At 57.9% G+C, this 54,781-nt stretch carries 62 protein-coding genes and 1 pseudogene (2 of these 63 cut by a window edge); 41 read left to right on the top strand and 22 right to left on the bottom strand.

Features of this window, described 5'->3' with window-relative positions:
* Positions 1 to 271, bottom strand: partial view of an ABC transporter permease gene (locus PSH66_RS08630; protein WP_078823711.1) — the start only. 677 nt of this gene lie to the left of the window's left edge; 271 of the gene's 948 nt are visible here — the first part of the coding sequence; its start codon is at positions 269 to 271; its stop codon lies beyond the left edge, outside the window.
* Between the two features lie 3 nt (positions 272 to 274).
* Positions 275 to 1,162 (bottom strand): proline iminopeptidase-family hydrolase, encoded by an 888-nt coding sequence (locus PSH66_RS08625; protein WP_305428798.1) that lies wholly within the window; start codon positions 1,160 to 1,162, stop codon positions 275 to 277.
* A 183-nt stretch (positions 1,163 to 1,345) separates the two neighbouring features.
* Here PSH66_RS08625 and PSH66_RS08620 point away from each other — a divergent pair, with 183 nt between their 5' ends.
* Positions 1,346 to 2,110 carry an autoinducer binding domain-containing protein gene (locus PSH66_RS08620; RefSeq protein WP_003172636.1) on the top strand — a complete coding sequence of 255 codons (765 nt, stop codon included), beginning with the start codon at positions 1,346 to 1,348 and terminating at the stop codon, positions 2,108 to 2,110.
* A 93-nt stretch (positions 2,111 to 2,203) separates the two neighbouring features.
* The gene (locus PSH66_RS08615; protein WP_003172634.1) at positions 2,204 to 3,136 is read left to right on the top strand and encodes a proline iminopeptidase-family hydrolase; all 933 of its coding nucleotides are present in this window, start codon (positions 2,204 to 2,206) and stop codon (positions 3,134 to 3,136) included.
* A 35-nt stretch (positions 3,137 to 3,171) separates the two neighbouring features.
* Here PSH66_RS08615 and PSH66_RS08610 read toward each other — a convergent pair whose 3' ends face one another.
* The gene (locus PSH66_RS08610) at positions 3,172 to 4,671 is read right to left on the bottom strand and encodes a nucleobase:cation symporter-2 family protein (protein ID WP_003172633.1); all 1,500 of its coding nucleotides are present in this window, start codon (positions 4,669 to 4,671) and stop codon (positions 3,172 to 3,174) included.
* A gap of 182 nt (positions 4,672 to 4,853) precedes the next feature.
* Positions 4,854 to 6,032, bottom strand: coding sequence for a purine nucleoside transporter PunC (punC, locus tag PSH66_RS08605; protein WP_305428795.1), 1,179 nt, complete (start codon positions 6,030 to 6,032; stop codon positions 4,854 to 4,856).
* Positions 6,033 to 6,155: 123 nt separating this feature from the next.
* On the opposite strand from punC, the gene punR reads away from it, so the two are divergent.
* Positions 6,156 to 7,094, top strand: coding sequence for a DNA-binding transcriptional activator PunR (punR, locus tag PSH66_RS08600; RefSeq protein WP_305428793.1), 939 nt, complete (start codon positions 6,156 to 6,158; stop codon positions 7,092 to 7,094).
* Here the strand turns inward: punR and PSH66_RS08595 are convergent.
* On the bottom strand, positions 7,075 to 8,244 hold the full coding sequence (locus PSH66_RS08595; RefSeq protein ID WP_003172629.1) for an aspartate aminotransferase family protein: 1,170 nt from the start codon (positions 8,242 to 8,244) through the stop codon (positions 7,075 to 7,077). The genes punR and PSH66_RS08595 overlap by 20 nt on opposite strands.
* 105 nt (positions 8,245 to 8,349) lie before the next feature.
* On the opposite strand from PSH66_RS08595, the gene PSH66_RS08590 reads away from it, so the two are divergent.
* Positions 8,350 to 9,255, top strand: a complete 906-nt coding sequence (locus PSH66_RS08590; protein WP_003172628.1) for a LysR family transcriptional regulator — start codon at positions 8,350 to 8,352, stop codon at positions 9,253 to 9,255.
* Between the two features lie 79 nt (positions 9,256 to 9,334).
* On the opposite strand, the gene fabV is transcribed toward PSH66_RS08590, so the two are convergent.
* Positions 9,335 to 10,528 (bottom strand): enoyl-ACP reductase FabV, encoded by a 1,194-nt coding sequence (gene fabV / locus PSH66_RS08585; protein WP_141064956.1) that lies wholly within the window; start codon positions 10,526 to 10,528, stop codon positions 9,335 to 9,337.
* A gap of 311 nt (positions 10,529 to 10,839) precedes the next feature.
* Between fabV and PSH66_RS08580 the strand changes: the two genes are divergently transcribed.
* From PSH66_RS08580 to PSH66_RS08565, 4 genes are all read left to right on the top strand, one after another.
* A complete protein-coding gene (locus PSH66_RS08580) occupies positions 10,840 to 11,664 on the top strand; it encodes an aspartyl/asparaginyl beta-hydroxylase domain-containing protein (RefSeq protein WP_305428789.1) in 825 nt (274 codons plus the stop codon).
* Between the two features lie 146 nt (positions 11,665 to 11,810).
* Positions 11,811 to 13,184 (top strand): nucleotide 5'-monophosphate nucleosidase PpnN, encoded by a 1,374-nt coding sequence (gene ppnN / locus PSH66_RS08575; protein WP_003172625.1) that lies wholly within the window; start codon positions 11,811 to 11,813, stop codon positions 13,182 to 13,184.
* A 145-nt stretch (positions 13,185 to 13,329) separates the two neighbouring features.
* Positions 13,330 to 13,644 carry an AbrB/MazE/SpoVT family DNA-binding domain-containing protein gene (locus PSH66_RS08570; protein WP_305428786.1) on the top strand — a complete coding sequence of 105 codons (315 nt, stop codon included), beginning with the start codon at positions 13,330 to 13,332 and terminating at the stop codon, positions 13,642 to 13,644.
* Complete coding sequence (locus tag PSH66_RS08565) at positions 13,641 to 14,036, top strand: PIN domain-containing protein (RefSeq protein ID WP_305428784.1); 396 nt, start codon at positions 13,641 to 13,643, stop codon at positions 14,034 to 14,036. The genes PSH66_RS08570 and PSH66_RS08565 overlap by 4 nt, the downstream gene beginning before the upstream one ends.
* A 43-nt stretch (positions 14,037 to 14,079) precedes the next feature.
* On the opposite strand, the gene PSH66_RS08560 is transcribed toward PSH66_RS08565, so the two are convergent.
* The 4 genes from PSH66_RS08560 to PSH66_RS08545 all read right to left on the bottom strand — a co-directional run bounded on the left by PSH66_RS08560 (position 14,080) and on the right by PSH66_RS08545 (position 17,435).
* On the bottom strand, positions 14,080 to 14,409 hold the full coding sequence (locus PSH66_RS08560; protein ID WP_305428782.1) for a hypothetical protein: 330 nt from the start codon (positions 14,407 to 14,409) through the stop codon (positions 14,080 to 14,082).
* A 131-nt stretch (positions 14,410 to 14,540) separates the two neighbouring features.
* Positions 14,541 to 15,455 carry a DMT family transporter gene (locus PSH66_RS08555; protein WP_305428780.1) on the bottom strand — a complete coding sequence of 305 codons (915 nt, stop codon included), beginning with the start codon at positions 15,453 to 15,455 and terminating at the stop codon, positions 14,541 to 14,543.
* Positions 15,455 to 16,432, bottom strand: coding sequence for a 2OG-Fe(II) oxygenase family protein (locus PSH66_RS08550; RefSeq protein ID WP_305428778.1), 978 nt, complete (start codon positions 16,430 to 16,432; stop codon positions 15,455 to 15,457). Before PSH66_RS08550 ends, PSH66_RS08555 begins: the two co-directional genes overlap by 1 nt.
* Before the next feature lie 10 nt (positions 16,433 to 16,442).
* A complete protein-coding gene (locus tag PSH66_RS08545) occupies positions 16,443 to 17,435 on the bottom strand; it encodes a hypothetical protein (protein WP_042944356.1) in 993 nt (330 codons plus the stop codon).
* A 128-nt stretch (positions 17,436 to 17,563) separates the two neighbouring features.
* On the opposite strand from PSH66_RS08545, the gene PSH66_RS08540 reads away from it, so the two are divergent.
* Positions 17,564 to 18,412: a LysR family transcriptional regulator gene (locus PSH66_RS08540; RefSeq protein WP_305428776.1), complete on the top strand. Its 849-nt coding sequence runs from the start codon at positions 17,564 to 17,566 to the stop codon at positions 18,410 to 18,412.
* Between the two features lie 36 nt (positions 18,413 to 18,448).
* Here PSH66_RS08540 and PSH66_RS08535 read toward each other — a convergent pair whose 3' ends face one another.
* Entirely contained in the window at positions 18,449 to 19,345 is an 897-nt protein-coding gene (locus tag PSH66_RS08535) for a LysR family transcriptional regulator (protein ID WP_003172615.1), read from the bottom strand.
* Positions 19,346 to 19,443: 98 nt separating this feature from the next.
* Here PSH66_RS08535 and PSH66_RS08530 point away from each other — a divergent pair, with 98 nt between their 5' ends.
* Positions 19,444 to 20,115, top strand: coding sequence for an NADPH-dependent F420 reductase (locus PSH66_RS08530; RefSeq protein ID WP_003172614.1), 672 nt, complete (start codon positions 19,444 to 19,446; stop codon positions 20,113 to 20,115).
* A 62-nt stretch (positions 20,116 to 20,177) separates the two neighbouring features.
* Here PSH66_RS08530 and mqo read toward each other — a convergent pair whose 3' ends face one another.
* Positions 20,178 to 21,824, bottom strand: coding sequence for a malate dehydrogenase (quinone) (gene mqo, locus PSH66_RS08525; protein ID WP_078823697.1), 1,647 nt, complete (start codon positions 21,822 to 21,824; stop codon positions 20,178 to 20,180).
* A 422-nt stretch (positions 21,825 to 22,246) separates the two neighbouring features.
* On the opposite strand from mqo, the gene PSH66_RS08520 reads away from it, so the two are divergent.
* On the top strand, positions 22,247 to 23,434 hold the full coding sequence (locus PSH66_RS08520) for an MFS transporter (protein WP_305428774.1): 1,188 nt from the start codon (positions 22,247 to 22,249) through the stop codon (positions 23,432 to 23,434).
* Positions 23,435 to 23,577: 143 nt separating this feature from the next.
* Positions 23,578 to 24,417, top strand: a complete 840-nt coding sequence (locus tag PSH66_RS08515; protein WP_305428772.1) for a lipopolysaccharide kinase InaA family protein — start codon at positions 23,578 to 23,580, stop codon at positions 24,415 to 24,417.
* 6 nt (positions 24,418 to 24,423) lie between these two features.
* Here PSH66_RS08515 and PSH66_RS08510 read toward each other — a convergent pair whose 3' ends face one another.
* From PSH66_RS08510 to PSH66_RS08485, 6 genes are all read right to left on the bottom strand, one after another.
* Positions 24,424 to 24,642, bottom strand: a complete 219-nt coding sequence (locus tag PSH66_RS08510) for a hypothetical protein (protein WP_003172610.1) — start codon at positions 24,640 to 24,642, stop codon at positions 24,424 to 24,426.
* 145 nt (positions 24,643 to 24,787) lie between these two features.
* The gene (locus PSH66_RS08505; RefSeq protein ID WP_305428770.1) at positions 24,788 to 25,147 is read right to left on the bottom strand and encodes a DUF6124 family protein; all 360 of its coding nucleotides are present in this window, start codon (positions 25,145 to 25,147) and stop codon (positions 24,788 to 24,790) included.
* A gap of 386 nt (positions 25,148 to 25,533) precedes the next feature.
* Positions 25,534 to 26,781 (bottom strand): IS256 family transposase, encoded by a 1,248-nt coding sequence (locus tag PSH66_RS08500; protein ID WP_305428768.1) that lies wholly within the window; start codon positions 26,779 to 26,781, stop codon positions 25,534 to 25,536.
* Between the two features lie 233 nt (positions 26,782 to 27,014).
* On the bottom strand, positions 27,015 to 27,203 hold the full coding sequence (locus PSH66_RS08495; RefSeq protein ID WP_305428766.1) for a cold shock domain-containing protein: 189 nt from the start codon (positions 27,201 to 27,203) through the stop codon (positions 27,015 to 27,017).
* 6 nt (positions 27,204 to 27,209) lie between these two features.
* Positions 27,210 to 28,391 carry a reverse transcriptase family protein gene (locus PSH66_RS08490; protein WP_305428764.1) on the bottom strand — a complete coding sequence of 394 codons (1,182 nt, stop codon included), beginning with the start codon at positions 28,389 to 28,391 and terminating at the stop codon, positions 27,210 to 27,212.
* 32 nt (positions 28,392 to 28,423) lie between these two features.
* Positions 28,424 to 28,609: a hypothetical protein gene (locus tag PSH66_RS08485; RefSeq protein WP_305428762.1), complete on the bottom strand. Its 186-nt coding sequence runs from the start codon at positions 28,607 to 28,609 to the stop codon at positions 28,424 to 28,426.
* 690 nt (positions 28,610 to 29,299) lie between these two features.
* On the opposite strand from PSH66_RS08485, the gene PSH66_RS08480 reads away from it, so the two are divergent.
* From PSH66_RS08480 to PSH66_RS08465, 4 genes are all read left to right on the top strand, one after another.
* Positions 29,300 to 29,515, top strand: coding sequence for a hypothetical protein (locus PSH66_RS08480; RefSeq protein WP_020301695.1), 216 nt, complete (start codon positions 29,300 to 29,302; stop codon positions 29,513 to 29,515).
* Between the two features lie 972 nt (positions 29,516 to 30,487).
* On the top strand, positions 30,488 to 30,778 hold the full coding sequence (locus PSH66_RS08475; RefSeq protein ID WP_020302946.1) for a hypothetical protein: 291 nt from the start codon (positions 30,488 to 30,490) through the stop codon (positions 30,776 to 30,778).
* A 1,037-nt stretch (positions 30,779 to 31,815) separates the two neighbouring features.
* Complete coding sequence (locus PSH66_RS08470; protein ID WP_305428759.1) at positions 31,816 to 32,154, top strand: hypothetical protein; 339 nt, start codon at positions 31,816 to 31,818, stop codon at positions 32,152 to 32,154.
* A gap of 24 nt (positions 32,155 to 32,178) precedes the next feature.
* Positions 32,179 to 32,859, top strand: a complete 681-nt coding sequence (locus PSH66_RS08465; protein WP_305428757.1) for an SOS response-associated peptidase family protein — start codon at positions 32,179 to 32,181, stop codon at positions 32,857 to 32,859.
* Between the two features lie 36 nt (positions 32,860 to 32,895).
* On the opposite strand, the gene PSH66_RS08460 is transcribed toward PSH66_RS08465, so the two are convergent.
* The 3 genes from PSH66_RS08460 to PSH66_RS08450 all read right to left on the bottom strand — a co-directional run bounded on the left by PSH66_RS08460 (position 32,896) and on the right by PSH66_RS08450 (position 36,672).
* On the bottom strand, positions 32,896 to 33,660 hold the full coding sequence (locus PSH66_RS08460) for a hypothetical protein (RefSeq protein ID WP_305428755.1): 765 nt from the start codon (positions 33,658 to 33,660) through the stop codon (positions 32,896 to 32,898).
* Positions 33,661 to 33,889: 229 nt separating this feature from the next.
* Complete coding sequence (locus PSH66_RS08455; protein WP_305428753.1) at positions 33,890 to 34,912, bottom strand: phage portal protein; 1,023 nt, start codon at positions 34,910 to 34,912, stop codon at positions 33,890 to 33,892.
* Positions 34,912 to 36,672 carry a terminase ATPase subunit family protein gene (locus tag PSH66_RS08450; protein ID WP_305428752.1) on the bottom strand — a complete coding sequence of 587 codons (1,761 nt, stop codon included), beginning with the start codon at positions 36,670 to 36,672 and terminating at the stop codon, positions 34,912 to 34,914. The genes PSH66_RS08455 and PSH66_RS08450 overlap by 1 nt, the downstream gene beginning before the upstream one ends.
* Before the next feature lie 153 nt (positions 36,673 to 36,825).
* On the opposite strand from PSH66_RS08450, the gene PSH66_RS08445 reads away from it, so the two are divergent.
* The 14 genes and pseudogenes from PSH66_RS08445 to PSH66_RS08380 all read left to right on the top strand — a co-directional run bounded on the left by PSH66_RS08445 (position 36,826) and on the right by PSH66_RS08380 (position 43,723).
* Positions 36,826 to 37,671: a GPO family capsid scaffolding protein gene (locus PSH66_RS08445; protein WP_305428751.1), complete on the top strand. Its 846-nt coding sequence runs from the start codon at positions 36,826 to 36,828 to the stop codon at positions 37,669 to 37,671.
* 46 nt (positions 37,672 to 37,717) lie between these two features.
* The gene (locus PSH66_RS08440) at positions 37,718 to 38,770 is read left to right on the top strand and encodes a phage major capsid protein, P2 family (protein ID WP_305428750.1); all 1,053 of its coding nucleotides are present in this window, start codon (positions 37,718 to 37,720) and stop codon (positions 38,768 to 38,770) included.
* Positions 38,771 to 38,780: 10 nt separating this feature from the next.
* Positions 38,781 to 39,488: a phage terminase small subunit gene (gene gpM / locus PSH66_RS08435; protein ID WP_305428748.1), complete on the top strand. Its 708-nt coding sequence runs from the start codon at positions 38,781 to 38,783 to the stop codon at positions 39,486 to 39,488.
* A 98-nt stretch (positions 39,489 to 39,586) separates the two neighbouring features.
* Complete coding sequence (locus PSH66_RS08430; RefSeq protein WP_305428746.1) at positions 39,587 to 39,883, top strand: hypothetical protein; 297 nt, start codon at positions 39,587 to 39,589, stop codon at positions 39,881 to 39,883.
* Positions 39,880 to 40,341 (top strand): head completion/stabilization protein, encoded by a 462-nt coding sequence (locus tag PSH66_RS08425; RefSeq protein WP_305428744.1) that lies wholly within the window; start codon positions 39,880 to 39,882, stop codon positions 40,339 to 40,341. Before PSH66_RS08430 ends, PSH66_RS08425 begins: the two co-directional genes overlap by 4 nt.
* Positions 40,341 to 40,553 carry a tail protein X gene (locus PSH66_RS08420; protein WP_200657612.1) on the top strand — a complete coding sequence of 71 codons (213 nt, stop codon included), beginning with the start codon at positions 40,341 to 40,343 and terminating at the stop codon, positions 40,551 to 40,553. The genes PSH66_RS08425 and PSH66_RS08420 overlap by 1 nt, the downstream gene beginning before the upstream one ends.
* Before the next feature lie 27 nt (positions 40,554 to 40,580).
* Positions 40,581 to 40,934 carry a putative holin gene (locus tag PSH66_RS08415; RefSeq protein ID WP_305428743.1) on the top strand — a complete coding sequence of 118 codons (354 nt, stop codon included), beginning with the start codon at positions 40,581 to 40,583 and terminating at the stop codon, positions 40,932 to 40,934.
* Between the two features lies 1 nt (position 40,935).
* Positions 40,936 to 41,214: a phage holin family protein gene (locus tag PSH66_RS08410; RefSeq protein WP_305428741.1), complete on the top strand. Its 279-nt coding sequence runs from the start codon at positions 40,936 to 40,938 to the stop codon at positions 41,212 to 41,214.
* Complete coding sequence (locus tag PSH66_RS08405) at positions 41,211 to 42,056, top strand: N-acetylmuramidase family protein (RefSeq protein ID WP_305428739.1); 846 nt, start codon at positions 41,211 to 41,213, stop codon at positions 42,054 to 42,056. Before PSH66_RS08410 ends, PSH66_RS08405 begins: the two co-directional genes overlap by 4 nt.
* On the top strand, positions 42,053 to 42,256 hold the full coding sequence (locus PSH66_RS08400) for a hypothetical protein (RefSeq protein ID WP_078049788.1): 204 nt from the start codon (positions 42,053 to 42,055) through the stop codon (positions 42,254 to 42,256). The genes PSH66_RS08405 and PSH66_RS08400 overlap by 4 nt, the downstream gene beginning before the upstream one ends.
* Positions 42,253 to 42,618 (top strand): annotated as a pseudogene (gene lysB, locus PSH66_RS08395) (Rz-like lysis system protein LysB); the annotation flags it as partial. The gene PSH66_RS08400 and the pseudogene lysB, both read left to right, overlap by 4 nt.
* Entirely contained in the window at positions 42,539 to 42,796 is a 258-nt protein-coding gene (gene lysC / locus PSH66_RS08390) for an Rz1-like lysis system protein LysC (protein WP_305428736.1), read from the top strand. The pseudogene lysB and the gene lysC, both read left to right, overlap by 80 nt.
* The gene (locus PSH66_RS08385) at positions 42,793 to 43,275 is read left to right on the top strand and encodes a phage tail protein (protein ID WP_305428734.1); all 483 of its coding nucleotides are present in this window, start codon (positions 42,793 to 42,795) and stop codon (positions 43,273 to 43,275) included. The genes lysC and PSH66_RS08385 overlap by 4 nt, the downstream gene beginning before the upstream one ends.
* On the top strand, positions 43,265 to 43,723 hold the full coding sequence (locus tag PSH66_RS08380) for a phage virion morphogenesis protein (protein ID WP_305428732.1): 459 nt from the start codon (positions 43,265 to 43,267) through the stop codon (positions 43,721 to 43,723). The genes PSH66_RS08385 and PSH66_RS08380 overlap by 11 nt, the downstream gene beginning before the upstream one ends.
* 4 nt (positions 43,724 to 43,727) lie before the next feature.
* On the opposite strand, the gene PSH66_RS08375 is transcribed toward PSH66_RS08380, so the two are convergent.
* Complete coding sequence (locus PSH66_RS08375) at positions 43,728 to 44,438, bottom strand: hypothetical protein (RefSeq protein ID WP_305428730.1); 711 nt, start codon at positions 44,436 to 44,438, stop codon at positions 43,728 to 43,730.
* Positions 44,439 to 44,583: 145 nt separating this feature from the next.
* Here PSH66_RS08375 and PSH66_RS08370 point away from each other — a divergent pair, with 145 nt between their 5' ends.
* The 11 genes from PSH66_RS08370 to PSH66_RS08320 form a co-directional block, all read left to right on the top strand.
* The gene (locus PSH66_RS08370; RefSeq protein ID WP_305428728.1) at positions 44,584 to 45,162 is read left to right on the top strand and encodes a phage baseplate assembly protein V; all 579 of its coding nucleotides are present in this window, start codon (positions 44,584 to 44,586) and stop codon (positions 45,160 to 45,162) included.
* Positions 45,159 to 45,503, top strand: a complete 345-nt coding sequence (locus PSH66_RS08365; protein ID WP_305428726.1) for a GPW/gp25 family protein — start codon at positions 45,159 to 45,161, stop codon at positions 45,501 to 45,503. The genes PSH66_RS08370 and PSH66_RS08365 overlap by 4 nt, the downstream gene beginning before the upstream one ends.
* Complete coding sequence (locus PSH66_RS08360) at positions 45,500 to 46,411, top strand: baseplate assembly protein (RefSeq protein WP_305428724.1); 912 nt, start codon at positions 45,500 to 45,502, stop codon at positions 46,409 to 46,411. The genes PSH66_RS08365 and PSH66_RS08360 overlap by 4 nt, the downstream gene beginning before the upstream one ends.
* Entirely contained in the window at positions 46,411 to 47,031 is a 621-nt protein-coding gene (locus tag PSH66_RS08355; RefSeq protein WP_305428723.1) for a phage tail protein I, read from the top strand. Before PSH66_RS08360 ends, PSH66_RS08355 begins: the two co-directional genes overlap by 1 nt.
* Entirely contained in the window at positions 47,024 to 48,565 is a 1,542-nt protein-coding gene (locus PSH66_RS08350; RefSeq protein WP_305428721.1) for a phage tail protein, read from the top strand. Before PSH66_RS08355 ends, PSH66_RS08350 begins: the two co-directional genes overlap by 8 nt.
* A gap of 10 nt (positions 48,566 to 48,575) precedes the next feature.
* A complete protein-coding gene (locus PSH66_RS08345) occupies positions 48,576 to 49,001 on the top strand; it encodes a phage tail assembly chaperone (RefSeq protein WP_305428719.1) in 426 nt (141 codons plus the stop codon).
* Between the two features lie 125 nt (positions 49,002 to 49,126).
* Complete coding sequence (locus PSH66_RS08340; RefSeq protein ID WP_305428717.1) at positions 49,127 to 50,296, top strand: phage tail sheath protein; 1,170 nt, start codon at positions 49,127 to 49,129, stop codon at positions 50,294 to 50,296.
* 57 nt (positions 50,297 to 50,353) lie between these two features.
* Positions 50,354 to 50,869 carry a phage major tail tube protein gene (locus PSH66_RS08335; protein ID WP_305428715.1) on the top strand — a complete coding sequence of 172 codons (516 nt, stop codon included), beginning with the start codon at positions 50,354 to 50,356 and terminating at the stop codon, positions 50,867 to 50,869.
* 49 nt (positions 50,870 to 50,918) lie between these two features.
* The gene (locus tag PSH66_RS08330; RefSeq protein WP_305428713.1) at positions 50,919 to 51,254 is read left to right on the top strand and encodes a phage tail assembly protein; all 336 of its coding nucleotides are present in this window, start codon (positions 50,919 to 50,921) and stop codon (positions 51,252 to 51,254) included.
* Between the two features lie 8 nt (positions 51,255 to 51,262).
* Complete coding sequence (locus tag PSH66_RS08325) at positions 51,263 to 51,382, top strand: GpE family phage tail protein (protein ID WP_080520579.1); 120 nt, start codon at positions 51,263 to 51,265, stop codon at positions 51,380 to 51,382.
* Positions 51,372 to 54,781, top strand: partial view of a phage tail tape measure protein gene (locus PSH66_RS08320; RefSeq protein ID WP_305428710.1) — the 5' portion only. It continues 28 nt past the right edge of the window; the window shows 3,410 of its 3,438 coding nt (coding positions 1-3,410); its start codon is at positions 51,372 to 51,374; its stop codon lies beyond the right edge, outside the window. The genes PSH66_RS08325 and PSH66_RS08320 overlap by 11 nt, the downstream gene beginning before the upstream one ends.

The raw sequence follows: 54,781 nt of genomic DNA, 5'->3' as shown, positions 1-54,781 counted from the left end.
CATCGACCTTGTACAGCAGGGAATTGCCGAGATCACCCTGGAGCAGGTTCTTCAGGAAGTAGAAGTATTGCAGCCACAAAGGCTGATCGAGACCATATTGGGCGCGGATTTTCAGCAAGGCGTCCGGCGTGCTGCGCGAGCCGAGCAACGCCCGTGCCGGGTCGCCCGGGATCGAACGCACCAGCACAAAGGTGATCAGGCTGATGCCGAACAGCACCGGCAGCAATTGCAGCGGCCGGGACAGTACAAAACGATAACGCGCCAGGTTCATCCGTCAGCCTCGATGACGAGCGAGAAAGTCCAGCAGCACCGGAAAATACGCCTGGGGTTCTTCATAGAACGGCATATGGCTGCTGTTGGGAAATACGTGCAGTTCGGCGTGGCGGGCGGCCATCTTCATGCGCATCGCGCAGGCAGGGGTGAGTTCGTCATGCTGGCCGGTGGTGATCAGGATCGGCATGCTGAAATCCGCCATTTCCTTGAGGCGGTTCCAGTCCTTGAGGTTGCCGACGTAAAGAAATTCGTTGGGCCCCTGCATGGTTTCATAGGGGCCCATGTTCCAGTCGCCGAGGGAACGCTTGACCGGCTCGGGCCACTCGTCGAGGCGACACACATGGCGATAGTTGAGCAAGGTGATCGCCGCCTGGTACTGCGGATGGTCAAGGGTACCCATGGCCTCATGGCGTTGCATCATCGCCACGGTTTCGCTGCCCAATGCGCCACGCAGGCGTTCAAGCTCCTGGGACAGGTGCGGAATGTCGCCGACGGTATTTTCCAGGATCAGGCTTTTCAGGACGTCGGGGTAATGGACGGCGTACTCGATACCCAGCCAGCCGCCCCAGGAATGCCCGAGCAGATGCACACGGCCCAGACCCAGTGCCTGGCGCACGGTTTCGACTTCTTCGACATAACGGCGGATTTCCCACAGCGAAACATCGGTCGGTCTGGCTGATGCCCCTGTACCAAGCTGGTCGAATGCAACCACTCGCAGGTTATGTTCTTTGAGCCAGCCATGGGCGTCGCGCAGGTAGTCACACGGCAGGCCCGGGCCGCCGTTGAGGCACAGCAACACCTCATCGCCTTCGCCAAAGCTGTAGACCACGAGGTTGTGGCCGTCGACCTGTACGTTGTACCGCTGGTCGGGGGCAATTTCACACCACATGCATACATTCCTTGTGTTGTATCGGCCTGGCGGGGTAGCGGCCGTTTACAGGTCAACACTACCGATGATGCCGCGCGTCCATAACCTAGCAGTTCTTATAGGTTTGGCCTGGCAGTCCTTCGCCGGGGCGTGGCATTCTACTTGCAGCACGTGGAGATTCAAATGACTTCGGGAGCAGAACGGATGCTGGCCAAGCTAACTGCCTTCAATACTCGTCTGATGCCGGGCAGGAGCCTGGACGAGCAGATGGACAACACTTTCCTGCTCGCCCAACAGCTGGGCTTCGATGCCTTGGTGTACGACTACACCCCGGTGCCGACTGACCAGGACGGTGCATTGATCACCCCGTCGGTGCTGGAACTGCGCAATACCCCGCCCGACTGGCATGCATTATGGTGCGGCAAAGGGTTCTACCAGATCGATCCGGTGCAGCATCTGGCCTTGAGCACGGTGTCGCCGTTCGTGTGGTCTTATGAGGCCAAGACGGATACGCCGCTGCAGAAAATCATCGATCCGTGCCACGCCCCCGTATCTTCCTACCTGCACGACCAGCAACTGACCTGCGGTGTCAGCGTGCCGATCCACCTGCCCCGTGGCGGTTTTGCATCGCTGACCGGCCTGCGCACCGGCAAGGCCAGCAGCGTGTTGCAGGATGCGCAACAGACGCTGTCGGAGTTCAGCGTGATTTCCCACGCCTTGCAGGAAGCGGCCTATCCGTTGTTCAGCAAAGAATTGCGCACCTATCCATACATCCACCTGACCAAGCGCGAGCGCGAATGCCTCAAATGGGCCGCCGAAGGCCTCACCGCTGCGCAAATTGCCACGCAGTTGAGCCGCTCACTGGCGGTGGTCAGCCTGCACCTGGCCTCGGCGATGCACAAACTGGGGGCCAAGAACCGCGTACAGGCGGTGGTTCGCGCCACACACTACCGCTTGCTCGAAGACTGATTCGCCGGCAAAACCTAGCTGTTTTGCTAGTTACTTAAATGCCCCGTGCAGATTATCGTGGCTCTGATCCTTTTTTTCAGAGCAGGGTACGAAATGGACTTCATCGAAAAAATCCGCGAAGGGTATGCGGCATTTGGCGACTACCAGACCTGGTACCGCGTCACCGGCGACCTGGCCAGCGGCCGTACACCGCTGGTGATCATCCACGGCGGCCCCGGCTGCACACACGACTATGTCGACGCCTTCAAGGATGTCGCGGCCAGTGGGCACGCGGTCATTCACTACGACCAGTTGGGAAATGGGCGCTCGACGCACTTGCCTGATAAAGCCCCATCGTTCTGGACCGTCGAGCTGTTCCTGGCCGAGCTGAACAACCTGCTGGACCATCTGCGGATCAGCGATAACTACGCGATCCTCGGCCAGTCCTGGGGCGGCATGCTCGGCAGTGAACACGCCATTTTGCAACCCAAGGGGCTGCGCGCGTTTATCCCGGCCAACTCACCGACCTGCATGCGCACCTGGGTCAGCGAAGCCAACCGCCTGCGCAAATTGTTGCCTGAAGGTGTGCATGAAACCCTGCTCAAGCATGAAGCCGCCGGCACCTACCAGGCCCCGGAATACCTCGCCGCCTCGCGGGTGTTCTATGACCAGCATGTATGCCGCGTCAACCCGTGGCCGGAGGAAGTGGCGCGCACCTTCGCTCAGGTCGATTCGGACCCCACGGTGTACCACGCCATGAGCGGTCCGACTGAGTTTCATGTCATCGGCAGTTTGAAGGATTGGACGTCCATCGGCCGCCTGTCGGCAATCAAGGTACCGACCCTGGTCATCTCCGGCCGGCATGACGAGGCCACGCCGCTGGTGGTCAAGCCGTTCCTGGATGAGATCGCCGATGTGCGCTGGGCGCTGTTTGAAGACTCCAGCCACATGCCCCATGTGGAAGAGCGCCAGGCATGCATGGGCACTGTGGTGAAGTTTCTGGATGAGGCGTGTTCGGTGATGCACCCGGAACTCAAGGCCGGTTGAGTGCAATGTGGGGGGGGATTGCCCCCCTCCCACATTTAGACCTCGCTGGTTTCAGCCTTTGCTGTCCTCGTCGGCACATCTGCGACTAAAGGAATTTCCTTCCCCTCGGCATCGAACAACTTGCCGCCCCTGAAGTAATCGCCATCACGCAGCGCCGCCACTTCGTGGAAGCACAGGCTGCGTTCGGTCCCCGCGACAAATACCGACTGCTGGTCCGAGTTGCCCGCCGTGAAATGGTTGAACGCCAGGTTCAGCAGGATCGCCATGATCGCCGACGAGCTGATGCCCGAGTGGAAAATCGTCGCGAACCAATTGGGGAAGTGATCGTAGAAACTCGGCGCGGCGATGGGGATCATGCCAAAACCGATGGAAGTGGCGACGATGATCAGGTTCATGTTGTTGCGGTAATCGACCTTGGACAAGGTACGAATACCACTGGCCGCCACCGTGCCGAACAGCACGATCCCGGCACCACCCAGCACCGAGGTCGGCACCGCCGCAATCACCCGGCCCATGAACGGCAGCAGGCCGAGGATCACCAGGAACAGCCCACCGGTGGCGACCACGAAGCGACTCTTCACCCCGGTCACCGCCACCAGGCCGACGTTCTGGGCGAACGCGCTCTGGGTGAACGAGCCAAAGATCGGCGCGAACATGCTCGACAGCATATCGGCGCGCAAGCCATTGCCCAGGCGTTTGGAGTCGACCTTGGTATCGATGATTTCGCCCACGGCCAGGATGTCGGCGGAGGTTTCCACCAGGGTCACCATCACCACGATGCACATGGAAATGATCGCAGCGATGTGAAAGGTCGGCATGCCGAAATGAAAAGGCGTGGGGAAACCGAACATCGGCCCTTGGGCCACGCCCGAGAAGTCCGCCATGCCGAGGAACACCGCAATCAACGTGCCGATCACCATCGCCAGCAGGATCGACAAGCGCGAAATCGTCGCGCTGCCGATCTTGCTCAGCAGCAACACCAGCAACAGGGTCAATGCGGCCAGGCCAATATTGGCCATGCTGCCAAAATCCGCCGCGCGGCTGTTGCCGCCCATGGCCCAGCGCGCGGCAACCGGCATCAGGGTCAGGCCAATGGTCGTGATCACAATACCGGTCACCAACGGTGGGAAAAACTGGGTGATCCTCGAGAACACCGGCGTGATCAGCAACCCGATAAACGACGCTGCCATCACCGCCCCGAGAATCGCTGGCACCCCGCCTGCACCGTCGCTGCCGACAATCGCCACCATGGTAGCCACACCGGCAAACGACACACCCTGTACCAGCGGCAACTGGCAGCCAAAGAACGGCAGGCCAAGGGTTTGCAACAGAGTTGCCAGGCCACCGGCAAACAGCGACGCCGCGATCAACAGGCCGATATCCGCCGGAGACAGCCCGGCCGCCTGACCGACGATCAAGGGGACGGCGACGATGCCGCCGTACATGGTGAGCACATGCTGCAGGCCGTAAGCCATGTTGGCGGCGACGCCGAGATTCTCATCTTCTGGCCGCTGTGACGCCTTCGGAATAGTCATGGTGAGGGGGTCTCTGTTTTTGTTGTGCGGCCACTGTATGCAATCTTAGGACTGTATGTCCATAGAGTTGTATACAATATGTCGAACAAGATACCCTCCATCGGCGTTACAAAAACAACCTGGCCGTGATGAGCCAAAACGGGGAGCAAGCCCCCTCCCACATTTTTGAGCGCATTGTCAGCTCAGGCGTTGGCCGGTTCGCAAGGACGGTTTTTCGGCCGCGCCAACCAGTACCCCAACACCGCAAGTGGCGCAGTCGCCAGCATTACAATCACCGTAATCAACAGCGGCTGCTCGATCATCGATGACACCAGCAGGCTGCTGAGAAAGCACAGCCCCAACTGCAGGGTGTTTTGCAGTGCTGCGGCCTTGCCGGAATTTTCCGAAAAGGGCATCAGCGCATTCGCTACCACGATCGGGTAACTGGCGCCGTTGACCAGCGCCATCAGGCAGAACGGAATCAGTAAGGTGGTGAGAGTCGGCACGCTCAAGGTGGCGACCAGATACAGCACCACCATGCTGATGCAATAAGCCACCAGCAACCAAGGCAGCAATGTCTTGCCCTGGAAACGCTGCAAGGCACTGCGACAGCTGTAGCCCCCCACCAGAAACGCCAGGGTCGGCGGTACATAGCTCAAGCCAATGTCATTCGGGCTGTAGCCCATGTCGCCAAGGATGAACGGCGAAGCAGTCAGCCAGGCGAAGAAACTGGCGGAGCAGGCAGCGAAGATCATCACGTTGCCGGTGAACACCCGAGACTTGAGCAACTGCGCATAACCGAGGCGCGACGGCGTTTGCGTCACGTTTTTCGGCACACGGCGCAGGAGTAAAGTCGGCAACAGCAACAGCAGCGACACACCCAGCAACACCCCGAAAATCGCCTGCCAGCCCAAGTGATTCAACACCATCGCCCCCAACAGCGGTGCCAGGGCCGGTGACAGCGACATCAGTGGCATGATGCTGGCGAACACCCGGTGCGCCTTGTCGGCCGGGTAACGATCGATCACCAGTGCTTGCCAGCTCACGGCAGCGGAGCACACACCAATCGCCTGCATAAAGCGCAAGGCCAGCAACTGCGGCGCCGTCTCGACCCAGAACATTCCGGCGCAGCCCAGCACGAACAGACTCAGACCCGCGAGCAGAATCGGTTTGCGCCCCAGTCGGTCGGACAACGGCCCCCACAACAACTGCCCCAGCGCAAAGCCGGCGAGGAAGATGCTCAAGCTGGCGCCCACCGCGCCAGCACCAATCTGCAACTGCTCGCCCATGGCGCCGAACGCCGGCAAGTACATGTCCATGGCCAGATAACCGAGCATGCTCAGCCCCGCCAGGTACCCAGTGAAACCAAAAGAATTTTTCATTGAAGCCTTTGTGAACTCTGCCATCAAACTATTTGCTGACTGGCGCTCATTATGAAGCTGACATATTTTGTGTGAAGCGATAATAATTGGACAACTTGTTCAAAAATTTTGAAGGCAGCCCCTATGTGGTCTGAATATTCCCTGGATGTAGTCGATGCGGTGGCGCGCCATGGCAGTTTCAGCGCCGCCGCCCAGGAATTGCACCGCGTGCCGTCGGCCATCAGCTATACCGTACGCCAGATTGAAGAATGGCTGGCGGTGCCGTTGTTTGTGCGGCGCCATCGCGACGTCGAACTGACCCCCGCCGGTCGCCTGTTTATCGATGAAGCCCGTGGCGTGATGAAAAAAATGCTCGGCACGCGGCGCTTGTGCCAGCAGGTGGCCAACGGCTGGAGCGGCCAGTTGAAGGTGGCGGTGGACTCCATCGTCAAACCCCAGCGCTGCCGACAGTTGGTGCTGGACTTCTATCGACAGTTTCCCGAAGTGGAATTGCTGCTCGAATACGAGGTGTACAACGGCGTTTGGGACGCCCTGGCCGACGAGCGCACCGATATCGTGATCGGCGCCACCAGCGCAGTGCCGGTCGCCAGCCGCTTCACCTTTAGGGACATGGGGCTGCTGAACTGGCTGTGTGTGGTCAGTGCGAAGCATCCATTGGCAACGGTCGAAGGTCTGCTCAATGACGACCAGTTGCGTCCGTTTGCTTCGCTGTGCATGACCGACACCTCGCGCAACCTGCCCAAGCGCGACACCTGGACCCTGGATAACCAGCGTCGCCTGGTGGTGCCGAACTGGGCGTCAGCCCTTGACTGCCTGCGCGATGGCCTGTGTGTCGGCATGGCACCGGCGCATCAGGTACTGCCGTGGATCGACCGCGGCGAGCTGGTGGCGCTGCAATTGACCCGGCCCTTCCCTGCCAGCCCCTCCTGCGTGGCCTGGGCCCAGGACAAGCTGTCTCCGGCCATGGCGTGGTTGCTGGAGTATCTGGGGGACACCGAGACGATGAACCAGGAATGGTTGAATGGGCCCATGGACTTTCCTGTCAGTTCAGCAGGCGAGTGATGGCCCGCACGATCATCTCCACCTCCTTGGCCTCCAGGGTCAAGGGCGGCAGCAGGCGAATGACCTTGCCCCGCGTCACGTTGATCAACAGCCCATGCTCTTGGGCCGCACGCTGGGCCAGATCGCGATAAGGGGTCGCCAGTTCGATGCCGATCATCAAGCCCTGCCCCCGAATCGCCAGCACCTGTGGGTGCTCATCCAACTCCATCCGCAAGCGCGCCAGCAGGCGCTCGCCTTGTAGCGCGGCGTTGTGCAGCAGGCCTTGCTCTTCGATGATCTCCAGCACGGTGCAGCCCACCCGACAGGCCAGCGGATTGCCGCCGAAGGTACTGCCGTGACTGCCCGGGGTGAACAACCGGGCGACTGCGGCCCGGGCCAGACAGGCGCCGATGGGCACGCCGTTGCCGAGGCCTTTGGCCAAGGTCATCACGTCCGGCACGATGCCTTCGTGCTGGAAGGCGAACCAGGCGCCGGTGCGGCCGATGCCGGTCTGGATTTCATCGAGCATCATCAACCAGCCGTGGCGCGTGCAGTGATCGCGCAGGGCTTGCAGGTAACCCGCTGGGGCAGGTAATACGCCGCTTTCGCCCTGGATCGGCTCCAGCAACACCGCAGCGATGCGCGCGCCATACGACTGGGTGATGGCTTCAATCGCCGCCAGATCGCCAAACCTGACCTTGAGAAAATCCCCCGGCAACCGCTGAAAACCCAGGCGCACCGACGGCCCATCGCTGGCCGCCATGGTGCCGAGAGTGCGCCCATGAAAGGCGTTTTCCATCACCACCACCAACGGTTCTTCGATGCCTTTTTTCCAGCCGTGCAGCCGCGCCAGTTTCAGCGCTGTCTCGTTGGCTTCGGCGCCGGAGTTGTTGAAAAAGGCGCGGTCCAGGCCAGACAGTTGCGCAAGACGCTGGGCCAGCCGTTGCTGCCAGTCGATGCTGTAGAGGTTGGACGTGTGCAGCAAAAGCCCAGCCTGTTCGCTGATGGCCGTCACCAGTTTCGGGTGGGAATGCCCGACATTAGTCACCGCCACCCCCGCCACCGCGTCCAGGTATTCGCGGCCCTGCTGATCCCACAGGCGCGTACCCAGGCCACGGGTGAAGCTCAAGGCCAAGGGTTGGTAGGTGGTCATCAGGCAGGCGGCGGTCATGACGGCGGGCTCCAGTGCATCGTTAAGGGATGATCGAAGTATCGTTAGCCACCCCAGCTGGATAAACTGCGCTTTACTGCAATGACTTTAAACCAGGGCTTGATAATGGATTTGTTCCAGGCAATGTCGGTGTACGTAAAAGTAGTAGAGACCGGCAGCATGACCGCGGCTGCCTATGCCTGCGGCATGTCGACCACCATGGTCGGCAACCACCTGCGCGCCCTGGAGCAGCGCCTGGGCGTCAGCCTGCTCAAGCGCACCACGCGCAAACAAAGCCTGACGGAATTTGGCGGCCAGTATTATCAGCGCTGCCTGGAGGTGCTGGGCCTGGTGGCGGACTCCGAGCAATTGGCCGAGCAGGCCCACAGCGACGTGCCCAAGGGCACGCTGCGGATCACCGCCCCACCGGCATTTGGCACCGAACGCCTGGCGCCGGCGTTGAGTGAGTTTTCCCGACGCTATCCGCAGATCAAGTTGTATGTGGTCCTCGGCAACGAACGCATGGACCTGGTCGATAGCGGCTTTGACGCGGCGATCCGCCTGGGTGAGTTGGAGCCGTCAAGCTTGATTGCCCGACCGATGCAGGACTACACCATCACCCTGTGCGCCTCGCCGGAGTACCTGGCCCGGCACGGCACGCCGCAAACGCCCGAAGACCTGCAACAGCACGATTGCCTGGCGTTCGCCTACCCTTCCACCGATGATTGGCGCGATGCCGACAAACTGTGGCGCATGACCGACGCAGCAGGCGAAGTGGAAATCCCGGTGTCCGGCTCGCTGACCATCAACAGCTCACAGGCCCTGCGCCAGGTGGCGGTGCAAGGCATGGGCATCGTCATGCTGCCCGATGCGCTGGTGCAGCCGGACCTGCAGAGCGGCAAGCTGGTGGCCTTGCTGACCCACTATCAACTGCCAAGCCGCCCCATGCACTTGCTGTATGGCCAGGACCGTTACCGGCTGCCGAAGCTGCGGGCCTTTGTTGATTTCGTCATGGAGAAGTGGGCGCGCTGAAGCGTAAGAAACTTCTGAAAACGCACACAAAGCAAATGTGGGAGGGGCGGTGCCCCTCCCACATTTTTTACATCGGTGTTCAGGCCTGAATCAGGCCATTGATCTTGACGGTCGGATTCACATCCGCCTCATAGTCCACACCGTCGATTTCAAAACCGAACAAGCGCAGGAACTCCGCCTTGTAGCCGGCAAAATCGCTGATCTCGTTGACGTTCTCGTCGGTGACCTGGTTCCACAGGGCTGCCACGGCGTCCTGGACTTTCGGTTCCAGTTCGGCCAAATCGGCACGCAGACGACCATCGGCGTCGAGTTTCGGCTCGCTGCCATACAGGCTGTCCTTGAACAGCCCGTAGACTTGCTCGATGCAGCCTTCATGGGTGCCCTGCTCTTTCATCACGCGAAACAGCAGCGACAGGTACAACGGCATGATCGGGATCGCCGAGCTGGCCTGGGTGACCACGGCCTTGAGCACCGACACGCGGGCGTCGCCCTTGAGCGCGGCGAGGTTGTCGCGCAGGGTCAGGACTTTCTTGTCCAGGTCTTTTTTGGCTTCGCCGATGGAGCCGTTCCAGTAGATGTCCTGGGTCAGCTTCTCACCGAGGTAGGTGAATGCGGTGGTCTTGGCGCCTTCGGCCAAAACGTCGGCGTCACGCAGGGCGTCGATCCACAGTTGCCAGTCTTCACCGCCCATGACTTTCACGGTGCCGTCGATTTCTTCCTGGGTCGCGGGCTCAAGGGTGGTGTCGACCACAACGCCCTTGTCGGTGTTGATACCGCGCAGGGTTACGGCCTTGCCGATCGGCTTGAGGGTGGAAGTGTGCACCACGCCTTGCGGATCGGTACGGCGTGGCGCGGCCAGGCTGTAGACCACCAGGTCGATCTTGCCCAGGTCTTTCTTGATGGTCTCGATGGTCAGGCGCTTGATCTCATCAGAGAACGCGTCGCCGTTGATGCTCTTGGCGTACAGGCCTTTTTCAACAGCGAACTTCTCGAACGCGGCGCTGTTGTACCAGCCGGCGGAGCTGAGCTTGCCTTCTTCGCCTTCTTTCTCAAAAAACACGCCCAGGGTGTCGGCGCCGCAGCCAAACGCAGCACTGATGCGCGCGGCCAGGCCGTAGCCGGTGGAAGCGCCGAGGACCAGCACCTTTTTAGGGCCGCCTGCGATGATTCCGTGTTGAGTCACGTAGTCAATCTGTTCCTTGACGTTCGCTTCACAGCCAACAGGGTGAGCGGTCACACAGATAAAGCCACGAACCCGCGGTTTGATGATCATAAAATCTCTGCCTCTTCCAAGGTGCCGAAGGCCAGTGGTGGCCGTTCAACTTCAATCGTACCGGTCTATGACGTCCGAAAAACCGAAGCGTCACGATAGTCGCAAATCTTCTGTTTACAAAATCCAATCCACGCACGGCTGGCAAGGCTTGAAAACTGTGAAAAGCCTTCACAATTTCGCCCTATTTAAAAACGCCATTGCAACGCAGAACGGCTTATCATGACGCAATTATTTCAACATGTTTCAAAACCCCACCACTCGCGGCCACGGATACGGACCTGTCGAATGGCGTCCTGCTGGAGCGAAGTTGCATGAACACGCTGGCCTTGCGTAAAAAAGCGGTATCGATCGCCTGGGTACTCGGCGTCCTGCTGATCATTGATGTGTTCCCTGAAACCACGCTGGTATTCCTCTGCCTGGTGCTGATCTGCGGTATTTATGACTTCCTGCGTAACGGCCTGTATGACACACCCACGTTCAAGAAATACTTTATCGGCAGTGGCCGCAACACCTGGTTGCTGGCACCGTTCAACACGCTGTTCGACCTGCTGAGTTCGCGCAATCGCCATGTTTATAAGATGAGCGACCTGCCGCCCGCCTGGCGTGAAGACCTGCAACAGGTGCTCGACGATGCGATGGCCCATAAAGATGAAATCATCGGTTACCTGGATACGCGCATGGCCGAGAAGAAGCGCGGCATGTTGTTTTTCCAGTGGTACGGGCGCCCGATTGAAACCACGCTGGATATTCCTGAGCTGCGCAAAAAACTGCCGTTCGTGAAGACCATCGGCGTGTCGGTGTTCAACGAAAACCGCTCCACCTCGTTTCACTTCGGCCCCCTGCGCATGATGTTCCGTGTGCTCTACAACATGGCGCCGGCGCCCCATCACGAGGGCGTGTATATCCAGGTGGGCAAGCACAAACACTATTGGCACGACGACCCACTGTTTATCTTTGATGACACGCTGATGCATGCGTCCTTCAACAAGAACGACGCCAAACGCTACTGCCTGTTTATCGATATCGTGCGGCCTACCCGGTTACCGCGGGTGCTGAATGCCGTGATCGCGGGGTTTGCCGGAATGGTCTTTACCCTGCGTCGGGTTTTCTACAAAAACTGGAAGCTGATTCAGTAAGTTCTGCGGCATGATGGTGTTGGACGGTATTTGCGCTCGGCCTTGCACCTGAGGTAAATATTCGGCTCGTGCGCTTCAATCCGCGCCCACCATCTCAAGCCATCGCGCCTCACAGGGCGCGGTGGCTGCGCTTTCAAGGAATCAGAATGCCCCAACGTCAAGTCATCAACGCCTCCGTCAGCCCCAAGGGCAGCCTCGAAACCCTGTCCCAACGTGAAGTCCAGCAACTGAGCGAAGCCGGCACCGGCAGCATCTACACCCTGTTCCGCCAGTGCGCCCTGGCAATCCTCAACACCGGCGCGCACATCGATAACGCCAAGACCATCCTCGACGCCTACAAAGACTTTGAAGTACGCATCCACCAGCAGGACCGAGGCGTGCGCCTGGAACTGTTGAACGCTCCCGCCGACGCGTTCGTCGACGGCGAAATGATCGCCAGCACCCGTGAGATGTTGTTCAGCGCCCTGCGCGACATCGTCTACACCGAGAACGAGCTGGACAGCCAGCGCATCGACCTGAGCAATTCCCAGGGCATCACCGACTACGTGTTCCACCTGCTGCGCAACGCCCGCACGCTGCGCCCGGGCGTCGAACCGAAGATCGTGGTGTGCTGGGGCGGGCATTCGATCAATACCGAAGAATACAAATACACCAAGAAGGTCGGCCACGAACTGGGCCTGCGCAGCCTCGACGTCTGCACCGGTTGCGGTCCCGGTGTGATGAAAGGTCCGATGAAGGGCGCGACCATTTCCCACGCCAAGCAACGCATCACTGGCGGGCGCTACCTGGGCTTGACCGAGCCGGGCATCATCGCCGCCGAAGCACCCAACCCGATCGTCAATGAGCTGGTGATCCTGCCGGACATCGAGAAGCGCCTGGAAGCCTTCGTGCGGGTCGGCCATGGCATCATCATCTTCCCGGGCGGCGCCGGTACCGCCGAGGAATTTCTGTACCTGCTGGGCATCCTGATGCACCCGGACAACCGCGATGTGCCGTTCCCGGTCATCCTCACCGGGCCGAAACAGGCCGCGCCGTACCTGCAGCAACTGCATGCGTTCGTCGGTGCCACCCTTGGCGAAGCGGCGCAGGCGCACTACCAGATCATCATCGACGACCCGGCCGAAGTGGCGCGCCAGATGACTGTCGGCCTCAAGGCGGTGAAACAGTTCCGCCGCGAGCGCAACGACGCGTTTCACTTCAACTGGCTGCTGAAGATCGATGAAGGCTTCCAGCGTCCGTTCGACCCGACGCACGAGAACATGGCCAGCCTGCAACTGAGCCATGCCCTGGCACCCCACGAGCTGGCGGCGAACCTGCGTCGCGCCTTTTCGGGCATCGTGGCGGGGAACGTCAAGGACAAGGGTATCCGCCTGATCGAACAGAACGGCCCGTACGAGATCCACGGCGACCCGACCATCATGAAACCGCTGGATGAACTGCTACAGGCGTTCGTCGCCCAGCATCGCATGAAGTTACCGGGCGGCGCGGCGTATGTGCCGTGCTACCGCGTGGTGCAGTGAGCTAGCGCTGCAGCCGCGCCGCCGCCAGCAGAGGCTGGCGGTCGGTCATAGTTTGTATCGCTTTGGCGCCTGGACAAGGGTGCGGATCAGCAGTGTGGGGTCTACGGTTTGAAGATGCCGACTCACCCACACCTGCGAGCACCCCATGGACCAACGGATCTTGTCCTCCATCATTCCTTACCCTAAGGTAAGGAGCATCATGCTGGAGATACTTACTATGGCGACCGCCACACTCACCTCAAAAGGGCAAATCACCATCCCCGTCCAAGTCAGAACCGCGTTGGGCCTGGAAACAGGCGACCGCGTTGAATTTGTCGAAATGGACGATGGCAAATTTTCCATCATCGCAGCGAGCAAGACCGTTCAAGACCTCAAGGGTTTGATCCGCAAGCCTGCCGAGGCAGTGTCCATTGACGATATGAACCGCGCCATCGCTGCGCGAGGAGCGAAGGCTGGATGATCGGGCTGGATACCAACGTATTGGTGCGCTATGTCACCCAGGATGATCCGGTTCAATCCCCCAAGGCATCCGCCCTGATCGAATCCCTCACCACCCTTTCGCCAGGCTTTGTCAGCCTGGTGTCCGTGGTGGAACTGGTCTGGGTTTTACAAAGCTGCTACCAATCGACCAAGAGCGATGTAGTCACCGTGCTGGAAACGCTCTTGCGCACGCGAGAATTGACCGTCGAACATGCCGAAGTCATCTGGCAGGCGCTGCGGCGATTCGCGGCCAACGGCGCCGATTTCGCCGATTGCCTGATAGAGCGCTGTGCTCACGCGGCCGGCTGCGAATACACCGCCACCTTTGATCTCAATGCCGCCAAAGCGGCGGCTATGAAACGACTGACCTGAGTCGCGGCGTTGCGGCAACGGGCAGGCTTTCCTGATACGAGGCTCAGCGAACCCAACCCCCTACCTGCCAGTGATACCCGTCATTGCGCTGCACCCAGTGCGGATGCACATAGCGATAACCTTCGCGTACCGGCTCCCAATGGCCATGCACCGCAACATAGCGCCCGCCTTCCCAGCGCCAGTAACCACGTGACCATATGTAACCTTCGCGCACAGGTGGCTCGACTTCAATCACCTGCACCGGGGGCGGTTGCGGCGCAACCACCTCGACATACTCACGCTGTACCGGCCGACGCTCATGCACAACGCGTTCTTGCACACACCCGGATGCCGCGACGACGACCGCCGCCAATGCCGCATAACGTAGCAACATACAAAACCCTCGGGCGCTGACGCCCAACACTTGCACCAGTAAAAAATCCCCCTGTGTATCAGCCGCGCTCCTGCTTGGCCTGGGTACTTTTTTAACAGGCAGTGTCTGTCAGATTGCTGAACCCGAGGGCATCAAGAAGTGCAAGCGACGGTCGGTCGCTTGAAGCGCACCAGCACCAGCCCCGCGACCACCACGGCGATACCGGCGTAGGTCGAAGCATGAATCACATCGCCAAACATCAGTACCGCCCACACTAACGTCACGGGTGGCTCCAGGTAGACCAGCGCCGCCACATGCGTCGCGGTCATGACTCGCAGCAGCATCCACAGGCTCAAGTAGGCGATAAAGGTGGAAAACACCGTCAGCCATACAATCGAGATCAGCACATCAGGTTCATGGGGAACGCTCAGCGTATCGGTGTACAACACGGCAGCGGTGAAGCCGATCAAGGTCAGCAGCGACTGAATGAACAACGGCAAAACCAAGCCACCGCTCTGGGTGTGTACCGAGCGGCGCTCATACAAGGTTGCCAACGTGAGGCCCAACGCCGATACCAGTGGCAGCAGGTACATGACCAGGCCGACACTTTGCCCGCCGCTGTTGTACTGCCCGAAGATAACAATCGATACCCCGCCAAAACCGATCATCAACCCCAGCCACTGCCAGCCTCCGCTGCGCTCCCCCACGTTGCCCGTCGATAAGGCAGCGGTCATCAATGGCTGTAGCGCTGCAATGATCGCGGCAATGCCAGGAGGCAAACCATTTTGGATCGCTACGTAGAGGCAACTCAGGTAGAGGAACTGCGATAGAAACCCGATCACGGCATAGTGGCGAATCTGTGCCCAGGAAACCTTCAACAACCTCACGTTCAAAAACAACGCTAAACACACAGAAACAAGCAGAAACCGCCAGAACAACAGGTTGAAGGCTCCCGCACTCTGCGCACCCAACTTGGCGCCGATAAAACCGGAACTCCATGAGAGGACAAATACCACCTGAAGAACCAGCAATTTCAAAAATTTACCGGTCGATGCGCTATGAAACATCATCGCCCCCCCTGCAAGGCTGCCAGGTCAGCGAAGGTGATGGGCTCTATGCCCAACCGCTGATATTGATCACAGGCCGGACGCGCCAGATCACGCTTGAGTTGGAACCAAGGCCTGATGGTCGTCAGCACACCGTCGTCGGAGGCAAGATGCCAGAACTTATTCACATCCTCGTTGCTATAGGGACAATGGAATGAAAGCACCAGTGACATGCGGCGGCCACGGGTAATCGGCCGCACGCCATGGAAAACCCTGCTTCCATAGATGTAGACCGCATCTCCGCTGGCCTTGACTGAACTGGTGCGCACACGGTCGCCCAAGCCTTCGACATCGAACCGCTGTATGGGCCCATCGAAATAAACGAACTCGCCGCCGTCGTACTCACTGGGGTCGGACAGCAGGATATTCAGTACAAAGCTGGTCCCGTCGGTGTGCCACATCCCGATCTGGGCCTTGGCATCCTGAGTTTGAGGCGGATAGAAATAGTTGACCTGAGAGCGCGCACGCACCAATGGATGCGGCACCAGCGGAACACCCGCAATTCGCGACACAGCCAGCAAAAACGCTCGACTGTTCATCATCTCCCGAATAAGCGTCGACGACTGTGTCACCGCGCGGGTCCGGTTGGAAATAATCCAGTCGCTGACACTGGAGCCCGCCTCGAGTTGATAACACGCACGCTTTAACTCCACGATCCCCTGCTCACTGAAGAGCCCGGAAACCTGAGCCACCGCTGCCAACTGCCGAGGCGTGGCAATAGGCTGCGGCGAGGTGGTGTAGCCAAAATCAGCGAGGCTGCGATAGACCGGCAGGTCCGGCCGTTCACTTTGCAGATAGCTGTCGCTCCAATGCTGCAGGGTGTCCAGCAATGCTCCAGGGTGTTTACACCTGGATGCCGGTGAGAGTGACGCCTGCAAGGCTGACTTCAAGCGTGCCGTGCCCTGGGCAAATACGGGCAGTTCACTGTGTCGTCTCATGATGATGCCCTCAGTTGGCAACTCGGTCGTGCGCGCAATACTCCGCCAACTGATACAGGACGCTTCCATCGCCACTGCAATACTCGCCAATGACACGGCACCCACCGTAATCCTGGCGCACGCGGATAAACTGCTCACGGGTGTATTTCAAACAGACATTGGTCAGTAGATAGCCCTCATCGTGCCCGCTGTTCACCGGCAGCAAGGTTACGGCAACGCGGTAACGATCATCGTCGTGCTCGATTTCCGAGATGACGACCTCATGGTCTCCAGTCTTCTCGAAGCCAAGTTTCAACCCCACCAGATCGGAAAATCGGCTCATGCAGCCATGTTCGTAAAAGCGGTGGATGTGCTGATCGCCCTCTGGGCTCGACAATTGCATTTCTGAAAGGATATAGGTTCGCGCACCGCCCACTCGGCGAATGATTCGGCCGATGGTATCGGGCAGCTCATTGCCTTCCTGGAAACCCAGCATCGTGATCAATGTCACGTCCTGTCCACACTCGATATGGCGTCGGCACAACTCACGAAAGTCAGTGGCCAAGTAACGAAATCTCTGGGGAGCAGACAGCAGAGGCTCGACCGCACGGCGCATGACACCACGCGACGCTCCGTTGATATCAACCGCCGTGTAATGCAACGACTGTGTACCGTGCTCAAGCAAGTAATGGAGTAGCGTTGAGGTCTTGATCGGCTCGGGGCCCAGTTCAACGTAATGCAAACTGCCCTCGCCCACTAAATCAACGAGGTCATCCGCCACCGCTAGCAAAAGCTCATTCAATGCACCCTTTCCACAGGGCGTGGCACAAAGATCGGCCCGGGTGACGCCTTCGTGATTCAAAGAGGTCATCAGGCTCAGCATTTCTTCACTGACTTGCCGATGTCGATCAAGTAAATCAGCGGATGACGCGGCGTATTTGGCCGCGTTTTCGACTGTCCAAATCGGGCAGACAACCCCATGGTTGCTCTTCAGTGACGAGACGACCAACTCATTGATATCCATATCGACTCCCTCTGTTTCTTGTTTGACTTCGGCGTGCCTGCGCTCGCCTGTTTGACTCAAAGCCTAGGGTGGCCGCATGATTTTGTATATTTGAATAATCTGCACCAGTAATTCCCAAAAGAGGAATCATGAGCAAGCAACTGAATATCGACTTGTTGCGTACCTTCCACGCGGTGGCACGCTTTCGGCGCTTCAACGAAGCGGCCAATCACGTCCATCGCAGCGCATCGACCGTCACTACACAGATCCAAAAACTGGAAGACTTGGTAGGCCAGCGCCTGTTCAGTCGCAGCAATCAGGGAGTGGAGCTGACGATGTACGGCAAAAAATTGCTCAGTGAAACGACAGATTTCCTCAAGAGCCACGATCGCTTGCTGGCCTCCCTGAGCCCGCAGCGCATGCAGGGAAAGATCCGCCTGGGACTGCCCGACTCCTACGCCCCGGCCTTTATGCGTGATTTTCTGCCGCAGCTCATTGCTGAAAACCCAATGTTGGAACTCGAACTGGAAGCCCGTTCCAGTGGCGAGCTATTGACGATGTTCAGCCGGGAACAGATAGACCTGGCGCTGATCGTCAGCGCACACCCTTTGGAACAAGGAGAACATCTGGGCTCGATACAGCCGGTGTGGGTGGTCTCCGAGCAGTTCAAAACCCCGGAGCAAGCCCCACTGCCTATCGCGGTGCAATTGGTCGGTTGCCCTTATCGAGCCTCGGCCATCCGGGCGCTGAAAGAGCACGGGGTCTACTATCGAATCCTGCTTGAAAGCGCCAGTTCGACCGCCGTAGAGGCGGCAATCATGTGCGGTTTGGCCGTGGGCATGATTGAGGAAAGCCGAATCACCCCTGGATTGACTAAAACCATTGCGGGGGTGCATCTGCCGGACTTGCCGCGACACCACATTTACTTGCTTTCCGACAGCGCAAACCATTTGGCGCTGCATCTGCATGAGCAGTTGAAGAAGGGTTTCACTCTTTAATCCGGCAAACCGCTGGTCGCTGCGCACGTAAGGGCATCACGCGGGACCGAAGCGCTGAACCACCGCCTCGACAAACCGTCGCAACTTCGCCGTACGCTGCCGGTTGGCGGTGTAGACCAAATGCATCGACCGGCTCGGCGCATCAAAGTCCGGCAGTACCCGCACCAACTCGCCCCTGGCCAATGCCCCGCGCAGAAAATCCTCCGGACCAAGGACAATACCGAAACCATCCAGCGCGGCCGACATCAAGGCCCGGCTTTCGTTGATCTGCAAACGGCTGGCCACCTGCACCTTGTACGGCGTCGTACCCTGGAAAAACACCCACTCGCGATCGGCCGGACGCGACCAGAAGGCGTACCCCAGGCATTCATGGTGCTCGAGGTCCGCCGGCACCCGCGGTGTACCGCGTGCCGCCAGGTAGGCCGGCGCAGCGCAGACCACCAGGCGGTAAGGCGCCAGCGGCCTGGCCGTGAGGCCGGTGGTTGCCAGGGGACCGATACGGAACGCCGCTTCGTACCCCTCCTCCACCAGGTCGACAAACCGATCCGTCAGGTGCAGGTCGATTTCCACATCCGGATGGTCACGCAGGAACCCGGTAATCAGCGGCATCAGGCTGTGGGAGCCGAAGGTCACCGGCGCGGTGATTTTCAACTTGCCGCGTGGCGTGTCATTCATGATCTGCGCCAGCGAGTCGGCAGCCTCGGCCTCTGTGAGGATATGTTTGCAGCGTTCGTAGTACGCGCTCCCCAGCTCCGTCAGGCTTTGTCTGCGTGTGGTGCGGTTGAGCAAGCGTGCGCCCAGGCGCGACTCCAGCGCGGCGACATGTTTGGCCACCATCTGCGGCGACATGCCCAGGCGCTCAGCGGCACGCGCGTAGGAGCCCAGCTCAGCCGCCGTCACGAAGGCATTCATGCTTGATAAGCGATCCATCATTCACCACTCCCAGTAACAACAGCCACACCCGAACGACAATTTATCACCCATTGGTTGCCAATCATCATAACGGCTCCCCCATCAGCAGGAGCACAGTCATGAAGATTGGCGTTATTGGAGCAGGCTTTATCGGGCGCGCCGTGGCTCAACTGGCACTGGCGGCCGGGCATGAGGTGATGTTGAGCAACTCCCGCGGCCCACACACCATGAGCAGCGTGGTGAGCGGCATACTCGGCGTGCAAGTGGGCAGCGCCGAAGACGCCGCCCAGTTCGGCGACGTAGTCCTCGTAGCGATTCCCCTGGAGCATTACCGCAGCGTCCCGGCCCAATGGCTGGAAGGCAAGACGGTGATGGACGCCAATAATTACTACCCCACCCGTGACGGGCATATCCCTGTGCTGGATCGCTTTGAAACCACCACCAGCCGACTGCTGGCTGACCACCTCCCCCACTCGCACGTCGTGAAAGTGTTCAACGCGATCTTCGCCCCCGACCTGACACAGGATGCCCGCCCCCACGGCGCTCCCGACCGCCGTGCCCTGCCGGTGGCCGCGGACGACGCCGCCGCGAAGGCACAAGTGATCCGGTTGCTCGACGAACTCGGTTTTGATGCCGTAGATGCAGGTGGCCTGGATGACAGCTGGCGGTTTGAGCGGGCCAAGCCTGCGTATTGCGTGCCGTTGGACCAGGCCGGCTTGAAGGCCGCGCTGGCCGCCGCCGAGCGCACGGTTGAACTGCCGGCCGTGGAGCGCTCGCGCCCTCGTACATAAACACGACGCGCATAAAAAAGCCCGCTGACCGTCACCGGTTCAGCGGGCTTTTTCTCAGCTTTTTACAGCGCCAGATCAGACGCCGGCTTGCTCGGCTGGGCCGCAGGCTTGGCAGCCTCGGTGGCCTTTGGAGCCGCCATTTGCGGAATTACAGGCGGTGGCATCAGTTGCAGGACGCCAGCGGTGTAGGCCCATTCCTTGGCAACCGCTTCAGGGCTGTCGTTCAGCTTGGTGCCGTAGCTCGGTACGATCTGGTGCAGTTTTGCCTGCCACTCAGGGGTCGCGACCTTGTCCTTGAACACTTTCTGCAGCACGGTCAGCATGATCGGAGCCGCGGTCGACGCGCCTGGCGATGCACCCAACAGGCCGGCGATGGTGTTGTCGGCGGAGCTGACCACTTCGGTACCGAGTTTCAGGACGCCGCCCTGCTCTTCGTCACGCTTGATGATCTGCACGCGCTGACCGGCCTGCCACAGGCGCCAGTCTTCTTTCTTGGCGTTAGGGAAGTACTCTTGCAGTGCCTTGAAGCGGTCGTCATCCGACAGCATCAGCTGGCCGGCAAGGTACTCGACCAGTGGGTATTCACGAATACCGACTTTGGTCATTGGCCAGATGTTGTGGGTGGTCGTGCTGGTCAGCAGGTCCAGGTACGAGCCTTCTTTGAGGAACTTGGTGGAGAAGGTTGCGAATGGGCCAAACAGGATCACGCGCTTGCCATCCAGCACACGGGTGTCCAGGTGCGGAACCGACATCGGCGGCGAACCGACCGACGCTTTACCGTAGGCCTTGGCCAGGTGCTGCTCGGCCACGGTTGGGTTATCGGTTACCAGGAACGAACCGCCCACTGGGAAGCCCGCGTATTCCTTGGCTTCAGGAATGCCCGACTTTTGCAGCAGGTGCAAGGCTCCGCCGCCGGCGCCGATGAACACGAACTTGGCGTCGGTTTCAGTCTTGGTCCCGTCTTTCAGGTTTTTATAGCTGACACGCCACGAACCGTCGTCGTTCTTGGTGATGTCCTGCACTTCGCTCGACAGTTTCAGGTCGAACTTGGGTGTGGTTTGCAGGTGGGCAACGAACTGGCGGGTGATCTCGCCGAAGTTCATGTCGGTACCCAGCGGGCTCCAGGTGGCCGCGATTTTCTGGTTCGGGTCACGCCCTTCCATCATCAGCGGAACCCACTTGGCGATCTGCGCCGGGTCTTCGGAGTACTGCATGCCGGCGAACAGCGGGCTGGCCTGCAGGGCTTCGTAGCGCTTCTTGAGGAACTTGATGTTGTCATCGCCCCACACAAAGCTCATGTGCGGTGTGGAGTTGATGAACGAACGCGGGTTCTTCAGCACGCCCTGCTGGACCTGCCAGGACCAGAACTGACGGGAGATCTGGAACGCTTCGTTGATCTCGACCGCTTTGGGGATCTCAACGTTGCCGTTCTTGTCTTCCGGGGTGTAGTTCAGCTCAGCCAGGGCCGAGTGACCGGTACCGGCGTTGTTCCAGCCATTGGAGCTTTCTTCGGCCACGCCATCGAGGCGCTCGACCATTTCCATCGACCAGTCCGGCTCCAGCTCGTTGAGCCAGACACCCAGGGTGGCACTCATGATGCCGCCGCCGATCAGCAGCACATCGACTTTCTTTGCCTCTTGCGCCTGAGCGGACGTGATCCCCATCGACAAAGCCAGCCCCAGCAGGGCAGTGTTTACTTTTTTAAACATCAGTAGCACCTATGATAAAACGCCATCCGCCCTACCGCCCTGACTCTTCAGGGTCGCAGGGTGGGCACACAAGGCCGACGTATCGACCTCACTGTTATGTCCCTTCTGCGCTGACTTCTTATCATTATTGGCTTCAGCTACCTGGACGACAGCCAATCGCCGGGACGTATACGGGTGTACGCACCAGAGAGAGACTAGACCAAGACGGCGCGCAGAATATCACGGCAAAAGGCCGTTATGCGCTGTTTGGCCAATTGACAGCTCTAAATCGCGGCTTTTAACCCGCAGGTGTCAAGAGCACCGGGCGCGACGTGGCGTCACACGCCCGGAACTCTCATGCCTGAGGCGGTTCTAGACACCTTTACCGTCGCATGCGTAGCATCGACGACTGTCTTTCGTGCACTCATCCAACAGAGCTCTCCATGTCTATCCACCAAACTCCCGGGCACGTGCTGCCCGCGCGCAGTGCCGCCAAAATGGAAGCGGCCATGGCCGTGGGCGCTTTCGCAATCGGTACTGGCGAATTCGCCATCATGGGCCTGATGCCAGACATCGCCCAGAACCTGGGTTTAAGCGAACCCCAAGTCGGCCATGCCATCAGCGCCTACGCCCTCGGCGTGATGGTCGGCGCCCCGCTGCTGGCCATCCTCGGCGCCAAATTGCTGCGCAAACATATGCTGCTGTTGTTGATGGGCCTGTACGCCCTGGGCAACTTCGCCACGGCGTTTACTCCGAGCTTCGGCTCACTGGTGGCCTTCCGCTTTATCAGCGGCCTGCCCCACGGCGCCTACTTCGGCATCGCCGCCGTCGTTGCCTCCAGCATGGTGCCCACCGACAAACGCGCCGGCGCCGTGGCCCGGGTGATGATGGGCCTGACCCTGGCCATGCTGCTCGGCAACCCCATCGCCACCTTCCTCGGCCAACACCTGGGCTGGCGCTCGGCATTCGGGCTGGTCAGCGTGATTGCCCTGTGCACCATCGCCCTGGTCTGGCAATTCGTGCCCCACCGCCACGACGAAGAACGCAGCGACCCGCGCAAGGAAATGCGCGCCTTCACCAAACCCCAAGTGTGGATGGCCCTGTCCATCGGCGCGATCGGCTTTGCCGGGATGTTTTGCGTGTTCAGCTACCTGGCACCGACCATGCTCGAAGTGACCAAAGTGTCACCGCAATGGATCCCTTTCGGCCTCGCCGCGTTTGGCGTGGGCGGAATCATCGGCAACATCGCTGGCGGCAAACTGTTTGATCGCATGCAGTTTCGTGCCGTGGGTTTGATATTGGTGTGGTCGATTGCGGTGTTGTTGTTCTTCCCCTTCGCCGCGGCTTCATTGTGGGGCGTGCTGCTGAGCATGGGCCTGGTCGGCACCATGGTGTCGTTGGCCGCACCGCTGCAAATCCGCCTGATGGACATTGCCCACGAAGCCCCGAGTTTGGCGGCGGCATCCAACCATGCGGCGTTCAACCTGGCGAATGCGCTGGGGCCGTGGTTTGGCGGGATGGCGATTACGGCAGGGCTGGGGTGGACCAGCACCGGGTACATTGGCGCAGCTACGGCGCTGATCGGCCTGGGCCTATACCTATGCGCGCGGCGGATGCAGGGTGGGCATTAATCCTGGCGCAAAGCACAAACGAACGGCCTGCACCACTGAAATGAAGACTGTTTTATCTTCAGACAGGTTAGGTTCAGGTTGGATCCAATAAACGCAGCATGTAACATATCCGTCATAAATTTCCGAAATGACAAGGACGTGTTTTGAGTTTTCCTGACAGAAGTGTGCTTCAGGAGTTTGCGGCCACACTTAACCATCGCAACGCCACGATTTTTACCACTGACAATACTGATGAAAATGCTCAGCAGGCGATTCAGGAGCTCATCGACACGCGGCATCAGCTGACAGACCGCATCAGCGCACCACTCAAAGGCATGGAAAACGGCCTGTTCGCCAAGTCCCAACCGCTGGATAGCCTGAGACCAAAATGGCGAGTCACCTTCGGACGCGCCAAACGTGACGGTGCGTTCGACTGGCCCGTCGAAGAAGTCCTCAACACCCTCGGCGCCCAGAAACGCGGCGCCCCGGTCGCCAGCTTGTATGGGTTCGGCTATAGAAAGTCGGCGCTTGGCCTGGTCCAGGAATTCTTCATCTTTACCGAGATGCTAGAGGGCTACCTCAATGGCCTGGCATGGCTCAAACAGGAACGCGACATCCAGCGCCTGATCGCCGCGTCCTTCAAACTGCTGCACTGCTTGCACAGCAAAGGCGTCGTGCACATGGACTTCTGGGCCAACAACGTGATGATCAATCTGAAGCAGCCAATGCTTGCGAAGGCCATCGACCTGGAAAACTGCTTCCTCACGTCAACCGACTACCTGCCCGAGGTGCTGGCGTTTCAATTTGGGTTCTATTACCGCCGAGAGATTTTCCGCTTCGTGATCGAGCAGGATTACGACCGGATGGTGCTGGAACAACTGACCCACTACGGCAACATTGATCGCCAGCGCTTCGACGCCATGTACGCAACCAGCAAGCACGAAAATATTAGCCGCCGGGCCCGCCGCCAGATTTTTCATAAGGGCACCGTCGTAACAGGCTGACTGACCTCAATCGTCGTGCAACAACCCCGAGCCATACTCCCCATAACTACTCCCCAACCCACTGCCGCCAAAATTCATCTTGGCGGCTTTGCTCGGGCTGTGGTCACCGAATGCCTGGCATCCGCCTGAAAAACACGGGTCGCTGTTTACAGCGGGTGAGGATGAACAGGCGCTTAACAGCAACGTACCGGTGATCATCACGACTTTGACGAGGTTGGAGATCATTGTTCGATTCCCTGTGGGCTGGTGGTGCGGACGGCCTCTCTTGAAGAGGATCGTAGACCTCAACGGCACGGGGAATGATGAAACTTTGTTGGGTGACAGGATGGGTTCAGGTTGCCGCCTTGGGGTGAGGCGGCGGGGTTGGGTGTCATGCGTTGCCGGATGCGGGCGCGACTTGCTCCTGGGCTCGGTCGATGAGTAATGAACTCAACTCGATTAACTGCTGAATACCCAATGCTATGGAGCGTTGGGAGTCGTCGAGGTTAAAAGCCAGGGTGGCGGCCATTTCGTTGGCGGATACGAGGTTTTCTGCGGCGTTGGCCAGGAGGGTTTCTGTGTCGATGTTTGGATTGACCAGAAAGAGATCGTCGCTTGGGCGTTCGACGGCGGCACCGTCGTCGGATGGAGGCAGGTGATGCTCGATCGCTCGCTGGGCTGCTGCTTGAAGCTTGGGATCAGAGGATGCCGCGTTTGAAGCATAAGGCGGGTTAGGTGTGACCTTGTACATGGCGAAGCTCCTTTAGCGTTTAAGGAACTGCCTATCTCACTTCCACATGAGGGGTGGCAGCTGTACGCAGGTGTGGAAGACCAGGGCTAAAGGACCCGGCGCACCGAAGTGCCCCGCGCACAGCCGCCATAAGCAATCATACAGACGTAAAAAAACGCCGGTAGGTGTTTATGGGCGATTGAGCGCCTTCAGCTTGGTCGGACTTCCACATCCGGCCGCTGGATTGGCAGCGGCTGGGGGAGGTTAGCTAGGGGAGGTCTGAGGGGCAAGCTGAGAAAAGCGTGGGAAATTTCCCAAGGATATCGTGATATGCGCAAGTTCACCCGAGAGTGTCAGTTTTTTTGTGTGCGGGCCGATAACGGCCTGCCGTCAGGCAGGCCATGCTTTTACCAGGTCGGCCTGATAAATCGATCTCCGTACAGAATCGCAAATTGGTTCATCGCACTCTTCCAGTCATGAGCCGCCGAGCCCCAGTTTGCCGTGATGTTACGCAGCCCAAGCCAGATCAGCTTGGTCGCTGCGTCATCCGTCGGGAAGTGGCCTCGGGTCTTGATGATCTTGCGTAGCTGAGCGTTGATGCTTTCGATAGCGTTGGTCGTATAGATCACTTTTCGAATGGCAGGCGGGAAGACAAAGAATGGAATCACTCGATCCCAGGCTCGTCTCCAGGCCGCCACCACCGTTGGGTATTGCTTACCCCAAGGGCCATTTTCAAAGGCGTCCAGTGCTTCCTCAGCCGCTTCTGCGTTGATGGCCTGATAGATCGGTTTTAGCGCCTTGGCCAGCTCACGGCGCTTGTCCCACGCCGCGTAATCGAGGCTGTTGCGGATCAAGTGGACGATGCATGTTTGCAGCGTTGTTGCCGGAAATACTGCGCTTAGCGCCTCTGGCATGCCTTTGAGACCGTCGGTCACGGCGATCAGCACGTCCTCTACGCCGCGGGTCTTGAGGTCGTTGAAGACCTTCATCCAGAACTTCGCACCCTCGGTGTTTTCGATCCAAATACCAAGAATATCGCGCGTTCCATCGGGTAAAACACCCAGCGCCAAGTAAATCGCCTTGTTGCGGACAAGGCCTTCTTCTCGGATCTTGACCCGCAGCGCATCGAAGAAAATGACTGGGTACATCGGCTCAAGCGGTCGCTGTTGCCACGCACCAATTTCCTCCATCACCTCGTCCGTGACTGAGCTGATGAAGTCATGGGAAACGTCCGTCCCGTATTGCTCAGAGAGGAAAGCGCGGATTTCTCGAACGGTCATGCCTCGGGCATACATGGCGATGATCTTGTCATCAAAACCGGTGTAACGCCGCTCATGCTTGGGGATCAGAATGGGGGCAAAACTGCCATCCCGATCACGGGGAATCTCCAGCCGCAGCGGGCCATCCCCCGTCAAAACCGTCTTGCCCGTTTTGCCATTGCGCTGGTTGGTTTCATCCTCTGGGCGCTGCGCGCCCGGCGGATACCCCAGGTGGTGACCGAGCTCGGCACTCAATGCTCGCTCGATCAAGGCCTTCTTGAAGGCCGCAGAAGCGTCTTCGATAGCCTCTGCGGTCATGAGCCCCTCACCGAACTGTTCGAGCAGCTCCTTGGGGATTTTTGGTAGGTCACGAAGGGGTTTCTTTTTGGTTGGCATACATGCACCTCTTACTCATGTTATGCCCGAACACAAAATTTCTGACACCCCCGTTCACCCTGTTAGATACAGATAATATAAAAATTATAGCGAGCAGCACAAAAACAAAAATAAATACTTATTTTAAAGGTGATCAATAAAAATCAGAAAAGAAAAATACAAACCAAATCTTCAACGTGAAAAAACTCAAAATAAACCATTAAACAACATCTATCCGCCTAACAGAATAAGCCCTAGGCCCTTTTTTTTTCAACCCTCAAATCAAACTCAACATAGTCACCAACGCTTATATATTCCTCTTTCCCCTGCACATCATCATAATAAAAATAAACATCTCTACCCTTCTCCCTCCTAATAAAACCGAACCCTTTAAATAAATCATAAGCACTAACTTTGCCGCGCTGCAACCCTTCAACATCCATCGCTTATTACTCCCAAATATCACTTTTTAATGGCAGCGTAGAATAACGAGCCCTAAGTTGCCTCCTTAAGGATCGTGCAAGAACCCGATCTGTTCTCGTCAATATGCCAAGCGAATGAATAATTTTATGGTACGCCGTCATTACGCCAACTTTTGAATGCGTTGATGGGTGACGCCGCAATAATTTTTTCGATTCGAAACATATTTTAGCTTTAGCATCGTCATCATACAATGGAAGTACACACCCTAAACGAGCCCTCAATTTGCGCGCCTCGACATGCTTAAGGCGTGTTAAAATCGCCACTTTCCCCGAAACCCTATTCCAAAGCTCATGATACTTCTCTGAGCACGGATTAGCCTTGTAATCCTTCTCGCAAACATAGACTAGCTGCCTAATATATCTTCGCTCGTCTTTTTTTAACTTAGGCTGACCATGACTAACCCACAAACCTGTAACTTTAAAATCAGCACCTAAGTCGTCTGAACGTTCAACTTTTGTTTTTTTGCTGTTAAGCCTTAGATCATGTTTTCTAAAAATCGCGGCAACAGCGCGAATGATTTCCGTAGTGGCTTCTTGAGATATAAGGGTGCTAGATGAAACAGTAACATCATCAAGAAGTCGACTATAAGTTAGACCTCGATCACGAAAGTTACTGACAAGCTTATATTCAGAGTTATGAAAAACAAGATTTGCGACATAGCTTGACGTGCAGGCACCTTGCGGAACATGCCCATTGAGAGTGACCAATGATGTCAAAATCTCACAAACATCGTCTGGAAACTTAAAAAAATACTTGAATATATCAAAAACACTGGAGACTTTAATGTTGTCGTAGAAATTTTTGATATCTAGACTTATTAAGAAAGAAGAGCCCACATGAAGCTTGCAATTTTCGACATAGTCTCGAGGACTATTAACATCTTTGATACCACCTTGAAGATAAGGTGGAAATTCAACTTTTTCAAAAATTCTTGAGTTAATGCGCTTCTGTAGTCTTTTTAACTCGTACTTAGGATCATAAACGGTGCGCACCTTACCTTTTTTACTTTCAATATCAAATGAAGTATAAGAGGTAGAAACATTGCTAGCTATATCAACTAATAGCTTAGGTACAACACCTAAGGTTTTAGCCAAAGTGCTAATTGATGCTATTGGTGCCAGGGGGTAATAGGGCTTATCCTTTGCCATAAAATTCCTTAAAGCAATAAGTAGAGAGTCAGTTAAACGTCAAAGCCATCCCAAAAAATCGAAATCGCCTTCCGTATAACCCAGCCGAGGAAAGCTGCAACAGTCATCCCCCAAACCGCATCTAAACCAATTTTTTTCCGACCGACTCCATCTCTGGAGTTCTTAGGAATGCTCTTTCTTTTACCAGTCACGCGTACATTAACACTGATGATAATCATCGGTTAGTTTTCCTTGCAATCAGGTCTGCGAAATGCCTACCTGTAGCCAGACCAAGGAAGAGCTTGAGCACAAAGAATATTAATATTGGTTTAGATGGACTCTCAACTATTACGCCAGACAACAGTCGCTGAATCCATTTGCTTAGAGCTCAGAGAGCTCTTTTACGGCGCATGGGCCCACGAGGTGCCGGTCAAGATCCTATTAGGATCGCCTAGTTTCGGGCATCGATTTCTTTGTACGTGACTTTAAAGAGCGAACAAGGCGAGATACGCCTGCGAAGCTGATACTAAACAGCCATTACAAAAGTGTCAACTCGGTTTTTTCAATAAAAAAAGAAAGAAAAGAAAGGGGACGGATTTATTTAAGGCCTCGCATCGCACGATCAACACCCAGCCCCCTCTGACCCATTCCTGATAAACTGCCCATCCTTCGCATTCTCCATCCCAGACCCCCAATGCCCTCATACATAGCTCCACCGCAAGCCCTCTCCCACCGCTTCTCCGTCGCCCCCATGATGGATTGGAACCACTAATTCTACAGGCCTTCAAATACGTGCCCTGTAGCGAACCATAAATATGTCCGTACCACTTCTGTACCACTCCCCTGCAAAGTACGGCAGTTCTTCGCACGTATCGGCTCCGCGAATATCCGCTGCTATGCTTCAAGCTTTAGGAACCAGGGCGATATTGATGGCGAGCGAATACTCACTAGCGGATGTGCTGGAAAGGATGTATGAGAACCAACTGGCGTTAGAGGCGGCAGTAATGGAGCTGGTGTTATGGACAGAAGAGCGTGGCGAATTGACGACTGGTGGAAACGTCCGTGGCGCCCTTCAAACGCTTGGTGAGAATGCAGGCCACATCAAACAAGGCTTAGCCAAGCTGAAGAAGCAGGATCGCCCGTAAAAATTTATCGCCAATGCGGAAGGATACTCCAACGTACCGGGCGTTCGAATCTCTCCTTCACCGCCACATTCTGAAAACGCAATCCTCTGATTTTACTAGAGAAAGTCGGGGATCTGTGGTTTTTAGTGTCTGAAAAATAGCCCCATGGGACCGCCATGGGACCAACGCCCTTTCTTGGTGCAAAAATGGTTGTCGCATAACAGCCCGCCGAGACGTGGTATGCGGTGTCGCCTGAGCGTCCACGAGCAATCGGGCGCTAGCCAGCTTTGGAGGAAGTTAAGGACATCGAAGTGGTGGTATCGGGTAGGCACAAATAGACGAGCATGAACTGGGTAGCCAGGCGCTCTGGGCGTACCGAAGCACGCTCGGCCGGAACTGAAATGCGACTTTTTTACGCCTAGAGCGTCCTGCACTGATATCGATTGCTGAGCAGCTATTCGATCATCTTGAGTGGATGGTTAGGGCTGGCAGTGGCGTCAAGGCACCAATAAATCGCTTGTTTGAATTTTTGTGATCTTTTTATTGAAAAACTGTAGATAGCTCGCGGTCAATCTTTCTATCTAAACGTATTCAGGGAGGAAACAGTATGTACCGGAAATTAGCATGTCGCATATGTCTGGCATGCAACCTCCCTTACCTTTCTAATGCTAACGAAACCGAATTTATGGGACAGGTGGCAGATGACATGCTTTGTCGGGTTTGCAGGCCGGTTCGTCCAAACGATGAAGTGAACGAAGCACTTCAAAGAAACGTACAGAAATTGTGCTGGTTGGTAGAGGGCAGAATGAAGAGAGCGCTTACAACCAACCAATAGCGCTAAACATTTCTAATAACGCGCCCTATGTTCGATGGCCCCCCACATCAAGGCCCGCTCCGGCGGGCTTTTTTGCGCTTGGCGGAAACCAGACCCCGGGAGCCTGGTCTACCATTGCCCTTGATAACGGCTGAGCATGATCGCTAAGGACGAGAGACGTGTCGCTACCCATCACCGCACGGCAGATGAATGCGCTCAGGGCGCTGCAACGCAAGGACCCGGACCTGGGCGAGCTGGCCACCGCCATTGCGCTGGCCTTCGATGCGACGAAGGTCGAGAACCCGCAGATGGCGCGATTGATCCTGGAAAAGACCTGCCGTCGCATGACCGCCCGGCAACCCGGCAGTCATGAAGCAATGATTCAGCACCTGGCGACCTTCGGGAAATTGAATTGCCTGACACCGGCGCAGGTCAGTGACTTTATCGTTCGAGTCAGAAGGCACGCTTGATGTTGCGCCATGGTACTGATCGCCAATGCCTGTCGCCCCGATTCCAACGTCCCATCTAAACGTGAATATCTGACGCTGTGTGAGCGAGAGTGTGTGCGCGTGAGCGCAAAGGTCGTGAGTACTGAGCAATGCTGCACAAAGCCTCAAAAGCAGCCCGCCCTGACACCTTTCGCGTTTTCATGTTGACCCACGGGAAAGAGGTTAGGAGGGTTAGTTTTTTTCAGAGCGCCTTGAAAGCCTTGTTTGTTATGGCTTTTCGAATGGTTGGCAAGGTTAGCTTTTGGGTTAGGTCTGGTTATTTCCTAACCTTTATTAGCGTTAAATATTCAATATATTAATTCCTTTAAAAACAACAGGTTACGAACTACTAACCTTTGACCTAACCCAACCTAACCCATCAAAGTTAGGTCTCAAGCCCAACAAACACGGGCCTTCCAAGTCACAACACCCCCCTCAAAAAAAAACTAACCTTTTTCCCGAGGCACCTACTGAATTCAGCTGTGTGTGCGTGCTTATGAGCGTTGCCAAAAACATCCACCTTCGCAGGATTCCGCAGGTTTTTTGCACCCTCTAAAACGCCGAGCAAGCCCCCAGCCTACGCCGTCGAGAGTGGTACGCAGGTGCGCAGAAAAAACGACCCATTTAGCCCGCAGGCGAGGTGGGGGGACGACGGCGCGCGCCAGGTGCAGACGATCCTACCCGCAGCCTGTAGCACGTCACTTCCCCAAAAAAATGTGGCACGTCGACTCCCCAATCAGGGGACTGCGAGCGTGGTACCGCCCTGGCTTAGATCGGCAGTCAGCGACGCGCTAAAAGGCCCGTGTTTATTGGCCCGCGTAGCCCCTTACGCTTGCCGTGACACCCTGCTAATGCTATGTTGAAATGGGTTTTTTCATGCTGATGAAGGGCAGACTTTCATCTATTCCCGCTGGCTTTTCCGACTCAACCCCCTCCTCTGCCTTACAGCTCGTCGCCTCAAATCGCATCATGGCCAAACGTCATTTACTGTATGCGCATACAGTTCTGGATTCGTAGCCATGGACAAAGATGAAGACACCCTCGGATGGCTCGGCCTCCCCACCCCACTGCAGATGTACCGACAGCATTGCCATCTACTGGAGAACGAAATCCAGGAACTCAACCTGCAATTACGCAAAGCCCGTGCTGACGTTTTCGGTATCAGTCAAACGCTGCTGGAGACCCAGGCGAAGAATGCGGAGTTTGCGCGGTATCTCCGGGAACGTGGAGCCGAAGCCGCAGCAATGCGTAAGCAAATCGCCGACCTGACCACATTGTCCAATGTGAGCAGACGAGAGGCGGACGAGCTGCGGCGCATCGTCAATGAAATGAGACCTCGACCGACCACGATTGTCTAACGTCAAACGGAAAGAGGGTTTGCAATGTGCGGAAGACTGTCGCAGTACCGGGGAATCCACGACTTTGTCGGGGCACTGAGCATGCCCAATGCCCTGGCAAACTCGGTAGGTGATCAGCCGATCGAGCGCTACAACGTCGCCCCAACGACCCACGTGGCGTTACTGCACCAGCAGGGTGAGTTGCTGCACGCAGATCCCGTGCGGTGGGGGTGGCGCCCGCATTGGGCGAAAGACCGCGTCGCGCCCATTAACGCACGCGTCGAAAAGGTAGCCCACGGTCCGTTCTTCAGAGCGATCTGGCCACACCGTGCGATCACACCTATCGCCAATTGGTTCGAGTGGGTGGATGAAGGCGGACCGAAGAAACAGCCTTATCTGATCCGCAGGCAGGACGGCGCGCCGATCTTGTGCGCAGCTATTGGTCAACTACCGGACGCCGATGAAGGTCCAGGCGAGCACGACGGATTTGTGATCATCACCGCTAATAGCGCCGGTGGCATGGTGGACATCCATGACAGAAGGCCCGTGGTACTAACACCGGACCTTGCCCGTGAATGGTTGAACCCAGCAACTCCGAAGGAGCGTGCCGAGCAGATGGTGTTGCACCAGGGCGAGCCGACAGAGACCTTTGAATGGTTCAAGGTCAGCACCGCCGTGGGCAATGTGAGAAACAAGGAAGCCAGTTTGATTCAGAAGGTTCGTTAGTAGAATACTCAATGACACCCTCAGAAGATAATATGCCTATAGAAGCTTATCAACAGGACGAAGACTGATAGACTTTGGCTTATCGACGATCGATATTTTCTTACCTTCAAACATCAGCCAAAAAGCAATTCGCACCTCCTGCTCATCCTTAAATTTTACAGGCTTAATAAAAGCAACCTTATCCCGAAGTTCCTCTATATCAGAAACCCCAAATTCTTTTGGATCCTTAACAAGGACAAACCGATCAACATACTCCACCTCCTTTATCTCAACATTTAAACTCAAACGTTGCTGAATTTCTTGAAGACTATATTTTTCAGTTAAATTCGGAGGCAGGTCTTGAAAGGTCAGTTCACTCCATAACACACTACCAATGTAATTTGCAAAACCAGAGAGTTTATCGGCAGCAATAGTCCACTTATCTGCGTGGGCATCAGTGATACTCCCGGCACTTTCAACACTTTTAGATATACAGTAGATCCAACAATTGTGCGTCGACCCACTCACGTTCAAATTCTTTACCTTTATATTCCCATTAGCAACCTGCATATCACCAATATGAACTCGACCACCGCCCCCAAACTCAAAAGACGCCAACCACTGAGGAGAAGCTTCAAGATAAGTGGGAAACTCTAGCACATAAGAGAATGTCCCCTCCCCATTATCCCTGAGAAGTTCATTCTCAATAGTTCTATACCCATACAACGTGCCAAGACGCACGGTATTACAACCAGACTTTATATTATATTTTTGAGCGCAGAACTTTGCAAAAACTGGAGCACTAAATCCAAAAGCCTTCATATTTTCTCTCTTTTTTAGAATAGTTTAGCGAACTCTACCATTTGAAAAATAAGGCAGCGCCACTATGCTCCTATTTTCCATCTCAACATACAAAATAGCCTAAAAATTAAAACTTGAGCTAGGAAAAACTAGACCTATGCATTTTACTAACATTTGATCACCGGCACATTCGAGTGATTCAGAGTGAAGCCAGTGTCAGCCTGCAGTCCGATGCTTGGTTGACTGCGTGCTATTTCTCCCCCACCCCAAGTTCAAAGGGCTTGAAGCGCACGACCTCCTCGCCGACCCAATCATTTAGAAGGGCAAGGCGAGTCTGAATTGGCTCAAGCTCCAGGGTGGCCCAAACTTCCCCCGCTTCCATCGGCGAGCCAAAGCCACCCGCGTTCTTCGGCACGATCCCCATCAACTGGGGATAGACCCGCAACGCCGCGAGCACATCGCCCTGGGTCTGGTCCTTGATCGAGTTGAATTCATCCTTGGCCGAAACCTCGCTCACCGGTATCAGTTGTATGCCTTCTTTCTTTCCGTTCGGCGCGTACACAAACAGGTTGCGGAAGTTGCCCGGCCCCTTGGAGTTTTTCAACGCCGTGCGCAGGTCATCAATGTCGGATTCGTTCTGCGCCGCGTCCGTCATGTACAGGATGAAACCCGCATGACTGCCATTCTCGTAGTACTTGCGGCGGAACAACGTCGCCGACTGGTTCAACAGCGCCGATTGCAGTGCACACAGCCACTCCGGCAACCCGTAAATTTCCTGGTGCAGGTCCAGCTCACGCAAGTGGAATACGCTGCCCTGGTCGAACTCGTGTTCATTCTTCCAGCCCTGCACCTGGAAAAAGCGCTGGTCCTTCCCTACCCGCATGTACTTCGCCAGTGCAGGTTTGAGCGCCACGGTCGAGCCCAGCAGTGACCGCCGCGCCTCCACATACCCATTGCCCAATGCCAGGTAGTCCTGGGCGTACTGGTCGAACGCCTCGCGGCTCAACAGCTTGTGCGGAATGAACGTGCGAGTCAGTTGGTTGCGCTTGAAGCGCAGCCCCGAGTCGAGGTGAACGCTGGCCTTCACCGATCGAGCCAGTCCGTCCAGTGACAATGGCGGCTCATACCAGCGCCCGTTAAACCAGCACTCCAACGAGTCGAATATCTCCCTGGCCGATAACACCGACTCAGGCTCGCCGAACGTGAACGCCACCGACTTGTGCTCACTCACCGCCTGCTCCGTGGCAACTGCCACCTCATTGTTTGTACTCATCAAAAAAGCTCCATCCGCCCGGTATTGGCAGCCGTCTGCCCTTCGAGCGGTTCGTGGTGTAGTGCATGGAAAAGCGCCCAGGCCAAGTCGGCGTGGCCGGTTGATTCGCTACGTCCTGCGGTATAGGTGAACTGCCGGCCGCTGGCGGTGATGGTTTTGCGGATCGCCATCAGTGATTGAGCGAAGTCCGTCCAGCCGGCGTCGAACTCCAGCCGGCCTTTATGGATCACGTCATATGCCTTCATCACCAAGCGCGACTTCACCTCTGGCGAATAGCTGAACGTTGTCAGCCCGGGGAAGAACTGCCGCACAAGCTGAGCCACGCCCGAGCCCATGCCGGTTGTGTCGATGCCGATATAGGTCACCCAGTAACGCTGGGTAACCATACGAATTGACTCGGCCTGCGCCGCGAAGTCCATGCCACGGAACTGGTGCCGCTCAAGCACCCGGAACTTACCGCCTGGCACCATCGGCGGCGCAACGACCACCAGGCCAGAGCTATCGCCCGTTTCGGCCGGGTCATAGCCCAACCAAACCTGACGGTCAGCCAGCGGACGCGGCGCCAACGGTTTGTAGTCCTCGGCCCATTCAACCCAACTGTCCACCATGCAAGACTGCAACATCGACAGAGGGAAGATGCTCGCCCCGTCATCCACAAACTGGCACATCAGCAAGTTCTGGAAGGCCTCGGCGTCGTACTCCTGGCGCAGCTCTTCAAGGTCAAACAGGTCACAGCCGCGCTGCTCGGCGTCCAGAATCGTGACGATCTGCCGCCACACCTTGTCCTCGCACAACCGCCCCTGTTGCAGGGCATCGTGGGAAACATCGACAGAAATACGGTTAGCGGCGGGTTTGCCCTTGTTGAATCGCTCTCCCGTCCAGAACGTGTAGGCCTCGTGAGCCATGCTCGACGGCGTGCTGAAGTAGGTGCGGCGGTATTGCTTCTGCATCGCCATGCCCGAGGCGACCTTGTTCAGCTCCTTGAACTTGAACGTCCAGAAGAATTCGTCGAAGTAGAAATTGCCGTGGTAGCCCTGGGCGGTGCGGGCATTGGTGCCCAGGAAGTGCAGCTCGGCGCCGTTCGCCAATGTGATGGGATCGCCGGTCAGTTCAACGCCGACGACTTCCCTGGCAAAGGACTGAATATACGCCTTGAAAATGTGAGCCTGATTCTTCGACGCTGATAGGAAAATCTGGTTACGCCCCGTGGTCAGGGCATCAATCAATGCCTCCCGAGCGAAGTAGAAAGTCGCCCCGATCTGCCGGCTTTTCAGGATGGCCCTGGTGCGCTGATTACCCGCCTTGTACCAATCCAGCTGATAACCGAAGCACCCATCGATAAACGCCTGGGTGAGCAGCTCAATATGCTCTTCGCTGAACTCATTGCGGCTCGGTTTTTTCTTGGGTCCGCTGTTGCGATCATTCAGTTTCGGGTTCAGCTCAGACTCGGTACCGCCCCCCTGGAACCGCTCAATACGGGCCTGGCGCTCCAGCTGCCGATGGAGCAGGTCAATTTCCTTGAAATCGCCGCCGGTCTTACCTTCCTTCAGGATCAACTGCACCAACCGCGCTTCCAACGCGCCGCCAATTCGCTCGACGTTACCCGCTCGGTCCCATTCGTCACGGGTTTTCCAGCTGTGGACGGTCTTCTCTTTTTCGTCCAGGTACTCGGCAATTTCGGTGATGCGCCAACCCGTCCAGTACAAAAATTTGGCCTGGCGACGGTTATCACGGATGGAAATTTCAGCGAGAGCATTCATGGCGCAGATGCTGCCTCCCGCGCGCGTGGTACACCCGCCCCGCTCCCTGTAGAGCCTTGCTCTACAAGTGCGGCTCGTTGCCCGCGAGGCCGCAGCTGCCGACCATGCCCACATCGCAACGGCAGTTCGCCGCCACCGCACTGAGGACTCCCCATGGCCAGCAGCACCAAACAGAAATTCCGCTCCAAGTGGACCCGCATTGCCGTAGAAGGCGCGACCACCGATGGCCGCATCATCGAGCGGAGCTGGATTGCCGACATGGCCTCGCAGTACAGCACCAACACCTATGGCGCTCGCATCAACTGCGAACACATCAAGGGTTACTGGCCCGGTGGCGAATTCGGCGCGTACGGCGACGTTGTGGCGCTTAAGGCTGAAGAAGTCGACATCGCCGGCATCAAGAAACTGGCGTTGTTCGCCCAGCTCGAACCCAATGACGCATTGCTGGCCTTGAACAAGGCAGGTCAGAAAATCTACACCTCGGTGGAGATCCAGCCGAAGTTTGCCGACAGCGGCAAGGCCTACCTGGTTGGCCTCGCCATCACCGACACCCCGGCGAGCCTGGGCACAGAGGCTCTGAGCTTCAGCGCCACACACGGCACTTTGGCCGGACGCAAACAGGATAAAGACAATCTGTTCAGCGCCGCCGAGGAAGCCGAACTCGAATTCGAAGAAGTCACCGACCAGCCGAGTACTTTTGCAGCAATCAAGGCCAAGCTCGGTGAGTTCATCAAACTGAGCAAGGACAAGGATGGCAAGGACGCCAACACTTTCTCCGACATCGGTGAAGCACTGGAAAGCCTGGTAACCCTCGCCACCCAGCAGGCTGAGAAAGCCGACGCTTCAAGCAAGGCCCTGGTCGATCTGAAAAAGCAGTTCACCAGCCTGGATACCGAGCTGAAAGAGCTCAAAACCAAGCTCGGCCAAACCGCTGACCTCAGCCAACCACAGCGTCCGCACAGCACGGGCGGTGCAGGCACCGTACTGACTGCTTACTGAACACACGGCCCGACACCGACAAGCCTATTCACCGGAGAACACCCCCATGCGTAAAGAAACACGCTTCGCCTTCGCCGCCCTGGCCGTGCAGATCGCTCTGCTCAATGGCGTAGCCAGTGCCCACGAAAAATTCAGCGTCGACCCCAGCATCCAGCAAAAACTGGAAGTTGCAGTGCAGGAGTCCGATGGTTTCCTGAAACAGATCAATATCATTGGCGTCGACGAGCAGTCAGGCGAGGCCCTGCTGCTGGGTGTCAATGGCCCGGTAGCAAGCCGCACCGATACCTCCGGTGGCACTCGCCGCAGCCCGCTGGGCCGCAGCACACTGAGCAAAGACACCTACATCTGCAAGCAGACCAACTTCGACAGCGCGTTCCCCTATGCGCTGCTGGATGCCTGGGCCAAGTTTCCAGACTTCCAAGTCAAGCTGAGCAACGCGATCATCCTGCGCCAGGCCCTGGACCGCATCATGATCGGTTTCAACGGCACCAGCGCCGCTGCAACCACCAACCGGGCCGCCAATCCCCTGTTGCAAGACGTCAACATCGGTTGGCTGCAAAAAATCCGCCTCAGCGCCGATGACCGCGTGCTCGACGCGGCCACCATTGGCCCCCGCAAAGTCATCAAGGTTGCGGGAGTCGATACCGTATTTGAAGGTGATTACGCCAACCTCGACGGCCTGGTGTTCGACGCAATCCAAATGCTCGACCCATGGCACCGCACCCGCCCGGATCTGCGCGTATTGGTTTCCCGCAACCTGATGCACAGCAAACTGCTGGCAGCCGTGGAAAAGGGGGCCGACTCCAACCAGGAAGAAAACGCCGCTCAAGAGATTGTCAGCCGCGCCCGTTTGGGTGGCCTGCCTGTCGTCGACGCTCCGTTCTTCCCGGATAACACCGTACTGGTCACCACCCTCAGCAACCTTTCGATCTACTACCAGAACGGTGCACGTCGCCGTCACCTGAAAGACGAACCTGAGCTGGATCGTATCGCCGACTACCAGTCCTCGAACGAAGCCTACGTGATCGAAGACTTCGGCCTGGTCGCCCTGGTGGAAAACATCACGGCCGTCAACTACCCAGCTCCAACCGGGGCATAAGAGGCGCGCCATGCACCAGACACCAGCCCAACGCAACCAGCTGCGCAAACGCGCAGCCATTGAGTCCGCCGCAACTGCGCCGGCCACTTCAATGGAAGGTGCAACCGCCTACGAGCACCAACTCGCCCAGCTGGCACAGCACCGTGCGCGTCTCAAGCAGGTGCAGTCCGACCAGGGCAAAGCTGAACTCAAAGCGCTGCTGATTCCCGAGTACGAGCCCTACGTGCAAGGTGTTTTGGACGCCGGCAACGGCGCTCAAGACGAAGTGCTCACCACCATCATGCTCTGGTGCATTGATGCCGGCGCCTACCCCGGTGCGCTGCAAATCGCTGATTACGTGATCAAACACGGCTTGAAAATGCCGGATCGCTTCGCACGCACTACCGGCACCTTGATCGCCGAAGAAATCGCCGAAGCCGCCCTCAAAGCGCAGAAGGCTGGTGAATGTTTCCCGTTGTGGATTCTGGAGCAGGCCGCCCGCATCACCGCCGAACAGGACATGCCCGACCAAGCCCGCGCCAAGCTGCACCTGGCAATTGGTAAGGAAAACGCCGCAAAAGTGCCGAATGAAAACCTCACGACAACTGACGTTGGTTTTCTGGTGGTGGCAAAGGCTCACCTGAGCAAAGCCATCGATCTGCACAGCAACTGCGGCGGCAAAAAGGATCTGGAGCGCGTCGAGCGCCTCCTCAAAAAATACGCTGCTCCCAGCAGCTAACCGAGCGTCCCCACGCACCCCGCCGGCTCGGGGCGGATCGGCCAGGCCGCTCCTCCTGAACGTGAAGCCCCGACCACCGGCGATCTATCGGAGCCGTCATGAACACCGCCTTTGCCAACCTCTACCAGAGTGCTTTCACTCCAACGGAATCTGAACGGCGCTTGGCTGCTGCGGCTGAACAGTACGTGACCGAAACAGAGGCTTACGACCGCACCGTCTGCACCGGCCCAGTTGTGAAAGGCTCCATCATGCCGGCCGACTCGCACGAACGTGTGCTAGTGAACCGCAATGCCATGCGTGCAATGGACCGTCTCTGTACGCAACACCCCGAATTCACCCGGCAGCAGATCCTGCGCGAAGTTTCCCGCGCAGACATCCGAGGCCCTTCCCTTTGAGCGCATTCGTAGCCAGCGGACCGGTCACCGGCGGTCATATCAACACCGACCCATTCTGGCCCTCAATCGATCTGGAGCAGCTGCGCGCCACCCTGCGCATCGACTCCAGCGTCACCCCAGCCCGCCTGGAAACCGCCGTGATCGCTGCCGCTATCAACCTCAACCGCGAGCTGGGCGACTGGCGAACAGCTCAACAGGCCGCCGGTTACGCCACGCTGGCCGACGTCCCTGGCGATCGCATCAAAGACGTATCGGTAAAGGCCCACCTCTACCGTCGCGCCATCGAAGCCGGCACCGGTGCCGAGGTCTGCGAGCGCTACCGCGACTACAGCGCCACCAATACCGGCAACAACAAGGCTGAAGAGGTTGCACCCACCATCGACGACTACCGCCGCGACCTGCGCTGGGCGATCCGTGATTTTCTCGGGAAAAGCCGCACTACCGTGGAGCTGATCTGATGCCGGTCGCCGTCCGCGCCAACCAAAACGACACCGTCGACGCCCTGTGCTGGCGGTATTACGGCCGAACCGCGGGCGTTACCGAAGCGGTGCTGCAGGCGAACCCCGGCCTGGCCGACTACGGCCCCGTCCTGCCACAAGGCCTCGTTATCAACATGCCCGAAGCCCAAACCAGCGCGCCCCAACGGCAGATGGTGAACCTATGGGACTGACCCACTGCAACCAAGGAAACCCACACCATGGCTGATCCGACTTCCAGCGCTGTGACCGGCCTGCTTATGGGCTTGGGCCTGGCCACCGTGACGCCAATCATCGACGGGGAAGCGCTATTTGGCGCGATTCTCGGCGCTTGGCTGGTGACCAGTACCAAGCGTGATCTCAAGGTTTGGCAGCGCCTGGGCTCCCTGTTTCTATCCGCCGGGGTGGGCTACCTCTTCGCGCCCATGTCGCTGCAGGCAATCCCGTTTATCACCAGTGGCGGCGGCGCGTTCGTCTGCGCGCTGGTGGTCATTCCAATCAGCATCAAATTGATGGTGTGGGTGGAACAGGCGGATATCTGGGACATCTGGCGTCGCATCCGAGGGGGCAGTTGATATGCCAAACATCGAACTGGCCGTGCAGTTGATCACGGCAATCGCCTACCTGCTGAGCGCACTGCGCCTGGCCTGCTACACCCGAGGCGATGCGCGGTATCGGCGCAGCATCTCGCTGCTGGCAAGCCTGTTTGGCGCCACGCTGTGCATTTGCGGTCTAGAGATCTTGCTGTACCGACAGCCCACCAGCGTGGGGCAGGCCGTCTCCGTTGTGCTGCTCTGCACCCTCATTTTCCGTTCACGCGGCAACGTCGCCGCCCTGTTGAGGCCCAGCGCATGACCACCACCCTTCGCCACGGCGACCGCACGCAGGCGGTGCTTATCCTGCAAAAGAATCTCAACAGGCACGGCGCCAACCTGGTACCGGACGGACACTACGGTGATGCCACCGAGGCTGCCGTGCGCGCGTACCAGCGGAAAGTTGGCCTGGTAGCCGATGGCGTTGCTGGCACCAAGACCCAAACCAGCCTGGCAGGCGGTGACTGTGCCCAGCTGCTGCGCAACCACGACCTGGTAACCGCTGCTGAACGCCTTGGCGTACCTCTGGCAACTATCTACGCGGTCAACGAAGTGGAGTCGAAAGGCAAGGGCTTCCTGGACAACGGCAAACCGGTGATCCTATTCGAACGGCACATCATGTACCGCCAGCTCGCCAAGGTTCGGCGCGTGGGCGATGACCCGGCAGAGACAAAGCGCCACGCCGATGAACTGGCCGCGACTAACCCAGCCCTAGTCAACTCGAAGGCCGGTGGCTACATCGGCGGTACCGCCGAACACCAGCGCCTGGCCATGGCGCGGCTGATCGATGACACCGCCGCCCTGGAGTCAGCGTCCTGGGGCGCCTTTCAGATCATGGGGTTCCACTGGCAACGCCTCGGCTACGCCAGCGTGCAGGACTTCGTGGCGGCGATGAGTGTCGGCGAATCTCAACAGTTCGACGCCTTCACCCGCTTCATCGAAACCGATCCAGTGCTACACAAGGCCCTGAAAGCCCGCAAATGGGCCGAGTTCGCGCGGCTCTATAACGGGCCGGACTACCTGCGCAATCTCTACGACACCAAGCTCCAGCGCGCATACGAGCGGCACGCCGGCTGCGAGTGCGGGCAGGGAGTGGCGGCATGATCGACTTCGAAGCGGTGAAAAAATTGCGAGTTCAGGACGGCGATCTACTGGTGGTGCCCGATTCAACCGAACAAGCCGACATGGAGCGGCTGGCCGAGTGCATCCAGTTGATGAACAACGCCAGGGCGGTGATCGTGCGCGGGCCTATCCAGCATCTCGACGCTGCCCGTATGAATAAACTCGGCTGGTACCGCGCGTGAGCACGCTGCGCCAGGCCCTGTACGGCATCGCCCTGCTCGGCGCCCTGGCGCTGCTCCTATGGGGCCAGCACCAGCGCATCAACGTCGCCGAGGGCCACGCCGCACGGGCAAATGACGCAGCCAAAACAGCCCGCGACGACGCGGACCGAAATCTGGCGACTGCCAAAACCCTCGCCGACACGTTGCAACAGGAACGCGAAAGCCAATCTGCCCTACGCGCCCAGCAGGACCAACTGCGCCAGGCCCTGGTAAAGCGCGAGCGAACCATAGAGGAATTGAAACGTGAAAACGACGAACTACGCGACTGGGCTGCTCAGCCTCTGCCTGACGCTGCTCGCCGGCTGCGCGAGCGCCCCGCCATCACCGGCGCCGCCGCTTATCGTGACTGGTTGTCCGGCCGTGGTGCCGTGCCACCTGCCGGCGACCACCCCCCTCAACAACGGTGATCTCCTTACCGACGAAGACCGCGCCGAAGCCGCATGGGCAGACTGCGCGGCACAGATAGACATGGTCTACAAACACCAGCAGGCCAGCCAATGAACAAGCCCGAAAGCCTACGTGCTCATCTGCTGGCCACCGTCGCCGAATTCCAGCATAACCCGGATCTGTTGCTGATCTTCATCGACAACGGCAAGGTCCGCTGCACCGCTGCGGCAAGCCTTTCCTTTGAGTACAGCTACGATCTGCAGATCATCATGACCGGCTTCGCGGGGCATCCTGACAGTGTGATGCTGCCGGTGCTGGGATGGATCAGCATCAATCAACCGGAGCTGCTGGAAAACTACGAAAAGACGCAGAACGGCCTCCAGTTCGAGGCTGACATTCTCGACAAGGACAAGGTAGACCTCGGCCTGACGCTGCATCTGACAGAGCGGGTGGTGGTAGGTAAGGATGACCAAGGCAACACCACCGTGAAACATGCCGGCGAGCCGCAACGTGTGGCGGGCTACCTCGATCCGAATTGGGTGCCAGGTTCCCAGGGCAATGCCAGCGAATGGGTAGTACCCGATGGCCGATAGGCTGGAAGCGCTGGAAACTTGGGCAGCCGGCCTACTGGAGCAGCTCCAGCCCGCCGCCCGGAATCAGCTCGCCCGCTCCATCGGCCAGGAATTGCGCCGTAGCCAGCAGAAGCGCGTGCAGACGCAGCAAAACCCGGACGGCAGCAAGTTCGCGCCACGGAAAAAGCGGGACTTGCGCGGTAAGCAAGGCCGCATCCGCCGCAAGGTTGAGATGTTCAAAAAACTGCGCACCGCGACCTACATGAAGGCCCGAGGCAACAGCAACGCCGTTACCGTGGGCTTCACCGGGCGTATCGCCCGGATTGCTAGGGTTCATCAGTATGGTTTGAAGGATCGTGCGGAGCGTGGAGCGCCCGACGTGCGTTATGAACAGCGCGAGGTTTTGGGGTTCACCGAGATAGATCTTGAACTTATCAAAGACCGCCTGCTAGATCATTTAACCGCTTGAGGCGTTATTGAACACTACGTTCTCCGACATACAAAAAACGAGGTTCAATTTTATCCTTGTACACCTGATGCAAAGTAGCAAGGTAGAGAAAACCAATACCGGTAATTTCGTAGCTGATTTTTATATATTGCTCTTTTGTATCAGCTAGCATGTTGATTGTTTTAGTGGCAATCTCTACCTTCCTCTTTGCCATGCGATAGGACACTAAAATATCACCAAGATACTCTTCTAAAACATAAGAATTATGGTAAAAGTGCATAAAGTTGTGAATATGTAGAGTAAGCATATCATTGGTAAATCTTACTTGATCTTCAAAGTTAGCATACTCAAACTCCTGCTTAACCAAGCGACGAAAAACCCCTCCGAGAATTTTAGCCTTCTGATCCGAGTCTGCTCGCTCAATAACTTCTAGCAACTCATTTATAAACTGCTCCTTTTTGTTTTCCTTCTTCAGAGTTTCGGAGAATGCATTCCATTCATCCGCCGTAAACTCCCCCGCCGTTTTAACAAATTCCTCAACCTTCTTTTTAAATCTACCCTCCCTAAATTGTAGGTAAGTTTTTACAGTCGCCATAGCCGTGGAGACAACCGGTATCTCTTTTAACACCTCGCTCTCGACACATGCATCAAATAGTGCCTCTGCATAATCAACAATAGGGAAATTTTTGACTGAATTAGTAGCGGCCTCTATTTTTCCCTTTTTTTCTTCGGTCATGTCCACAAGCTCCATAAGTTCAAAATCAAGAAACACCGACAAAACGTAGCCTTGGTCTGACGATAGATCAAATTAAAGTTGTAGGAATGGACGCTACAACCGGCGAAAGCTGCGCTCGCGTACGCGCAACGCCACCATCGGCGCCATGAACGATCTCGCCGCCCTCTCTCGCCTGCTCGAAAACCTCATCCGCTTCGGCGTCATCGCTGACGTGCAGATGGAGCCCCCGCGCGTGCAAGTAACAACCGGCACGCTGACCACCGCCTGGCTTCCATGGCTTGCTCCGCGCGCCGGATCCGACCGCGAGTGGGATCCGCCCACCATTGGCGAGCAGGTGATCCTGTTCAGCCCGTCCGGCCAACTCGCTAACGGCATCGTCGTGACAGGAGTGTTCAGCGACCACATCCCGGCCAATGGCAACCGCGCCGGCCTGCACCGCCGAACCTACGGTGACGGTACGGTGATCGAGTACGACAGCGTGGCCCACCACCTAAACGCCACACTGGTCGACGGCGGCACCACCAATCTGATCAGCCGTGGCGGCATCAACCTGGTCGGCGACATCACACACCAGGGCGACTACATCCAAACCGGAAATCAGACCGTCACTGGCCGGGTTGACGTGTCAATTGACGTAGTCGCAGCTGGCGTCAGCTTGGTCAAACACCCGCACACCGGCGTCAGGGCCGGCGGCGACCAGTCGGGGGTGCCCATCCCATCATGAACCGACAAACCGGCGGCGCCATCGGCGAGCGTGACCATATCAGTCAGGCGATCACCGATATTCTGACCACCCGAATCGGCACCCGCGTGATGCGCCGCGAATACGGCAGCCTCTTGCCCGAGCTGATGGACCATCCCTTCAACGAAGTTACTCGCCTGCGTGTATACGCGGCCACCGTCATGGCATTGATGCGCTGGGAAACCCGCATCAGCTTGAGTCGCGTGCAGTTTGTGGGAGCGAACATGCAAGGCCAGGCCTCGATCGATCTGGAGGGCACTGTGGTGGATACCAATGAACCGCTGAGCCTCAGCGTGCCGCTGCAGCTGGGAGGCAGTGTATGAACAGTTTCGCCGCCATCGATCTTAGCCAACTCCCGCCACCGCAGATCGTCGAGCAGATCGACTTCGAACAGATCCTGGCCGAACGCAAGGCCTATACAATCAGTCTGTGGCCGGTCGAGGAACAGGCCCAAATTGCCGCACGCCTGGAGATGGAATCAGAGCCACTGACTAAGTTGGTGCAGGAGAACGCCTATCGCGAAACCGTGTGGCGTCAGCGGGTCAATGAGGCGTGCCTTGCCAATTTGCTCGCCACAGCCCGTGGCACAGACTTGGAACAGTTGGCCGCCAATTTCAACGTCAAGCGCTTGGTGATCCAGGAAGGCAGGGCGAACGCAGTGCCGCCAGTGCCTAAGTTGATGGAGAGCGACGACAGCCTGCGCGAGCGTGCGCAAATGGCCTGGGAAGGTTTGAGCACCGCCGGCCCCCGCAACAGCTACATTTTTCACGCCAGGGCTGCGGACGGTCGTGTGGCCGACGCCACCGCCGAAAGCCCCTCACCCTCCGTCGCCGTGGTCACGGTGCAGTCATTGCTGGGCGATGGTATGGCTCCCCCGGATTTGCTTGCCATCGTCAACACTTACCTGAGCGACGACGACCGCCGGCCTGTGTGCGACCGCCTCACCGTTCAAGGTGCGCAGATCCTCAATTACCAAGTCAAAGCCAAGCTCTATCTGCTGTCGAGCGGCCCGGAGTCGGAACCTATCCTGGCTGCTGCCGAACAGCGCCTGCTGACCTACGTTCATCAACGGCGCCGCTTGGGGATGGAGGTTTCGGAATCAGCCCTGCATGCCGCGCTCCATGTCGAAGGCGTGCGCAAGGTCGAGCTGGAAGGTTGGGTGGACATCGTCGCGACTAAGGCTCAAGCGCCCTATTGCACCGGCGTCACATTGAGTCGGGGCGTTGAGTGATGGGTGCGCAGCAGCTGTTACCGGGAAACGCTACACCGCTGGAACGCCAGGCGGCGCAGGCACTCGCACAGATCCAGCGCGTCCCTATCCCTTTGCGACAGCTCTGCAACCCGAACACATGCCCCATCGATCTGTTGCCCTATCTGGCTTGGGCTTTCTCGGTTGATCGATGGGACAGCAAGTGGACCGAGGCTGCGAAACGCGCGGCAATCCGTTCCTCTCACTACATACACTCGCGCAAAGGCACCATCGGTGCGCTGCGCCGCGTTGTTGAACCGCTCGGTTACCTGATCGAGGTTCTGGAGTGGTGGCAGACAACCCCCGAAGGCGTACCCGCCACTTTCGCGTTGAAGGTCGGCGTGCTGGATACCGGCATCACCGAAGAAATGTATCAGGAGCTGACGTGGCTGATCGACGACGCCAAGCCGCTCACCCGCCACCTGACAGGCCTGGCAATCAGCCTGGAAACCCAAGGGGTTTTGAACATCAGCGTCGCTCTGTACGAAGGCGACGAAATCGACATTTACCCACCGGTCATGCGTGACATTGAGGTCACCGGGACCATAGGCATTGTTGGGCGCGAACACTCCATAGACACCCTGGACGTTTATTATGATTGATGCGAACTCTCAGTTTTTCGCGATCCTCACCGCAGTGGGGAGAGCCAAGCAAGCGAACGCCGACGCGCTCGGCGTACCTTGGAAACTCACCGAGATGGGCGTGGGCGATGCCAATGGCACGGACCCCATTCCGAACGAACTGCAAACCCGGCTTATCAATGAGTGGCGCCGCCGTCCGCTGAATCAGCTGCGAGTAGATCCGGCCAACGCTGCTGTAATTATTGCCGAACAAATTATCCCGGCCGATGAAGGCGGACGCTGGATCCGTGAGATCGGTCTGTACGACGCGGACGGTGACCTGGTGGCCGTGGCGAACTGCGCACCAAGCTACAAGCCGGCGCTATCGCAAGGGTCGGGACGCACCCAAGTCGTGCGGATGAATTTCATCGTCGCAAGCACCGGTAACATCACGCTCAAGATTGACCCAGCAGTGGTGCTGGCAACACGCGAGTATGTCGATCTGCGGATCATGGAAGAGCTGTACAAGCTCGACAACAAGCAATCGGTGCGTTTGGCCACCACGGCCAACATCGCTCTGGCGGGCCTTCAGACCATCGACGGGATTGAGTTGGTTGCTGGGGATCGGGTGCTGGTAAAAAACCAGGCTGTCGCCAAGGACAACGGCTTGTACATTGCGGCAGCTGCCATATGGAAGCGCTCGGAAGATGCCGACAGCAACGCTGAAATAACGTCGGCGTTGCTGGTGTCAGTCGAGCAAGGCGCCACCTTGGCTGATACACGCTGGCAGCTGATCACGGATGGGGTGATCGTCCTGGGCACTACGCCCTTGACGTTTCAGAATGTGACTCAGGGGTTTGCACCGATCAATTCCCCTGCACTGCTTGGAACACCAACAGGGCCGACCCCACCCAAGTTCAATAACAGCAAGCTGCTTGCGACTACCGAGTTCGTCCAGGCCGCTATCGGTAGTTATGCCGGGCAAACGAACTACTTGGGGAATACCGCTTTAACGGCAGCAGACGTTGGAAAACTGAGTAACTTCGCTCAGTTGTCAGTGGCTACGTTGCCGCCGTCCGCGACTGTGGTCCCTGGAGGACTGATCATCATTGGCAGCTCTTTGGCAGGGGGAGTAACGGTGACCGCTGCCCCGGGGGATACGCTGACGAACGTCTCAACGACTCCCGGACCTTTCTTTCTTCAGGTTGGCACCTTCGGCGTTTTTCGCCGATTGTTGGGCGGTAGCGGGTGGAGCTTTGACGGCGGTGACGCAGCGCTTAAGTATTCGCCAATGTTCGCAAGTAATCGCGCAGCCAATGGCTGGAAGTACGATCCGAGCGGCTTGTTAGAGCAATGGGGCGTTATTCCGGCTATCCCGGCAGGAGGTTCCGCCCTGGTCAACTTCCCGACCGCCTTCAACGCCGGCGCAATTGGTTATGCACTGGCGTCTGGTGCTTCTGCTGCGGGCGTTCCAGGCGTGAACGTCAACAACGTATCGGAAACTCAGGTTCGTTTCTGGAATCAGTCAAACACCGCCAGTACGCAGGCGGGTGGTTATCGCGTCATCGGTTACTGAGGAGAGTTTTATGCTCGCGTCAAAATCAAAATGTGGTTTTTATGACCCGGCCTTTAATCATTCGATACCGGATGACGCGGTGGAAATCACCGACGAAGAACATGCCGCACTGCTGACAGGGCAAGGAGAGGGCAAGGTGATCACTTGGGCCGAGAATGGTTTTCCGTTCCTGGCCGATCCGCCTGCCCCTTCCCTGGAAGAACTCGCAGTGGTGGAACGCGCATGGCGTGACTTGCAGCTCGCTGCAACGGACAGCATCGTAACGCGGCACCGCGACGAACTGGAGGATGGTTCGCCAACCTCCCTTACGCCTGACCAATACGCCGAGCTGCAAGCCTATCGCCGGCAGTTGCGTGATTGGCCGGAAGCCGGCGAATTCCCTCTGAACGAGCATCGACCGGCAGCGCCTGGGTGGCTGGCGGTAACCGCGGGGTGATTCGACTTCGGGACATTCACCACTTGATCCTGTAGCCACCCCGCTTACAAGCCACGCCGCTCGCCCAACCGGCGCGCGCGCGGCAGCCTGTGCACTGTCATTCCATCACAGCGCAGGCACAACCCATGGCCGATTATCTCCACGGCGTGCGGGTCATCGAACTCAACGACGGCACCCGCCCCATTCGCACTATTCCCACCGCAGTTATCGGCATGGTTTGCACGGCTGAAGATGCGGACCCGCTCGTTTTCCCCCTGGACACGCCCGTCCTGATCACCAACGTGCAAACCGCCGTCGGTAAAGCCGGCGTCAAGGGCACCCTGGCTGCGAGCCTGCAAGGCATCGCCGACCAGACCAAGCCCTACGTCATCGTGGTACGGGTCAAGGAAGGTGCCGACGAAGCGGCCACTACCAGCGCCCTGATCGGCGGCACCACTCCGACCGGTCAGTACACGGGCATGAAAGCCCTGCTCGCCGCCAAGGCGCGCCTCGGTCTCACGCCGCGTATTCTCGGTGTGCCTGGCTTGGACAGTCAGCCGGTCGCCACCGCCCTGGTCGCCATCGCCAAGGACCTGCGCGCCTTCGCCTACGTCAGCGCCTGGAACTGCAAAACCAAGGAAGAAGTGGTGGCGTACCGCGAGAACTTCGGCGCTCGCGAAGTCATGGTGATCTGGCCAGACTTCTTGAACTGGGACACCGTCGCCAACAAGACCGCGACCGCCTCGGCAGTTGCCCGTGCCCTTGGCCTGCGCGCCAAGATCGATCAGGAAACGGGCTGGCATAAAACCCTGTCCAACGTGGCCGTCAGCGGCGTGACCGGTATCAGCGCCGACGTGTTCTGGGATCTGCAGAACCCGGCCACCGACGCCAACTACCTCAACAGCAACGAAATCACCACGCTGATCAACGCCAATGGCTTCCGCTTCTGGGGTAGCCGCACCTGCAGCGATGATCCGTTGTTCGCTTTCGAGAACTACACCCGCACGGCGCAGATCCTCGCTGACACCATGGCCGAGGCGCACATGTGGGCCATTGACCGGCCCATGCACGCCTCCCTGGTGCGCGACCTGGTCGAAGGGGTGAACGCCAAAATGCGCGAGATGAAATCCCAGGGCTACCTGATCGGCGGCAGCTGCTGGTACCCGGACGACATCAACACCAAAGACACCCTCAAGGACGGCAAGCTCTGGGTGGATTACGACTACACCCCCGTGCCGCCACTTGAAGACCTCACCTTCCGCCAGCGAATCACCGACCGTTACCTGATCGACTTCGCCAAGGGCATCAACAGCTAAACCGGGCCTCCCCGCGAGGGGAGTTCACCCTGAACACGTATCCCGGAGAACACCGCCATGGCAATGCCTCGCAAACTCAAGAACCTCAACCTGTTCAATGACGGCAACAGTTACCTCGGCGTAGCGAAGTCGGTCACCCTGCCCGCCCTGGGCCGCAAGATGGAAGCCTATCGCGGCGGCGGCATGAGCGGCCCGGTCAAGGCAGACCTCGGTTTCTCAGACGACGGGATCCAGTTCGAGTGGAAGACCGGCGGGATCGATCTGATCTCTCTGCGTCAGTTCGGCGCCGTCAATGCGTCCAGCGTGGCCCTGCGCTTCTCTGGTCCTTACCAGCAAGACGACACAGGCGAAGTCAGCAACGTGGAAGTGGTTGTGCGTGGCCGTCACGAAACCATCGAGATGGGCGACGCCCAGCCCGGCGAGGACACTGAACACTCCATGACCACCACCTGCAGCTACTACAAGCTGACCGTAGATGGCGAAGAAATCATCGAGATCGATCTGCTCAACTTTGTCGAGAAGGTCAACGGTGTGGACATGCTGGAGAAGCACCGCACCGCCATGGGCATCTGACCCACCCCCTCGATCGATCATCACCCTTTAATCACCAGGAGCGAATCCAATGAAGAACGAAACCACCGAACAGCCTGACGTGCAGCAGCTGGCCGACGACAACACCGTCATCCTCGATACCCCGATCCGTCGCGGGACCACCAGCATCGACAGCATCACCCTGCGCAAGCCGAACTCCGGCGAGTTGCGCGGCGTGAGCCTGGTAGAGCTGCTGCAGATGGATGTCGCCAGCCTGATCAAGGTTCTGCCGCGCATTAGCACGCCAAGCCTCACCGTCGTCGAAGTCGCCGGCATGGACCCGGCCGACCTGCTGGCCCTGAGCAGTAAAATCTCCGGTTTTTTGTTGCAGAAGTCGGCGAAGACGGATGCATCCCTCGTCGCGTAGAGGACGCCATGGCCGATCTGGCCGTGGTTTTTCACTGGGCACCGGCTGATATGGATCAGTTGGGCCTGCAAGACCTGATGGACTGGCGCGAGCGCGCCAGGGTGCGGAGTTCCACCGATGGCGAATGATCTGAGACTTCAGGTGCTGCTCAGCGCCATCGACAAGGCCACAGGTCCGCTGAACAAAATCACGGGCGGCAGCAAAGAAACCGCCCGCGCCCTCAAGGCCGCCCGTGACCGCCTGAAAGAACTCAACACCCAGCAACGCGACGTCAGCGCCTGGCGTGACATGCAGGCCGCCGCCCGAGCGACATCCGAAGCGCTCGCCGCCAACAATGCCAAGGTGGGCCAGCTCGCCCGCGAGACCGCCAAAGTCCGTCAGCAGCTTGCACCGACCCAGGCGCTGTTCGAGAAGTCGCGGCAGAAGGTCGACACGCTTAAAACCAGTCAGGCCGACCTAAAGCGCGAACTCACCGGGACACGCAATGCCCTGGGCTTGATGGGCGATGAACACCGCCAATCCGCCAGCCAGATCGCCGCGCTCAACGCTGTGATGCAAAAGGGCAACGCCCTGACCCGCGAGCAGCGTGACGAATACACACGCCTCACAGCGGCCCAGCGGGAACGCAAGGTCCAACTGGATCAGCTCGCAGCCAAGGAAAAAACCTTGGCCGACCGCTTCACCCTCAACAATGCACAACTGCGCACCAGCCGCGCGGGCCATTCCAGCCTGCGCGAAGAAATCCGCCGTCTGGAAACACCGTTCAAGGATCAACTCGCGCTGCTTAAACAGCACACCGCCGAGTCGAAACGCTTGGGCGAGCAGTACGGCCAGCAGCAGGGGAAACTCGCCAGTCTGGGCGCACAGCTTAAAACTGCCGGCATCAACACCAACGCCCTGGGCGCCTCAGAGCTGAAGCTCAAGCGCGACATGGACAACGCCACCCAGGCCATGAAACAGCAGATGGATCGCCTGGATGCGCTGAAGCGCAAACAGGACAGCCTGGCCAAGGCGCGCGCAGCCTACGATAAAACCCAGAGCTTGGCCGGCAGCATGGCTGTGTCCGGTGCCGCAGGCCTCGGAGCGGGATACGCCGCCAGCCGACCCGTGGCATCGGCAATCAAAGCGTTTGCCCCGAACGAAGACTCAGCCACGCAGCTCAAGGTGTCGATGATGGGCGACACCGGCAAGGTATCTGAAGACTTTCAGAAGATCACAGACCTGGCCACCAAGCTCGGCGACCGTCTGCCAGGCACCACTGCCGACTTCCAGAACATGATGACGATGCTCCGGCGCCAGGGCATAAGTGCGCAAAGCATCCTCGGAGGCACCGGTGAAGCTGCTGCCTACCTCGGCGTGCAGTTGAAGATGGAAGCTACTGAGGCGGCCGAGTTCGCCGCCAAAATGCAAGATGCTACCCGCACCACTGAAAAAGACATGATGAGTCTGATGGACACCATCCAGCGCGGTTTCTACGCAGGCGTGGACCCAGGCAACATGCTCCAGGGCTTCAGCAAAATCGCACCGGTGATGGACGTCATCAAAAAGTCAGGGATCGATGCGGCCAAGGAACTGGCACCGCTGCTGATCATGATGGACCAGGCCGGTATGGAGGGTGGTTCCGCCGGCAATGCTTTCCGCAAAATTTTCCAGGCTGGGCTGGACGGCGACCACGTAGAAAGCGCGAACAAGATCGCAGCCAAGGGCAACACCGGCGTCTCTTTCAAGTTCACCGACGACAAGGGCAACTTTGCCGGGTTGGAGAACCTGTATGCCCAGGTGGAAAAGCTCAAAGCCTTCAACGACGTCGACCGCAACGCCATCATCAAAAAGCTGTTTGGGGATGACGCTGAGACGCTGACCACCTTGAACACCATGATGAACAAGGGGCTGGCCGGTTATCAGGAGGTACAGCAAAAGCTGCAAACCCAGGCCGATCTGCGTACACGCGTCAACGAACAGCTCGGCACCCTCACGAACGTCATGGAAGCGGCTGAAGGTAGCTTCACCAACGCCATGGCTGAATTCGGCGCTGCCGTTGCACCTGAGTTGAAAGACCTGATCAAAACCGCAGGTGAAATTGCAAACAGGATCGGCGCCTGGGCACGGGAAAACCCGAAGCTGGCCGGCGGCCTGGTCAAGGTTGTGGCGGCTGTAGCGGCCGCAGCCATGGTCTTCGGCACGCTGGCCTTGACCATGGCGAGCATGCTCGGCCCCTTCGCAGTGCTGCGTTATGGCATGGCGATGTTTGGCATTCGCTTGGGCGGTATCAAGGCTCAATTGATCGGCACCCGTATCGCGGCGGCAGGCGCTGGCGTAGAGATCGGCCGGATGGGGCGCATCTGGAAGGTGGTAGCGGCCAGCCGTGCCGCTGGAGGTGTAACAAGTGTCATCCCAGCGCTGATAAGTTCCGCGCGGCTTGCGGCAGTCAGCGTGTTGCCAATGCTCAGTGGTGCAATCAGCTCCGTAGGCGCGGCCATACTCGCTACCCCGGTCGGGTGGTTGATCGCGGCTGTTGCAGGTCTGGTCGCCGCTGCGGTGCTGATCTACAAATATTGGAAACCGATCAAGGGGTTCTTCCTCGGTTTTTGGCAGGGGCTCACCCAAGCCCTGCAACCTGTACTTGGTGGGTTCAGTAAGTTCGGCGAGTTGCTTGCCAGCCTGGCCAAGGCCGCGTACTCCATTCCGGTCGTAGGTTATGCATTGCAACTGCTTGGGAACATCGTCCGGCCTCTGTTCAACATGATCTCCACCGGCATCAGCACGGTGATCGGTTGGTTCAGCAACCTTTTGACGCCGGTCGAAGACGTCGGCGGCGCGGCGCAGTCGATGGGCCAGCGCTTTGGTTCAGCCATCGGCGGCATGATCATGACTCTGCTACAGGGCATCGGCTCGATCGCCACCGGCGTAGTCAATATCTGGACCACCATCAAAGCCAGCTTTGACCAGGGCCTCGTGGGTATTGCGCAACTGATCATCAACTTCAGCCCATTGGGCTTGTTCTATCAAGCTTTCGCTGGGGTGATGAGCTACTTCGGCGTGGAGTTGCCAGGGAAATTCACAGAGTTCGGCAGCATGATCGTCAACGGTCTGATCAACGGCTTGACCGCCGGCCTCGGCGCTGTGAAAGACGCTATCGGGTCTATTGGCGATTCAAGCATTGGATGGTTCAAGGAAAAGCTCGGCATTCACAGCCCGTCGCGGGTGTTCGCTGAGCTGGGCGGTTTCACCATGGAGGGTCTGACAAAGGGTCTGGAGGGTGGACAGAAAGGGCCGCTCGACGCCTTGTCGAGCATGGGCAAACAACTGACCGCCGCCGGCACGCTGGACCTCACTGCGACAGCCATGCCGGCGTTGGCGGTTGATGATCGTCCCCCCATCAGCAGCGCGGGCGCATCAACGCTATACGACAGCCACGACACCTACGAAATCACCATCGCTGCAGCGCCTGGTATGGACATGCAAGCCATGGAAAAAAGCCTGCGCGCCATGCTCAGCAGAATTGAAAACGAGAAACGCGCCCGTCA

Source organism: Pseudomonas sp. FP597 (genome assembly GCF_030687435.1).
GTDB lineage: Bacteria > Pseudomonadota > Gammaproteobacteria > Pseudomonadales > Pseudomonadaceae > Aquipseudomonas > Aquipseudomonas lactucae.
This window is presented reverse-complemented; position numbering and strand designations above follow the sequence as displayed.

Bases quoted from the DNA above. Each gene is read 5' to 3' on its own strand.
- PSH66_RS08625 (WP_305428798.1), bottom strand. From the start codon at position 1,162: ATGTGGTGTGAAATTGCCCCCGACCAGCGGTACAACGTACAGGTCGAC.
- PSH66_RS08620 (WP_003172636.1), top strand. From the start codon at position 1,346: ATGCTGGCCAAGCTAACTGCCTTCAATACTCGTCTGATGCCGGGCAGG.
- PSH66_RS08615 (WP_003172634.1), top strand. From the start codon at position 2,204: ATGGACTTCATCGAAAAAATCCGCGAAGGGTATGCGGCATTTGGCGAC.
- PSH66_RS08610 (WP_003172633.1), bottom strand. From the start codon at position 4,671: ATGACTATTCCGAAGGCGTCACAGCGGCCAGAAGATGAGAATCTCGGC.
- punC (WP_305428795.1), bottom strand. From the start codon at position 6,032: ATGAAAAATTCTTTTGGTTTCACTGGGTACCTGGCGGGGCTGAGCATG.
- punR (WP_305428793.1), top strand. From the start codon at position 6,156: ATGTGGTCTGAATATTCCCTGGATGTAGTCGATGCGGTGGCGCGCCAT.
- PSH66_RS08595 (WP_003172629.1), bottom strand. From the start codon at position 8,244: ATGACCGCCGCCTGCCTGATGACCACCTACCAACCCTTGGCCTTGAGC.
- PSH66_RS08590 (WP_003172628.1), top strand. From the start codon at position 8,350: ATGGATTTGTTCCAGGCAATGTCGGTGTACGTAAAAGTAGTAGAGACC.
- fabV (WP_141064956.1), bottom strand. From the start codon at position 10,528: ATGATCATCAAACCGCGGGTTCGTGGCTTTATCTGTGTGACCGCTCAC.
- PSH66_RS08580 (WP_305428789.1), top strand. From the start codon at position 10,840: ATGAACACGCTGGCCTTGCGTAAAAAAGCGGTATCGATCGCCTGGGTA.
- ppnN (WP_003172625.1), top strand. From the start codon at position 11,811: ATGCCCCAACGTCAAGTCATCAACGCCTCCGTCAGCCCCAAGGGCAGC.
- PSH66_RS08570 (WP_305428786.1), top strand. From the start codon at position 13,330: ATGGACCAACGGATCTTGTCCTCCATCATTCCTTACCCTAAGGTAAGG.
- PSH66_RS08565 (WP_305428784.1), top strand. From the start codon at position 13,641: ATGATCGGGCTGGATACCAACGTATTGGTGCGCTATGTCACCCAGGAT.
- PSH66_RS08560 (WP_305428782.1), bottom strand. From the start codon at position 14,409: ATGTTGCTACGTTATGCGGCATTGGCGGCGGTCGTCGTCGCGGCATCC.
- PSH66_RS08555 (WP_305428780.1), bottom strand. From the start codon at position 15,455: ATGTTTCATAGCGCATCGACCGGTAAATTTTTGAAATTGCTGGTTCTT.
- PSH66_RS08550 (WP_305428778.1), bottom strand. From the start codon at position 16,432: ATGAGACGACACAGTGAACTGCCCGTATTTGCCCAGGGCACGGCACGC.
- PSH66_RS08545 (WP_042944356.1), bottom strand. From the start codon at position 17,435: ATGGATATCAATGAGTTGGTCGTCTCGTCACTGAAGAGCAACCATGGG.
- PSH66_RS08540 (WP_305428776.1), top strand. From the start codon at position 17,564: ATGAGCAAGCAACTGAATATCGACTTGTTGCGTACCTTCCACGCGGTG.
- PSH66_RS08535 (WP_003172615.1), bottom strand. From the start codon at position 19,345: ATGATGGATCGCTTATCAAGCATGAATGCCTTCGTGACGGCGGCTGAG.
- PSH66_RS08530 (WP_003172614.1), top strand. From the start codon at position 19,444: ATGAAGATTGGCGTTATTGGAGCAGGCTTTATCGGGCGCGCCGTGGCT.
- mqo (WP_078823697.1), bottom strand. From the start codon at position 21,824: ATGTTTAAAAAAGTAAACACTGCCCTGCTGGGGCTGGCTTTGTCGATG.
- PSH66_RS08520 (WP_305428774.1), top strand. From the start codon at position 22,247: ATGTCTATCCACCAAACTCCCGGGCACGTGCTGCCCGCGCGCAGTGCC.
- PSH66_RS08510 (WP_003172610.1), bottom strand. From the start codon at position 24,642: ATGATCTCCAACCTCGTCAAAGTCGTGATGATCACCGGTACGTTGCTG.
- PSH66_RS08505 (WP_305428770.1), bottom strand. From the start codon at position 25,147: ATGTACAAGGTCACACCTAACCCGCCTTATGCTTCAAACGCGGCATCC.
- PSH66_RS08500 (WP_305428768.1), bottom strand. From the start codon at position 26,781: ATGCCAACCAAAAAGAAACCCCTTCGTGACCTACCAAAAATCCCCAAG.
- PSH66_RS08495 (WP_305428766.1), bottom strand. From the start codon at position 27,203: ATGGATGTTGAAGGGTTGCAGCGCGGCAAAGTTAGTGCTTATGATTTA.
- PSH66_RS08490 (WP_305428764.1), bottom strand. From the start codon at position 28,391: ATGGCAAAGGATAAGCCCTATTACCCCCTGGCACCAATAGCATCAATT.
- PSH66_RS08485 (WP_305428762.1), bottom strand. From the start codon at position 28,609: ATGATTATCATCAGTGTTAATGTACGCGTGACTGGTAAAAGAAAGAGC.
- PSH66_RS08480 (WP_020301695.1), top strand. From the start codon at position 29,300: ATGGCGAGCGAATACTCACTAGCGGATGTGCTGGAAAGGATGTATGAG.
- PSH66_RS08470 (WP_305428759.1), top strand. From the start codon at position 31,816: ATGGACAAAGATGAAGACACCCTCGGATGGCTCGGCCTCCCCACCCCA.
- PSH66_RS08465 (WP_305428757.1), top strand. From the start codon at position 32,179: ATGTGCGGAAGACTGTCGCAGTACCGGGGAATCCACGACTTTGTCGGG.
- PSH66_RS08460 (WP_305428755.1), bottom strand. From the start codon at position 33,660: ATGAAGGCTTTTGGATTTAGTGCTCCAGTTTTTGCAAAGTTCTGCGCT.
- PSH66_RS08455 (WP_305428753.1), bottom strand. From the start codon at position 34,912: ATGAGTACAAACAATGAGGTGGCAGTTGCCACGGAGCAGGCGGTGAGT.
- PSH66_RS08450 (WP_305428752.1), bottom strand. From the start codon at position 36,672: ATGAATGCTCTCGCTGAAATTTCCATCCGTGATAACCGTCGCCAGGCC.
- PSH66_RS08445 (WP_305428751.1), top strand. From the start codon at position 36,826: ATGGCCAGCAGCACCAAACAGAAATTCCGCTCCAAGTGGACCCGCATT.
- PSH66_RS08440 (WP_305428750.1), top strand. From the start codon at position 37,718: ATGCGTAAAGAAACACGCTTCGCCTTCGCCGCCCTGGCCGTGCAGATC.
- gpM (WP_305428748.1), top strand. From the start codon at position 38,781: ATGCACCAGACACCAGCCCAACGCAACCAGCTGCGCAAACGCGCAGCC.
- PSH66_RS08430 (WP_305428746.1), top strand. From the start codon at position 39,587: ATGAACACCGCCTTTGCCAACCTCTACCAGAGTGCTTTCACTCCAACG.
- PSH66_RS08420 (WP_200657612.1), top strand. From the start codon at position 40,341: ATGCCGGTCGCCGTCCGCGCCAACCAAAACGACACCGTCGACGCCCTG.
- PSH66_RS08415 (WP_305428743.1), top strand. From the start codon at position 40,581: ATGGCTGATCCGACTTCCAGCGCTGTGACCGGCCTGCTTATGGGCTTG.
- PSH66_RS08410 (WP_305428741.1), top strand. From the start codon at position 40,936: ATGCCAAACATCGAACTGGCCGTGCAGTTGATCACGGCAATCGCCTAC.
- PSH66_RS08405 (WP_305428739.1), top strand. From the start codon at position 41,211: ATGACCACCACCCTTCGCCACGGCGACCGCACGCAGGCGGTGCTTATC.
- PSH66_RS08400 (WP_078049788.1), top strand. From the start codon at position 42,053: ATGATCGACTTCGAAGCGGTGAAAAAATTGCGAGTTCAGGACGGCGAT.
- PSH66_RS08385 (WP_305428734.1), top strand. From the start codon at position 42,793: ATGAACAAGCCCGAAAGCCTACGTGCTCATCTGCTGGCCACCGTCGCC.
- PSH66_RS08380 (WP_305428732.1), top strand. From the start codon at position 43,265: ATGGCCGATAGGCTGGAAGCGCTGGAAACTTGGGCAGCCGGCCTACTG.
- PSH66_RS08375 (WP_305428730.1), bottom strand. From the start codon at position 44,438: ATGACCGAAGAAAAAAAGGGAAAAATAGAGGCCGCTACTAATTCAGTC.
- PSH66_RS08370 (WP_305428728.1), top strand. From the start codon at position 44,584: ATGAACGATCTCGCCGCCCTCTCTCGCCTGCTCGAAAACCTCATCCGC.
- PSH66_RS08365 (WP_305428726.1), top strand. From the start codon at position 45,159: ATGAACCGACAAACCGGCGGCGCCATCGGCGAGCGTGACCATATCAGT.
- PSH66_RS08360 (WP_305428724.1), top strand. From the start codon at position 45,500: ATGAACAGTTTCGCCGCCATCGATCTTAGCCAACTCCCGCCACCGCAG.
- PSH66_RS08355 (WP_305428723.1), top strand. From the start codon at position 46,411: ATGGGTGCGCAGCAGCTGTTACCGGGAAACGCTACACCGCTGGAACGC.
- PSH66_RS08350 (WP_305428721.1), top strand. From the start codon at position 47,024: ATGATTGATGCGAACTCTCAGTTTTTCGCGATCCTCACCGCAGTGGGG.
- PSH66_RS08345 (WP_305428719.1), top strand. From the start codon at position 48,576: ATGCTCGCGTCAAAATCAAAATGTGGTTTTTATGACCCGGCCTTTAAT.
- PSH66_RS08340 (WP_305428717.1), top strand. From the start codon at position 49,127: ATGGCCGATTATCTCCACGGCGTGCGGGTCATCGAACTCAACGACGGC.
- PSH66_RS08335 (WP_305428715.1), top strand. From the start codon at position 50,354: ATGGCAATGCCTCGCAAACTCAAGAACCTCAACCTGTTCAATGACGGC.
- PSH66_RS08330 (WP_305428713.1), top strand. From the start codon at position 50,919: ATGAAGAACGAAACCACCGAACAGCCTGACGTGCAGCAGCTGGCCGAC.
- PSH66_RS08325 (WP_080520579.1), top strand. From the start codon at position 51,263: ATGGCCGATCTGGCCGTGGTTTTTCACTGGGCACCGGCTGATATGGAT.